Source organism: Streptomyces sp. T12, assembly GCF_028736035.1.
Lineage (GTDB): Bacteria > Actinomycetota > Actinomycetes > Streptomycetales > Streptomycetaceae > Streptomyces.
The window spans coordinates 9,348,999-9,405,567 of sequence record NZ_CP117866.1 but is presented as its reverse complement, the minus strand read 5'-3'; the positions used below and the strand labels follow the sequence as shown (position 1 = coordinate 9,405,567).

Annotated in this window: 52 protein-coding genes (1 of these 52 running past the window's edge); 27 read left to right on the top strand and 25 right to left on the bottom strand. The window is 71.3% G+C overall.

From position 1 onward, the window contains the following. Positions 1–20: 20 nt before the first annotated feature. The 5 genes from PBV52_RS42165 to PBV52_RS42145 form a co-directional block, all read right to left on the bottom strand. Positions 21–2,195, bottom strand: a complete 2,175-nt coding sequence (locus PBV52_RS42165; protein WP_274246313.1) for a 3-hydroxyacyl-CoA dehydrogenase NAD-binding domain-containing protein — start codon at positions 2,193–2,195, stop codon at positions 21–23. 61 nt (positions 2,196–2,256) lie between these two features. After that, a complete protein-coding gene (locus PBV52_RS42160) occupies positions 2,257–3,471 on the bottom strand; it encodes an acetyl-CoA C-acetyltransferase (RefSeq protein ID WP_274246312.1) in 1,215 nt (404 codons plus the stop codon). A 23-nt stretch (positions 3,472–3,494) separates the two neighbouring features. Beyond that, a complete protein-coding gene (locus PBV52_RS42155; RefSeq protein WP_274246310.1) occupies positions 3,495–4,637 on the bottom strand; it encodes an acyl-CoA dehydrogenase family protein in 1,143 nt (380 codons plus the stop codon). Then, positions 4,634–5,770: a CaiB/BaiF CoA-transferase family protein gene (locus tag PBV52_RS42150; RefSeq protein ID WP_274246308.1), complete on the bottom strand. Its 1,137-nt coding sequence runs from the start codon at positions 5,768–5,770 to the stop codon at positions 4,634–4,636. The genes PBV52_RS42155 and PBV52_RS42150 overlap by 4 nt, the downstream gene beginning before the upstream one ends. Positions 5,771–5,879: 109 nt before the next feature. Further along, on the bottom strand, positions 5,880–6,260 hold the full coding sequence (locus PBV52_RS42145) for an MmcQ/YjbR family DNA-binding protein (protein WP_274246307.1): 381 nt from the start codon (positions 6,258–6,260) through the stop codon (positions 5,880–5,882). A gap of 92 nt (positions 6,261–6,352) precedes the next feature. On the opposite strand from PBV52_RS42145, the gene PBV52_RS42140 reads away from it, so the two are divergent. Continuing rightward, the gene (locus PBV52_RS42140) at positions 6,353–7,531 is read left to right on the top strand and encodes a trans-acting enoyl reductase family protein (protein ID WP_274246305.1); all 1,179 of its coding nucleotides are present in this window, start codon (positions 6,353–6,355) and stop codon (positions 7,529–7,531) included. 286 nt (positions 7,532–7,817) lie between these two features. Here the strand turns inward: PBV52_RS42140 and PBV52_RS42135 are convergent, their stop codons facing one another. Both PBV52_RS42135 and PBV52_RS42130 read right to left on the bottom strand, forming a co-directional pair. Continuing rightward, the gene (locus tag PBV52_RS42135) at positions 7,818–8,117 is read right to left on the bottom strand and encodes a hypothetical protein (RefSeq protein ID WP_274246303.1); all 300 of its coding nucleotides are present in this window, start codon (positions 8,115–8,117) and stop codon (positions 7,818–7,820) included. 5 nt (positions 8,118–8,122) lie between these two features. Then, positions 8,123–9,031 (bottom strand): YhjD/YihY/BrkB family envelope integrity protein, encoded by a 909-nt coding sequence (locus PBV52_RS42130; RefSeq protein WP_274246302.1) that lies wholly within the window; start codon positions 9,029–9,031, stop codon positions 8,123–8,125. Between the two features lie 211 nt (positions 9,032–9,242). On the opposite strand from PBV52_RS42130, the gene PBV52_RS42125 reads away from it, so the two are divergent. Both PBV52_RS42125 and PBV52_RS42120 read left to right on the top strand, forming a co-directional pair. After that, entirely contained in the window at positions 9,243–9,968 is a 726-nt protein-coding gene (locus PBV52_RS42125; protein ID WP_274246300.1) for a GAP family protein, read from the top strand. A 281-nt stretch (positions 9,969–10,249) separates the two neighbouring features. Beyond that, positions 10,250–12,088 carry a glycoside hydrolase family 15 protein gene (locus PBV52_RS42120; RefSeq protein WP_274246297.1) on the top strand — a complete coding sequence of 613 codons (1,839 nt, stop codon included), beginning with the start codon at positions 10,250–10,252 and terminating at the stop codon, positions 12,086–12,088. Here PBV52_RS42120 and PBV52_RS42115 read toward each other — a convergent pair. From PBV52_RS42115 to PBV52_RS42090, 6 genes are all read right to left on the bottom strand, one after another. After that, the gene (locus PBV52_RS42115; RefSeq protein ID WP_274250029.1) at positions 12,085–12,429 is read right to left on the bottom strand and encodes a hypothetical protein; all 345 of its coding nucleotides are present in this window, start codon (positions 12,427–12,429) and stop codon (positions 12,085–12,087) included. The genes PBV52_RS42120 and PBV52_RS42115 overlap by 4 nt on opposite strands. Positions 12,430–12,577: 148 nt before the next feature. Further along, entirely contained in the window at positions 12,578–13,615 is a 1,038-nt protein-coding gene (locus PBV52_RS42110; RefSeq protein WP_274246295.1) for a cytochrome d ubiquinol oxidase subunit II, read from the bottom strand. Next, entirely contained in the window at positions 13,612–15,060 is a 1,449-nt protein-coding gene (locus PBV52_RS42105) for a cytochrome ubiquinol oxidase subunit I (RefSeq protein ID WP_274246293.1), read from the bottom strand. The genes PBV52_RS42110 and PBV52_RS42105 overlap by 4 nt, the downstream gene beginning before the upstream one ends. 34 nt (positions 15,061–15,094) lie before the next feature. Beyond that, positions 15,095–15,904, bottom strand: a complete 810-nt coding sequence (locus PBV52_RS42100; RefSeq protein ID WP_274249911.1) for an SDR family oxidoreductase — start codon at positions 15,902–15,904, stop codon at positions 15,095–15,097. Between the two features lie 269 nt (positions 15,905–16,173). Continuing rightward, on the bottom strand, positions 16,174–16,320 hold the full coding sequence (gene mmpA / locus PBV52_RS42095; RefSeq protein WP_199921395.1) for a morphogenic membrane protein MmpA: 147 nt from the start codon (positions 16,318–16,320) through the stop codon (positions 16,174–16,176). Positions 16,321–16,416: 96 nt separating this feature from the next. Then, a complete protein-coding gene (locus PBV52_RS42090) occupies positions 16,417–17,118 on the bottom strand; it encodes an endonuclease V (protein ID WP_274246291.1) in 702 nt (233 codons plus the stop codon). 62 nt (positions 17,119–17,180) lie between these two features. Between PBV52_RS42090 and PBV52_RS42085 the strand changes: the two genes are divergently transcribed. Then, entirely contained in the window at positions 17,181–17,477 is a 297-nt protein-coding gene (locus tag PBV52_RS42085) for a YciI family protein (protein ID WP_274246289.1), read from the top strand. Between the two features lie 3 nt (positions 17,478–17,480). On the opposite strand, the gene PBV52_RS42080 is transcribed toward PBV52_RS42085, so the two are convergent. Then, positions 17,481–17,807 carry a plasmid stabilization protein gene (locus PBV52_RS42080; RefSeq protein WP_274246287.1) on the bottom strand — a complete coding sequence of 109 codons (327 nt, stop codon included), beginning with the start codon at positions 17,805–17,807 and terminating at the stop codon, positions 17,481–17,483. Between the two features lie 49 nt (positions 17,808–17,856). Continuing rightward, positions 17,857–18,960 (bottom strand): oxidoreductase, encoded by a 1,104-nt coding sequence (locus PBV52_RS42075; protein WP_274246285.1) that lies wholly within the window; start codon positions 18,958–18,960, stop codon positions 17,857–17,859. Positions 18,961–19,183: 223 nt separating this feature from the next. On the opposite strand from PBV52_RS42075, the gene PBV52_RS42070 reads away from it, so the two are divergent. The 5 genes from PBV52_RS42070 to PBV52_RS42050 all read left to right on the top strand — a co-directional run bounded on the left by PBV52_RS42070 (position 19,184) and on the right by PBV52_RS42050 (position 24,325). Next, positions 19,184–19,600: an SsgA family sporulation/cell division regulator gene (locus tag PBV52_RS42070; RefSeq protein WP_274246284.1), complete on the top strand. Its 417-nt coding sequence runs from the start codon at positions 19,184–19,186 to the stop codon at positions 19,598–19,600. Between the two features lie 366 nt (positions 19,601–19,966). Further along, on the top strand, positions 19,967–21,592 hold the full coding sequence (locus PBV52_RS42065) for an ABC-F family ATP-binding cassette domain-containing protein (protein ID WP_274246282.1): 1,626 nt from the start codon (positions 19,967–19,969) through the stop codon (positions 21,590–21,592). 344 nt (positions 21,593–21,936) lie between these two features. Then, entirely contained in the window at positions 21,937–22,713 is a 777-nt protein-coding gene (ddaH, locus tag PBV52_RS42060) for a dimethylargininase (protein WP_274246280.1), read from the top strand. Between the two features lie 216 nt (positions 22,714–22,929). Then, positions 22,930–23,907 carry an acyl-ACP desaturase gene (locus PBV52_RS42055; RefSeq protein WP_274246278.1) on the top strand — a complete coding sequence of 326 codons (978 nt, stop codon included), beginning with the start codon at positions 22,930–22,932 and terminating at the stop codon, positions 23,905–23,907. A 217-nt stretch (positions 23,908–24,124) separates the two neighbouring features. Next, entirely contained in the window at positions 24,125–24,325 is a 201-nt protein-coding gene (locus PBV52_RS42050) for a hypothetical protein (protein ID WP_274246276.1), read from the top strand. Here the strand turns inward: PBV52_RS42050 and PBV52_RS42045 are convergent. Continuing rightward, positions 24,317–24,571: a WhiB family transcriptional regulator gene (locus tag PBV52_RS42045; RefSeq protein ID WP_274246273.1), complete on the bottom strand. Its 255-nt coding sequence runs from the start codon at positions 24,569–24,571 to the stop codon at positions 24,317–24,319. The genes PBV52_RS42050 and PBV52_RS42045 overlap by 9 nt on opposite strands. Before the next feature lie 243 nt (positions 24,572–24,814). Here PBV52_RS42045 and PBV52_RS42040 point away from each other — a divergent pair, with 243 nt between their 5' ends. After that, positions 24,815–25,606: a VOC family protein gene (locus PBV52_RS42040; protein ID WP_274249909.1), complete on the top strand. Its 792-nt coding sequence runs from the start codon at positions 24,815–24,817 to the stop codon at positions 25,604–25,606. Positions 25,607–25,638: 32 nt separating this feature from the next. Here the strand turns inward: PBV52_RS42040 and PBV52_RS42035 are convergent, their stop codons facing one another. The 3 genes from PBV52_RS42035 to PBV52_RS42025 form a co-directional block, all read right to left on the bottom strand. Next, entirely contained in the window at positions 25,639–26,676 is a 1,038-nt protein-coding gene (locus PBV52_RS42035) for a LacI family DNA-binding transcriptional regulator (RefSeq protein ID WP_274246272.1), read from the bottom strand. 92 nt (positions 26,677–26,768) lie between these two features. After that, positions 26,769–27,692: an ornithine cyclodeaminase family protein gene (locus PBV52_RS42030; RefSeq protein WP_274246270.1), complete on the bottom strand. Its 924-nt coding sequence runs from the start codon at positions 27,690–27,692 to the stop codon at positions 26,769–26,771. A gap of 14 nt (positions 27,693–27,706) precedes the next feature. Continuing rightward, positions 27,707–28,714 (bottom strand): multicopper oxidase domain-containing protein, encoded by a 1,008-nt coding sequence (locus PBV52_RS42025; RefSeq protein WP_274246269.1) that lies wholly within the window; start codon positions 28,712–28,714, stop codon positions 27,707–27,709. A gap of 178 nt (positions 28,715–28,892) precedes the next feature. Here PBV52_RS42025 and PBV52_RS42020 point away from each other — a divergent pair, with 178 nt between their 5' ends. Beyond that, positions 28,893–31,370 (top strand): ThuA domain-containing protein, encoded by a 2,478-nt coding sequence (locus PBV52_RS42020; RefSeq protein ID WP_274246268.1) that lies wholly within the window; start codon positions 28,893–28,895, stop codon positions 31,368–31,370. A 14-nt stretch (positions 31,371–31,384) separates the two neighbouring features. Further along, a complete protein-coding gene (locus tag PBV52_RS42015; RefSeq protein WP_274249907.1) occupies positions 31,385–33,571 on the top strand; it encodes an OmpL47-type beta-barrel domain-containing protein in 2,187 nt (728 codons plus the stop codon). Here the strand turns inward: PBV52_RS42015 and ligD are convergent, their stop codons facing one another. Continuing rightward, positions 33,572–34,597 carry a non-homologous end-joining DNA ligase gene (gene ligD / locus PBV52_RS42010; protein ID WP_274246267.1) on the bottom strand — a complete coding sequence of 342 codons (1,026 nt, stop codon included), beginning with the start codon at positions 34,595–34,597 and terminating at the stop codon, positions 33,572–33,574. It abuts the gene before it with no gap. Positions 34,598–34,671: 74 nt separating this feature from the next. On the opposite strand from ligD, the gene PBV52_RS42005 reads away from it, so the two are divergent. Further along, positions 34,672–35,742 (top strand): ATP-dependent DNA ligase, encoded by a 1,071-nt coding sequence (locus tag PBV52_RS42005; protein WP_274246266.1) that lies wholly within the window; start codon positions 34,672–34,674, stop codon positions 35,740–35,742. Positions 35,743–35,786: 44 nt separating this feature from the next. On the opposite strand, the gene PBV52_RS42000 is transcribed toward PBV52_RS42005, so the two are convergent. Continuing rightward, on the bottom strand, positions 35,787–36,977 hold the full coding sequence (locus tag PBV52_RS42000; protein WP_274246265.1) for a zinc-dependent alcohol dehydrogenase: 1,191 nt from the start codon (positions 36,975–36,977) through the stop codon (positions 35,787–35,789). A gap of 260 nt (positions 36,978–37,237) precedes the next feature. On the opposite strand from PBV52_RS42000, the gene PBV52_RS41995 reads away from it, so the two are divergent. After that, positions 37,238–38,185 carry a DUF3048 domain-containing protein gene (locus tag PBV52_RS41995; protein WP_274249905.1) on the top strand — a complete coding sequence of 316 codons (948 nt, stop codon included), beginning with the start codon at positions 37,238–37,240 and terminating at the stop codon, positions 38,183–38,185. Positions 38,186–38,193: 8 nt separating this feature from the next. Here PBV52_RS41995 and PBV52_RS41990 read toward each other — a convergent pair whose 3' ends face one another. Continuing rightward, complete coding sequence (locus PBV52_RS41990) at positions 38,194–38,658, bottom strand: MarR family winged helix-turn-helix transcriptional regulator (RefSeq protein ID WP_274246264.1); 465 nt, start codon at positions 38,656–38,658, stop codon at positions 38,194–38,196. A 193-nt stretch (positions 38,659–38,851) separates the two neighbouring features. Here PBV52_RS41990 and PBV52_RS41985 point away from each other — a divergent pair, with 193 nt between their 5' ends. From PBV52_RS41985 to PBV52_RS41950, 8 genes are all read left to right on the top strand, one after another. After that, positions 38,852–39,631, top strand: a complete 780-nt coding sequence (locus PBV52_RS41985; RefSeq protein ID WP_274246263.1) for a CoA transferase subunit A — start codon at positions 38,852–38,854, stop codon at positions 39,629–39,631. A gap of 2 nt (positions 39,632–39,633) precedes the next feature. After that, positions 39,634–40,278, top strand: coding sequence for a CoA transferase subunit B (locus tag PBV52_RS41980; RefSeq protein ID WP_274246262.1), 645 nt, complete (start codon positions 39,634–39,636; stop codon positions 40,276–40,278). Continuing rightward, positions 40,275–41,477, top strand: a complete 1,203-nt coding sequence (locus PBV52_RS41975) for a thiolase family protein (protein WP_274246261.1) — start codon at positions 40,275–40,277, stop codon at positions 41,475–41,477. The genes PBV52_RS41980 and PBV52_RS41975 overlap by 4 nt, the downstream gene beginning before the upstream one ends. 20 nt (positions 41,478–41,497) lie before the next feature. Then, a complete protein-coding gene (gene pcaH, locus PBV52_RS41970; protein WP_274246260.1) occupies positions 41,498–42,271 on the top strand; it encodes a protocatechuate 3,4-dioxygenase subunit beta in 774 nt (257 codons plus the stop codon). A gap of 6 nt (positions 42,272–42,277) precedes the next feature. Further along, positions 42,278–42,883: a protocatechuate 3,4-dioxygenase subunit alpha gene (gene pcaG / locus PBV52_RS41965; RefSeq protein ID WP_274246259.1), complete on the top strand. Its 606-nt coding sequence runs from the start codon at positions 42,278–42,280 to the stop codon at positions 42,881–42,883. Beyond that, complete coding sequence (gene pcaB / locus PBV52_RS41960; protein WP_274246257.1) at positions 42,880–44,178, top strand: 3-carboxy-cis,cis-muconate cycloisomerase; 1,299 nt, start codon at positions 42,880–42,882, stop codon at positions 44,176–44,178. The genes pcaG and pcaB overlap by 4 nt, the downstream gene beginning before the upstream one ends. Further along, positions 44,175–45,293 (top strand): 3-oxoadipate enol-lactonase, encoded by a 1,119-nt coding sequence (gene pcaD, locus PBV52_RS41955; protein WP_274246255.1) that lies wholly within the window; start codon positions 44,175–44,177, stop codon positions 45,291–45,293. Before pcaB ends, pcaD begins: the two co-directional genes overlap by 4 nt. A gap of 64 nt (positions 45,294–45,357) precedes the next feature. Beyond that, the gene (locus PBV52_RS41950) at positions 45,358–46,149 is read left to right on the top strand and encodes an SDR family NAD(P)-dependent oxidoreductase (RefSeq protein ID WP_274246253.1); all 792 of its coding nucleotides are present in this window, start codon (positions 45,358–45,360) and stop codon (positions 46,147–46,149) included. A gap of 6 nt (positions 46,150–46,155) precedes the next feature. Here PBV52_RS41950 and PBV52_RS41945 read toward each other — a convergent pair whose 3' ends face one another. Next, positions 46,156–48,831, bottom strand: a complete 2,676-nt coding sequence (locus PBV52_RS41945; protein ID WP_274246233.1) for an AAA family ATPase — start codon at positions 48,829–48,831, stop codon at positions 46,156–46,158. Between the two features lie 207 nt (positions 48,832–49,038). Between PBV52_RS41945 and PBV52_RS41940 the strand changes: the two genes are divergently transcribed. The 3 genes from PBV52_RS41940 to PBV52_RS41930 all read left to right on the top strand — a co-directional run bounded on the left by PBV52_RS41940 (position 49,039) and on the right by PBV52_RS41930 (position 52,564). Beyond that, positions 49,039–50,310, top strand: coding sequence for an MFS transporter (locus PBV52_RS41940; protein ID WP_274246231.1), 1,272 nt, complete (start codon positions 49,039–49,041; stop codon positions 50,308–50,310). Between the two features lie 4 nt (positions 50,311–50,314). Then, entirely contained in the window at positions 50,315–51,469 is a 1,155-nt protein-coding gene (locus tag PBV52_RS41935; RefSeq protein ID WP_274246229.1) for an anhydro-N-acetylmuramic acid kinase, read from the top strand. Positions 51,470–51,544: 75 nt separating this feature from the next. Further along, on the top strand, positions 51,545–52,564 hold the full coding sequence (locus tag PBV52_RS41930) for a DUF2510 domain-containing protein (RefSeq protein WP_274246228.1): 1,020 nt from the start codon (positions 51,545–51,547) through the stop codon (positions 52,562–52,564). Between the two features lie 154 nt (positions 52,565–52,718). On the opposite strand, the gene PBV52_RS41925 is transcribed toward PBV52_RS41930, so the two are convergent. After that, positions 52,719–53,333, bottom strand: a complete 615-nt coding sequence (locus tag PBV52_RS41925; RefSeq protein WP_274246225.1) for a TetR/AcrR family transcriptional regulator — start codon at positions 53,331–53,333, stop codon at positions 52,719–52,721. A gap of 257 nt (positions 53,334–53,590) precedes the next feature. Here PBV52_RS41925 and PBV52_RS41920 point away from each other — a divergent pair, with 257 nt between their 5' ends. Both PBV52_RS41920 and PBV52_RS41915 read left to right on the top strand, forming a co-directional pair. Beyond that, entirely contained in the window at positions 53,591–54,397 is an 807-nt protein-coding gene (locus PBV52_RS41920) for a phosphatase PAP2 family protein (RefSeq protein WP_274246223.1), read from the top strand. Beyond that, a complete protein-coding gene (locus tag PBV52_RS41915) occupies positions 54,394–55,359 on the top strand; it encodes a DMT family transporter (RefSeq protein ID WP_274246221.1) in 966 nt (321 codons plus the stop codon). The genes PBV52_RS41920 and PBV52_RS41915 overlap by 4 nt, the downstream gene beginning before the upstream one ends. 6 nt (positions 55,360–55,365) lie before the next feature. Here PBV52_RS41915 and PBV52_RS41910 read toward each other — a convergent pair whose 3' ends face one another. After that, on the bottom strand, positions 55,366–56,569 hold the 3' portion of the coding sequence (locus PBV52_RS41910; RefSeq protein ID WP_274246219.1) for a phosphocholine-specific phospholipase C. 848 nt of this gene lie beyond the right edge of the window; the window shows 1,204 of its 2,052 coding nt (coding positions 849–2,052); its start codon lies off the right edge, out of view; the stop codon is at positions 55,366–55,368.

Genomic DNA, 56,569 nt, shown 5'->3' with positions numbered 1-56,569 from the left:
CCGTTCAGGGCCACCCGGCCTCACGCGTCCTCGAACCGCTCCCCCTTCTCCGCCTTCTCCACCAGCAGCGCCGGCGGCGTGAAGCGGTCCCCGTACCGCTCGGCGAGTTCACGCGCGCGTGCCACGAAGCCGGGGCCGCCGCCCTCGTAGCCGTTGATGTACTGCAGGACGCCGCCCGTCCAGCCGGGGAAGCCGATGCCGAAGATGGAGCCGATGTTGGCGTCGGCGACGGACGTCAGGACGCCCTCCTCCAGGAGCCGGACCGTGTCCAGCGCCTCGGAGAACAGCATGCGTTCCTGCATGTCCCGGAAGGGGATCTCGGCACCCTCGCGTGTGAAGTGCTCGCGCAGGCCCGGCCACAAAGCCGTCCGCTTGCCGTCGGCGTCATAGTCGTAGAAGCCGGCGCCTGCGCTGCGTCCCGTGCGGTCGAACTCGTCGACCATGCGGTCGATGACGGCCTCGGCGGGGTGGGACGTCCAGGTGCCGCCCGCCTCCTCCACGGCCCGCTTGGACTCGCCCCGGATCTTGCGCGGCAGCGTGAGCGTCAGTTCGTCCATCAGGGAGAGGACCTTGGCGGGGTAGCCCGCCTGGGCCGCCGCCTGTTCGACCGACGCGGGCTCGATGCCCTCGCCGACCATCGCCACGCCCTCGTTGATGAAGTGGCCGATGACGCGGGAGGTGAAGAAGCCGCGGGAGTCGTTGACGACGATCGGTGTCTTGTTGATCTGGCGGACCAGGTCGAAGGCGCGGGCCAGCGCCTCCTCCCCCGTACGCTCGCCCTTGATGATCTCGACCAGCGGCATCTTGTCGACGGGCGAGAAGAAGTGCAGTCCGATGAAGTCGGCCTGACGCTCGACGCCCTCGGCCAGCGCGGTGATCGGCAGCGTGGAGGTGTTGGAGCACAGCAGCGCGTCCGGCGCGACGATGTCCTGGATCTCCTGGAAGACCTTGTGCTTGAGCTCCGGGTTCTCGAACACGGCCTCGATGACCGCGTCACAGCCGGCCACGCCCTGGGGGTCGGCCGTCGGCGTGATGCGCGCCAGCAGCGCGTCGGCCTTCTCCTGCGCCGTACGGCCCCTGGAGACCGCCTTCGCGCACAGCTTCTCCGAGTAGGCCTTGCCCTTGACCGCGGCTTCGAGCGACACGTCCTTCAGGACCACCTCGATGCCGGCGCGGGCGCACGAGTAGGCGATGCCCGCACCCATCATCCCGGCCCCCAGGACGGCGACCTTGCGGACCTGGCGCGGCTCGACGCCCTTGGGGCGGTTGGCGCCGGAGTTGACGGCCTGGAGGTCGAAGAAGAACGCCTGGATCATGTTCTTGGACGTCTGGCCCGCCGCCAGCTCCACGAAGTAGCGGGCCTCGATGACCTGTGCCGTCTCGAAGTCGACCTGCGAGCCCTCGACGGCGGCCGCGAGGATGTTGCGTGGGGCCGGGTAGGGGGCGCCGTTCGTCTGCTTGCGCAGGTTGGCCGGGAAGGCGGGCAGGTTCGCCGCGAACTTGGGGTTGGCGGGCGTACCGCCGGGGATCCTGTAGCCCGGCTTGTCCCAGGGCTGCTGTGATTCGGGGTTGGCCTCGATGAAGGCGCGGGCCTTGGCGAGCAGTTCCTCCTGGGTGGCGGCCACGTCGTCGATCAGGCCGTTCTGCAGGGCGCGCTGCGGGTTGTACTGGGTGCCCTGGAGCAGGACCTTCAGCAGCGCGTCGGCGATGCCGAGGAGGCGGACGGTGCGTGCGACGCCGCCACCGCCCGGCAGCAGGCCGAGGGTGACCTCGGGGCAGCCGATCTTGGAGCCGGGCGCGTCGAGGGCGATGCGGTGGTGGCAGGCGAGCGCGATCTCGTAACCGCCGCCCAGGGCCGCACCGTTCATCGCGGCGACGACCGGCTTGCCCAGGGTCTCGATGCGCCGCAGGTGGCGCTTGATCTCCATGCCGCCGTCGAAGAGGTCCTGCGCGGTCTCGGGGGTGACCCGGATCAGGTCGCGCAGGTCGCCGCCGGCGAAGAAGGTCTTCTTGGCGGAGGTGATGATGACACCGCGGATGGTGTCCTTCTCGGCCTCCAGGCGGTCGGTGATCACCGCGAGCGAGTCGCGGAACGCCTGGTTCATGGTGTTCGCGGACTGGTTGGGGTCGTCGAGGACGAGGGTGACGACGCCGGTACGGTCCTGTTCCCAGCGGATGGTGGTGCTCTGTGTCATGACGGGGGTCTCCGTAGAAGCCGTTGAAGTCTCTTGGTGTGCCGCCGATTCCGCTGGGAAATCAGATGCGCTCGACGATCGTGGCGATGCCCATGCCGCCGCCGACGCACAGCGTGGCGAGGCCGTACCGCTTGTCCTGGCGCTCCAGTTCGTCGACGAGCGAGCCGAGGATCATCGCGCCGGTCGCGCCGAGCGGGTGGCCGAGGGCGATCGCGCCGCCGTTGACGTTGACCTTGTCCAGGGTGAGGCCCATGTCCCGCACGAAGCGCAGCACGACGGCGGCGAAGGCCTCGTTGATCTCGACGAGGTCGATGTCGTCGACGGTCAGCCCGGCCTTGGCGAGCGCCTTGCGGGTGGCGGGCGCGGGGCCGGTGAGCATGATGGTGGGCTCGGAGCCGGAGACGGCGGCGGAGACGATCCGCGCGCGGGGCGTGAGTCCGTAGCGCTCGCCGACCTCCTTGGTGCCGATGGCGACCAGCGAGGCGCCGTCGACGATGCCGGAGGAGTTGCCCGCGTGGTGGACGTGGTCGATCTTCTCGACCCAGTGGTACTTCTGCAGCGCCACGGCGTCGAAGCCGCCCAGGTCGCCGATGTCCGCGAAGGACGGCTTCAGCTTGGCGAGGGAGTCGGCGGTCGTGCCCGGGCGCAGGTGTTCGTCGTGGTCGAGGACGACGAGGCCGCTGCGGTCCTTGACCGGGACGACCGAGCGGTCGAAGCGGCCCTCCTTCCAGGCCGTCGCCGCCCGCTCCTGGGACAGGGCCGCGTACTCGTCGACGTCGCGGCGCGAGAAGCCCTCGATGGTGGCGATCAGGTCGGCGCCGATGCCCTGTGGCACGAAGTTGACGGCGAGGTTGGTCATCGGGTCGTTGAACCAGGCGCCGCCGTCCGAGGCCATCGGCACCCGGGACATGGACTCCACACCGCCTGCGAGGACGAGGTCCTCGAAGCCCGAACGGACCTTGGCGGCGGCCATGTTCACGGCCTCCAGACCCGACGCACAGAAGCGGTTCTCCTGCACGCCCGCGACGGTGTCCGGCAGCCCGGCGGCGATCGCGGCGATACGGGCGATGTCCGAGCCCTGGTCGCCGACCGGGCCGACGACACCCAGCACGATGTCGTCGATCGCGGCCGGGTCCAGGCCGGGGAAGCGGTCGCGGAGCTCGTGGATCAGGCCTACGACCAGGTCGATGGGCTTGGTGCCGTGCAGGGCGCCGTTCGCCTTGCCGCGGCCGCGCGGGGTGCGGATCGCGTCGTACACGTACGCTTCGGTGCTCACTGGTAAGCCTTTCGGGGTGAGGGTCAGCCCAGCAGGGAACGGCCGATGATCTCCTTCATGATCTCGGTGGTCCCGCCGTAGATGGTCTGGATGCGGCCGTCCGTGAAGGCCCGGGCGATGGGGTACTCGGTCATGTAGCCGTAGCCGCCGTGCAGTTGGAGACAGCGGTCGGTGACCCGCTTCTGCAGCTCGGTCGCCCACCACTTGGCCATGGAGGCGTGCACGGCGTCGAGCTCGCCGCTGTCGTGGTCCTCTATGCAGCGGTCGAGGAAGGTGCGGGTGACGGCGCACTCGGTGGCCATCTCGGCTATCTCGAAGCGGATGTGCTGCTTGGTGGCGAGCGGCCGGCCGAAGGCCTCGCGCTCCTTGACGTACTCGGTGGTGATCTCCAGCAGGTGCTCGGCGGCGGCGATCGCGGAGACCGCGATGCTCAGGCGCTCCTGGGCGAGGTTCGTCATCAGGTGGACGAAGGCGCCGTTGAGCTCGCCGAGGAGGTTCTCCTTGGGCACGCGCACGTCGTGGAAGAACAGCTCGGCCGTGTCCTGCGCCTTCTGGCCGATCTTGTCGAGGTTGCGGCCGCGCTCGAAGCCGTCCATGCCGCGCTCGACGACGAGCAGCGACAGTCCGCGCGCGCCGCCCTCGGGGGTCGTCTTCGCGACGACGACGACCAGGTCGGCGAGGATGCCGTTGGAGATGAACGTCTTGGACCCGTTCAGCACCCAGTGGTCGCCGCGGTCCTCGGCGTGGGTGCGGATGCCCTGGAGGTCGGAGCCGGCGCCGGGCTCGGTCATGGCGATGGCCGTGATCAGCGAGCCGTCGCAGAAGCCGGGCAGCCAGCGCCGCTTCTGCTCCTCGGTGGCGAGCGAGGTGAGGTAGGGGCCGATGATGTCGTTGTGCAGGCCGAGGGCGATTCCGGGCGCGCCCGCGCGGGTGAACTCCTCGGCGAGTACGGCGCTGTAGCGGAAGTCGGGGGTGCCGCCGCCTCCGTACTCCTCGGGGACGGCGAATCCGAGCAGGCCCTGCTTTCCGGCCGCGCGCCAGGCGTCGCGGGAGACGATGCCGTCCTTCTCCCACTGCTCGTAGTGCGGCAGCACCTCCCTGGCCAGGAAGGCACGCACGGTCGCGCGGAACGCGTCGTGCTCGGGAGCGAAGATCCGCCGCTTCATTCGAGGCCCTTCGTCAGTTCGGGTACGTCCCAGTCGCGGGCCACCTCCGCGGTGTCGGCGCCCGGTTGCGCGGGGCCCGTGCGGACGGTGGTGGGGGTCGCGGAGAAGCGGGGTGCCGGGGCCGGCTGGGTGATGCCGCCGTGGTCGGTGAAGGTGCCGCGGGCGGCGAGGTGGGGGTGGTGCGGGGCCTCGCGCAGGGACAGGACGGGCTCCACACAGGCGTCGGAGCCCTCGAAGACGGCCGTCCACTCGTCCCTCGTACGGGACTTGAAGCGGGCCGCGACCGCCTCGCGCAGTTCGCCCCAGCGGGACCAGTCCTTGCGGGCGGAGGCGAAGTCCGTGAGGCCGAGCAGCTCCAGGAACTCTGCGTAGAACTGGGGTTCCAGGGCGCCGACCGCCATGTGCTTCCCGTCGGCCGTCTCGTAGGTGCCGTAGTAGGGGCAGCCGCCGTCCAGGAGGTTGGCGCCGCGCCGGTCCTGCCAGCCGCCTGCGGCGAGCATGCCGTGGATCATCGCGGCGAGGTGGGAGGTGCCGTCCACGATGGCGGCGTCGACGACCTGGCCGGTGCCGGTCGCGCGCGCGTGGTGGAGGGCGGCCAGGACGCCGACGACGAGGTAGAGGGAGCCGCCCGCGTAGTCGCCGACCAGGTTGGCGGGGACGGCCGGTGGTTCGTCGGGGCTGCCGATCATGCCGAGGGTGCCGGTGAGCGCGATGTACGCGATGTCGTGCCCGGCACGGTGGGCGAGCGGCCCCTCCTGGCCCCAGCCGGTCATGCGGCCGTAGACGAGCGCCGGGTTGCGGGCGTGGCAGGCCTCGGGGCCGACACCGAGGCGCTCGGCGACGCCGGGGCGGTTGCCCTCGATGAGGATGTCGGCGCGGGCGGCGAGGTCGAGGACGCGGGCGGGGCCGTCGGGGGACTTCAGGTCGACGATCACCGAGCGCTTGTTGCGGTTGGTGATGTCGTACTCGGTGTCGATGGCGAGGCCCGTGCCGCCGGGCCGGTCCACGCGGACCACGTCGGCGCCCAGGTCGGCGAGGAGCATGGCGGCGAACGGGCCGGGCCCGATCCCGGCCAGCTCGACCACGCGCACGCCGGTGAGCGGGCCGTGCCCCGGCGTCGTTGCCTTTGTCATCCAGCCCCCATCGACGTGACACAACTGATGTAACACCAGTGATGTTAGGAATGTGTCCCAGCGGACACAAGACCTGAGAGAGCAAGCGCTTAGCCAATTTACCGGCCAGTCACCGTCCGTCGAGCTCCGCTGTCAGCCGCTTCGGCGCGATCACCCGGTAGCTCTCCTCCACCCAGTCGCACAGCAGCTCCGCCGCCGGGGCGCCCTTCTGCTCGAGCGGGATGCTCACCCAGCCCGACTTGCCCAGGCCGTACCCGGCGGGCTCGGCGCCCGGGCAGGTCAGGGCGTGGGCGTGGGCCGATTCGTCCTTGAGCTTGACCGTTATGCCGAGCGGATGGCTGCCGTCGTCGACGCCCAGGAAGACGAACACCTTCTTGTTGACCTTCGCGACCGCCTCACCCCAGGGGAACTCCTCGACGGCGCCCGGCATCCCGAGGGCGAACGCGCGCACTTTCTCCCACTTCTTCAGGGCATTCCCGGGCACGGCCACCGCCTACCTCCCAGCCTCGTCGTCGGGCTCCGCACTCCTCACGCTAGCCTCGGCCACCGACAACGGCGCGTGCTGCGAGACCGAGGGGTGTCATGACCAGGCTGAACAGGACGGATCGTCCGTACGACATCGTGCTCTTCGGGGCCACGGGCTTCGTCGGGACACTCACCGCGGAGTACCTCGCCGCGCACGCGCCCGACGGGCTGCGCTGGGCGATCGCCGGCCGCAGCAAGGAGAAGCTGGAGCGGCTGCGCGAGTCGCTGCCCGGCGGCGCGGGGATCGGGGCGCTGGAGGCGGACGTCGCCGATCCGGCCTCGATGCGCCGTCTCGCCGAGCACGCGCGCGTGGTGGCCACGACGGTGGGTCCCTATGTGACGTACGGCGAGGACATCGTCGCTGCCTGCGCGGACACCGGCGCCGACTATCTCGACCTGTCGGGTGAGCCGGAGTTCGTGGATCGGACCTACGTCCGGCACGACGCACGCGCGCGTGAGACGGGCGCGAGGCTGGTGCACGCCTGTGGCTTCGACTCGATCCCGCACGACCTGGGCGCGTACTTCACCGTCCAGCAGCTGCCGGAGGGCGTGCCCCTGGCGGTGGACGGGTTCGTGACCGCCGACGCCGCCTTCTCGGGCGGTACGTTCGCGTCGGCGCTCAACCAGTTCTCGCGCGGACGCCAGATGCTGACCGCCGCACGCGACCGCGCCCGCCACGAGCCGCGGCTGATGGGGCGCCGGGCGCTGGCGCCGACGGGTGCGCCCCGGTTCGCCAAGGAGGTCGGCGCCTGGGCTGTGCCGCTGCCGACGATCGACCCGCAGATCGTCAAGCGGTCCGCGCGGGCCCTCGAGCGCTACGGCCCCGACTTCCGCTACCGCCACTACGCCGCCGTACGGCACCTGCCCATCGCCGTCGGCGGGGTCGCCGCGATGGGCGCGCTCGTCACGGCCGCCCAACTACCGCCCGCCCGGCGCTGGTTGTCCGACCGGCTGAAGCCCGGCGAGGGGCCGGGCCCCGAGAAGCGCGCGAAGAGCTGGTTCTCGGTCCGCTTCGTCGGCGAGGGGGGTGGCCGGCGCGTCTTCACCGAGGTGGCGGGCGGCGACCCCGGATACGGCGAGACGGCGAAGATGTTCGCCGAGTCGGCCCTGTCCCTCGCCTTCGACGACCTGCCGCCCACGGCCGGCCAGGTCACGACCGCGGTCGCGATGGGGGACGCGCTGATCGAGCGGCTGCGCACGGCGGGGATCACGTTCCGGGTGGCCGCGACCAGGTGAAGCCGCCCGGGGCTGGCCGGATCGGGCAGCGGCTGACGCCCGCTCGGCGTGTGCGCGACGGACTTCGGGGCGCCGCTCGGCCTCGACGGGAAGATCTGCTCGCTGTCCCTGTCCGCAGCCCCGGCCCACTGCAGGAATCCCTGCACCCCACCGTCGGCACAGCCAGGGCCGGCATCGGCCTGCGGTGCGGGGTGGTGGCGGTGGCCGGCCGGAACGCCATCGAGGTCCGGCGGGGCATCGCGAGGCATGGCTACCGGCTGCGGCTCGCCGGGGCGGCGTACGCCCGCTACCGAAGCGGACACGCCTGGTACCGCAGCGAACCCGGCAGCCACCACGACCAGGCGCCCGACCCGGCGCGCGACCTCGGCGGCCAGGTGCCCAGGGCCGCGGCGAGCCGGGCACGTGAGGCGGGCGACGCGGCCGGCCGGGCCGCCGACTTCCCGCCCGGGGCATCCGGGTGCCGCCGGTGCGTATCCCGTACTCGATCGCGTCCTCGCCGGTCGGCCCCGTACTGCCGGTCCTCGCGGACGTCGAGAACCGGCTCGTCGCCCTGCGGGCGGGATGTGCAGGCGACAGGCGACGGCACCTCCGTCAGGGTGACGGCGTCGGGGTTCCGAGGCGGCGCCGAAGGAAGGGCTCCTGGGACAGGACGGCGCCCGCGCTGAGGCCGATCGCGACGGCCACACACACGACGATCAGCCAGGACAGCAGGACGAAGACCGAACCCGCCGAACCGTAGTCGGCCAGCGCCCGGTTGAGCGCCCGCGGCATGTAGAAGTGCGCGGTCACGGACAGGCCGCTGACCGCGACCGCCGTGATGACGGCCCCTGGCAGGAGGGGTTTCCAGCGCACGCCCCCGCCCAGCAGCAGGTGCTGGGTCCACCACCACATGACCGCCTGCATGACCAGGATGACCGGGAATCCCCACCCCGCCCCCAGACCGAACCCGTTGTGCAGCAGCCCTTGCACGACCAGTGCGCCGAGCCACAGGACGATCCACGCCACCCACCTCCACGGAGCCACCTTCACCCCTGTCCGGGGCAGCTGCCAGGCCCGTCTGCACAGCCGCTGCACCGCGCGGCTCACCGCGGTGGCCGACAGCAGCACCATCAGCCCGCCCACCAAGCCCGTCGCCTGGCGCAGATCGTCAGTCGGGGGCTCGAACGCCTGCTCCACCTGGGCCTTCGTCTGCCCGGTCAGCCCGAAGACGGCACTGATCGACGCGGTGACCTGGTCCTGTACCGCCGTCGGCGCGTAGGCACTCACCACGAACAGCAACGGCACGGCGGTCAGGAAGCACTGCGCCGCGATACGGGTGGCGGAGTCGAAGATGTTCACCGAGACCATGCGGTCCACGAGTCCTGTGACCACCGGAAAACGGGTCTCCACGCGCGCGTGGAACGCCTTCTGCCAGGCAGTCAGATCCCTGACACGGCCACGCCACCACGACGGGCGCAGCACGGAGCGGATCCGCCGCCGGTCGCCGCTTCCGCGTCTCACCCCGTCGGGCCGACTCGGTGGCTTGCCCACGTTGCCGACGGCATCGCTGCGGAAGTCTCCATCGAGCCGCTCCTTCCCACCTCCAGAGTGCGCGACGAATCGGGCCGCGGCACGCCGCCGCAGCAGGGGCGCGGGGGCCTGCCGTCAAGAGATGCGGCGGATCACGGCCGTGCCTACGCTCGACCCGTACGTTGCCTGAGGGGATCGCCCCATGGTCTTCGACCTGCTGCTCATCGCCCTCGCCATCGCGCTCGACCCCCTGCCCCTCATGGCGTTCGTCCTGGTGGTGGCATCGGCCAAAGGCATACGAACCGGGCTCACCTTCATCTCGGGGTGGACGGCGTGTCTCGTCGCGGTGATCGCTCTGGTCCTGACGCTGACCGGCGGGCAGCCTCCGGCACCGAGGTCACCTCCGTCGACGGTGCACCTCGTGGCCAAGCTCGTGGTCGGACTGTCGCTGGTCGCGTACGGCCTCCACCGGCACTGGCGGCCCGTCCACGACCGCACGCCGAGCTCCGCGAAGGGACGCCACCACGGCTCGGGCGGAGCCGATGCGTCCGCCGACGTCGCCTCGCCGCCGCACGGCACGTCGTCCTCCCTCACCTCGCGGATGGAGCGCGGCTCGATCTGGCCGGCGGCGGGACTCGCCGTCCTGCTCCAGCCGTGGGGACTGGTCGCCGCGGGCGCGGTGACCGTGGTCGAAGCCGACACCTCCCAGGTCACGACCTGGCTGGTGCTGGTCGCGTTCTGCGTCCTCGCGACCGCCGGTCTGCTCACCGCCGAGCTGTACGTGGTGCTCCGGCCGGCGTCGGCCCAACACCGGCTGCTGGGACTGCGCACCTGGATGGCGGACCACGCGCAACAGGCGATTGTGCTAGGCAGCATCGCGATCGGCCTGTGGCTGACGGGAAGGAGCGTGTACGAGCTGGCCGGTTGACGCCCCGGCGCACCGCGTGGCGAGGCGCGCGCCTGGATGCGCGGGGGGATGTCGGCCGCGGGGACCTCCACACGCCACTGTGAGCCGAGGTCGAGGTGCACATCCGGGCGGGGGCACCTACCCGCCGTCCCTCTACCTGTTCCTGGTCTACCTGTTCCTGGTCTACCTACGGCCGCCGGCCCGAGGCGCGCGGCCCGCCGCCCCGCGCGCCGATCCCGGACCCTCGGCTTAGTCTGATCCAGGGGCATTCGGGTGAATCGCACACCGAAAGGGCGGCCCCGATGGACGACTACCCCCTGATCGAGAACCACGGCCTCCTCGGCGATCTGCAGACGGCGGCGCTGGTGACGACGGACGGCAGCGTCGACTGGTTCTGCGCTCCGAGATTCGACTCGCCCAGTGTGTTCGGCGCGCTGCTGGACAAGGACAAGGGCGGGCACTGCACGGTCCGGCCGATGCACCACGCGTACGCGACCAAGCAGTTGTACCTGCCCGACACGGCGATCCTGGTCACCCGGTTCATGACCGAGGCGGGCGCCGGCGAGGTGATCGACTTCATGCCGGTGACCGGGACGACGGTCACGGAGAGTCACCGCCTGGTGAGGATGGTCCGCTGCGTGCGCGGCAGGATGACGTTCGAGGCGGAGATAGCCCCGAGGTTCGACTACGGGCGGCAGGCGCACCGTTTGCACATCAGCACGCACGGGGCGGTGTTCGCCGCGCAGGACGGCTCGGAGCTCACCGTGCACCCCATCCGGGAACCGGACGACGAGCGGTTGCTGGACGTGCTCGCCGACCGGCGCGACGCCCTGCACTTCACGCTGACCCTGGAGGCCGGCCAGGAGCGGGGGCTGGCCCTGGAGTGGGCCGCCGAGGGGTCGCCCAGGGAGATGCGACTGGCCGAGTACCAGGAACTGTTCGACGAGACGGTGCGGTTCTGGCGCAGCTGGCTGCACCAGTCGCGCTACACGGGACGCTGGCGCGAAACCGTGGAGCGCTCCGCGATCACGCTGAAGCTGATGACCTTCGCGCCCACCGGCGCCGTGGTGGCCGCCCCGACGGCGGCGCTTCCCGAACAACTGGGCGGAGAGCGCAACTGGGACTACCGCTTCACCTGGATCCGCGACGCCTCCTTCTCGGTCTACGCCCTGCTGGGGCTGGGCTTCACCGACGAGGCGAGAGCGTTCATCCAGTGGCTTTCCGACCGGGTCAGGGAGCGCGCCGGAAGGGACGGTGACACCGGCCCGCTGAACATCATGTACAAAGTGGACGGCTCCTCCGACCTGGGCGAACAGATCTTCGACCACTGGGAGGGCTACGCGGGTTCCGCGCCGGTGCGGATCGGCAACGGCGCCGCCACGCAACTCCAGCTGGACATCTACGGCGAGGCGCTGGACAGCATCTACTTCGCGCACCGGCACGGCCTCCAGGTGGGGCACCGCGGTTGGAACGCGCTGCTGACGAACCTCGACTGGCTGGTCGACCACTGGGACCAGGCGGAGGAGGGCCTGTGGGAGACCCGCGGCGGCCGGGAGGACTTCACCTACGGCCGTGTCATGTCCTGGGTGGCCTTCGACCGCGCCCTGCGGCTCGCCGAGTCGAACGGCCGCCCGGCCGGCGCCGAACGGTGGCGCCGCGCACGGGACGCCTGCTACGAGCAAGTCATGGCCAAGGGGTGGAGCGAGGGACGTCAGGCCTTCGTCCAGCACTACGGCAGCGATGTCCTGGACTCCTCGCTGCTGCGCATGTCGACGGTCGGGTTCATCACCCCGCAGGACCCGATGTGGACGTCGACCCTCGGCACCATGGAACAGGAACTGGTCAGCGACAGCCTGGTCTACCGGTACAACCCCGAGGCCTCGCCCGACGGCCTGCGCGGCTCGGAAGGCACGTTCTCGCTGTGCACCTTCATGTACGTCGACGCCCTGGCGCGCGCGGGACGGACCGACAAGGCGCGGCTGGTGCTGGAGAAGATGATGGGCTACGCGAACCATCTCGGCCTGTACTCGGAGGAGATCGACCCGACGGGCCGTCAACTGGGCAACTTCCCCCAGGCGTTCACGCATCTCGCCCTGATCGACGCGGCGATCACTCTCAACGCCGCTCTCGACCGCACCTAGTCCGGTTCGGGCGCAGGGCCCAGGAGCACGCGCGCGCCCGTCCCGCCGTACGACGAACAGCGTCTCGCAGCCCGGCGGATACGGGGCGGAGGCGGGCTGTACATGGAACCGCGCGCCGCGCTCATGGCGGGCCGCGAGGTGTCGGGCGGTGGGCCGACCCGGTAAGTTCCCCGGCGGCCGGCTCGCACCGGAACGAGCGAAATTGGCGTCACTGTCGCCGAGACGGAGGTGAGCAGCGGGCCGATGATCAGCTGGACCAGCGTCTCGAAGAACGGCCGTCGCACGGGCATGTCGAATCCGGGCAGGTTCGCGGCGATCAGCCCGGTGTCGTCGTACAGCACGCCACGGCCGCCGGCACGCCGAACACCGCCGGCCCCAGGGCCATGACCCCCACACCCCAGGTGAGCACCGTCCGGAACACCAGGAGCCAGTCCGCTCCGACGAGTTGGTCGGGGTGGACTACGTCCGATCAGGGCCATGCCCAGGGGCTCAGCCCTCGTCACTGGCACTGCTCCGCAGATCGGCGTCGGTGAGTCCCTCCAGTTCCCCGTGGGTGTCCAGCCAGTAGAGCAGGACGACCGCGGGCGTGATCAGCGCTACGGCGACCAGGGTGACCAGGCCCAGCCAGCGCAGCGTGGTGTGCGCGCCCGCCGCCTCGGCGACGGTCAGGGAGGCCGGGACGAGGTAGGGGCGCTGTGCCATGCCCCAGGCGATGACGGCGGACGCCACCACGCCGACCGCGGTGACGCGGGACCAGGCGCCGGAGGGGCGGATCAGCAGCCAGGCGGTGGCGAGGGTGCTCAGGGCCGCAACGACCACGAAGGCCAGTCCCGCACCGTGCGTCAGCCCGTGCCACACGTGCTGGGCGTCCTCGTGTGTGACGGCCAGCGTGGTCAGGGCAAGGGCGGAGACGAAGCCCAGGGCAGCCAGGGCCCGCCGCCGGAAGTAGCCGTCCAGATCCGGCGCGTCGAAGCGCCGCGCGTCCGCGGCGAGGAACACCGCACCGAGCAGGGCGGTAACCGCCACGGCGAGCAGACCGAACAGCACGGGGGTGGGATGGGCCCAGGCATGCGTCGCGGGCTGCGCGTCCGCGGTCACCCGGCCGGACGCCACTCCGCCGGCCGCGGCGCCGAGGAAGAACGGCGTCAGCAGGGAGGAGACGGCGAACACCGCGCCGTACAGGCGCCGGCCGGCCGGCCGCCGGGCGGGCTTGCGCAGCGCGAACCCCGCGCCGCGCAGCACGATGCCCACGGCGGCCAGCGCGAGCGGCAGCCACATCGACTGGAACAGCTGCTGGAAGAGGACGGGAAAGCCCGTCCACATGATGACGAGGACGAAGATCAGCCAGACGTTGTTGACCTCCCACACGGGAGCCATCGCGTGGTCGATCAGCCACCGGGGCCGCTTGCCGCGCTCCGCTCCGCCGGCGGTCAGGTCCCAGAAGCCGGCTCCGTAGTCGGTGCCGCCGGCGCAGGCGTAGGCGGCGATCGCGAGCAGCAGGACGACGGCGATGACGTCGGCGATCATGGCCGGTCCTCCACGGCCGGGCGGCGCGGCCCGTAAGGCGTGTCCGTCTCGGGTGTCTCCGCCGGTGTCCCGGCCCCGTCCGGAGTCCTGTCCTCCTCGTCGGCGAGCCGCCAGCGGGTGCGCATCCGCAGCAGGATCACGAGGAACGAACCGAAGATGAACACGTAGACCACGACGACCAGGCCGAACATGAGCCACAGCGTCGTGGACCGGGTCGCGGTGACGGCCTCGGCAACCCTCATGTTCTCGTAGACGATCCACGGCTGGCGGCCCACTTCGGTGGTGATCCAGCCGCACTCGACCGCGACGACGGAGGCGACGCCGGCCACGGCGGCGCACCGGTAGAACCACGGTGAGGCGGGCAGTCGGCGGCGGCGGAGCCACACCAGGGCGTACCACAGGGCAAGCAGCACGAGCAGGCTGCCGATGCCGACCATGATGTCGAAGGCCCAGTGGGCGATGGTCGCCTGGGTGGCGTTCGGCCGGGCGTCCGCGGGGACGGAGGTCAGCCCGGTCACCCGGGTGTCCGGCTTGAAGCCGGCGAGGATGGAGTCGAGCTGTGGGATCTTGAGGCCGCCGGAGATGCTCCCGTCCGGATGCAGCCGGCCGAACAGGTACTCCGGCACATGGGTGTCGGTCTTCCAGACGATCTCCATGGCGGCGAACTTCACCGGCTGCTTGTGGAAGACCTCCCGGGCGATGGAGTCGCCCAGCACGAACTGCACCGGCGTGAACACCGCGGCGACCGTGAAGGGGATGGTGAAACCGAGCCGGTGATAGCGGTCCCGGCGGCCGCGCAGCCGGCCGACGGCGTAGACCCCGGCCACGACGTAGCCGGCCGTGACGAGCATCGCCACGACGAAGTGCCAGTACTGCGGGCCGAACATGGGCGTGAAGATCGCCTTCCAGATCTTCACGTCGACGGGGTCGCCGGCGGAGTCGAGGGAGAAGCCGCGCGGGGTGTTCATCCAGGAGTTGGCGGCCAGGATCCCGAAGGCGCCGAGCAGGGCCGCGGCGGGCAGCGGCAGGGCGAGCAGGAAGTGGGTGCGGGCGGGCAGCCGTCGCCAGCCGTACAGGTAGATGGCGATGAGCACGGCCTCCAGGAAGAAGGCCCATGCCTCGACGCCGAACCCGATGCCGAAGACGTCGCCCCATCGGCCCATCAGGCCCGGCCAGAGCAGTCCGAACTCGAAGGACAGCACGGTGCCGGTGACCACCCCGATCGCGAACTGGACGGCCATGACCGCCGACCAGCGGCGCGCCAGCAGCAGGGCCGTCCGGTCACCGCGGCGCAGTCCGTACCCGTGCAGGATGAGGGTGATCAGCGGCAGTGCCACGCCCAGGGGCACCAGGATGATGTGGGACGCCAGGGTGAAGGCCATCAGGGATCTGGCCGGCAGCAACTGCGCCGGCGCGTCGGCCAGCACCTGCAGGGTGGTGTGCATCCGGGTTCCGTCCGGGGCCGTTGTGCGTGTGGTGTCAGCCGCCGGTGGCGAATCCGGGGAAGAGGGTCATCCCGCCGTCCACGAAGAGCGTGGTGCCCACCACGTAGTCCATGAGGTCGGAGGCGAGGGCCACGGCCGCGCGCGCGATGTCCTCCGGGTCGCCGACGCGGTCGTAGGGAATCAGCTTGAGGAGGTCCTCGCGGGCCTCGGGCGTGTCCCAGGCGCTGCGGTTGATGGGGGTCTGGACGGCGCCCGGGGCGATGGCGTTCACGCGGACCTTCTTCGGCGCGAGTTCCTGGGCGAGCGTCTCCATCATCATCTGTACGCCGCCCTTGGACGAGGCGTAGTTGACGTGCCCGGCCCACGGAATGACCTGGTGCACGGAGCTCATGCAGATGATTTTTCCGGCCGCCCGCGACACCTCGGGGACGACACCGCGCCGCAGGAACTCCTTGGCTGCCTCCCGGGCACACAGGAACTGCCCGGTGAGGTTCACGTCGAGGACCTTCTGCCACTGGGCCAGCGTCATCTCGGTGAACGCGGCGTCGCGCTGGAGACCCGCGTTGGCCACCAGGATGTCGAGGGTGCCGAACTCCTCGACCGTCCGGTTGACCATGGCGACGACCTGGCCCTCGTCGGAGACGTCCGCCTCGTGGGCCACCGCCCGCACCCCGAGGGACTTGATCTCCTCGACCACCTTCTCGGCTTCCTCACGGCCGGCCACGTAGTTCACGACGACATCCGCCCCGGCCCGTCCCATGGCCACGGCCGTCGCTTTGCCGATACCGGAGTTCGCGCCGGTGACCAGGGCCTTCTGTCCCTTGAGCAGCTGGTCGGGGATCATGTCGCGGGACGCGCCCTCGGGGGAACTCACGATGACTGTCTCCTGCACTGCGAGGCCGAATCGCCCGGGCCGTGGCCCGGAGGTCGGCGCCACCCAATCACCGGGGGCGAACGGCGGAGCGCGGCACGAGCCGGAGTTGCGCCGACCGGCGGAGGATCTTCCCCCGCTCGAAGGCGGGCCCCCGACCGCGGTCGAGCCAACCGCTCCGCGAGGTGCTCGCCCACCCACGGGGCGTTGGCCACGTGCGTCGGCCGCTGCCGCACAGGGCTCTAGAGCGGCCAGCCCGCGATGGTGTAGATCATCCCGACGATCCAACCGAGCCCGGCCAGCGTGGCGAGGACGAGCGCGGCCGTCACGGCACGCTCGACGGGGCGGTTCGGGTCGGCAAGGGGCTTCGGGGCACGGTGCGTCGTCATGCGCCCCAGCCTGCCGATCCCGGTGGGCGGGTCACATCCGTACGGGTACTCAGTCGGCGTACTCAGTCCACCAGGGCGCGGGCAGCGAGCAGCAAGTCAAAGCGTCGGGAGGCCGGTCGCCTCCTTCAGTGCCTGTCGGCACAAGGAGTCCGCGCGGCGTGTCGTCTCCGGGAGTCGGAACTCGGGGGTCAGGGCGAGGGTGTGGGCGCAGGCGTTGGTGAGGCTCACGCGGTGGCCGACCGAGACGAAGACCGGTTTGACGGCGTCCCGGGTGCGCAGGGCGCGGCCGATCTCCTCCTCGCCCGCCATGAGCGGCGCGGACGATCCGCGTTGGGGGGCGGGATCGTCGTAGCTGAAGGTGAAGGGGTTCTTGGCCACGCCGATCGTCGGCAGGCCGGTGAGGACGCCGAGGTGGCTGGCGAGGCCGAAGCGGCGGGGGTGGGCGAGCCCGTAGCCGTCGCAGACGACCGTGCCGGGCTCGCAGGGCAGGGCGTCGAGGGCGGCCAGCACCGTGGGGATCTCGCGGAAGGCAAGCAGGCCGGGGACGTACGGGAAGGAGATCCGGCCGACGGCCGTGGCCTCGGCGACGACGTCGAGGCTCGCCGCGTCCAGGACGACCGCGGCTGCGGCGACCACGTCCCGCTCGTCGTCGTAGGCCACGTCGACCCCGGTCACCCGCCCGGCTCCGGGCGGTGGCCCCGGCTCGTCGAGGACCACCCGCTCCCGCAGCTCGTCCTGGACGGCGCGGGCCTCTTCCTCGGTCGCGGGCCAGCCCGCGGGAATGCGTACGGTCGTCATGGTGGGGACGAGCGTACGGGGCCCGGGGCGGCCGCGACGGGCTCGGGGGTACGCTCGTGATCATGTTCGTACTCGAGCTGACCTACACCGCCCCGCTCGATGCCGTCGACGCCGTGCTGGAGGCCCATGTGGCGTGGCTCGACGAGCAGTACGAGAAGGGGACGTTCCTCGCGTCCGGGCGCAAGAACCCCCGCGACGGCGGGGTGATCCTCGCCGTCGCGGGGGACCGGGCGCTGATCGAGGAGATCGCCGCGACCGACCCGTTCGTCGGCGCCGGCGTCTGCGCGTACCGCATCACCGAGTTCGCCGCCACGAAGACGGCGCCGGAACTCGAGCGCTACCGCGAGACGCCCGGCTGAGCCTCACTTGTTGCCCAGCGCCTGCTTGAGCTGGGTCTTGTTCATGTCCGAACGCCCGTGGATGTTGCGCCTCTTGGCCTCCTCGTACAGCTGGTCGTACGTGGGGCCCTGGGAACCCTTGCCCGACCGCTGGCCGCCCCGCTTGCCCGAGGACATGTCCTGAGTGGACGTACGGCTGGCGGACTTGGACTCGCCGGACCGTGCGCGCTCCTTGTTCACCGTTCGCGCCGCGATCTCCTTGGCGCGCGAGGCGCTCTCGCCCCGGTCCTGGGCGCTCTCCTTGATGTGCTCGTACTGGCGTTCCCGCTTGGGGCTCGAACCGCGTGGCATGTCGGGTCACTCCTCTCGCAGTCGGCGCCCGAGTACCCACTTTCCGGCGTCAGCTCTCCAGCCGCGCGACCCGGCCCTTCTCCCCCGCGGCCCAGCAGCCCAGGTCTGGCGTGCAGTCCACGGTGTCGTACGAGCCGGTGTCGACGGTCCGCCAGGTGCGCCCGCCGTCCGTCGTCAGGTCGGTGCCGGTGGGGCCGACCGCGAGGGCGGCGGTGCGGCTGTGCGGGAGCCAGGCGACGCCGGAGCGGTAGGCGGGCGGGGGCGTGGCGGCGGGCTGCCAGCTGTGGCCGCCGTCGGGGGTGCGTGCGGCGGCCTGCGGGGACGCCTGGTCGGGGCGGTAGTCGCCGCCGACCGCGAGGCCGTGCGTACGGTCGCGGAAGGCGAGCGCGAAGACGCCGCGGGCCGGATCGCCCGCCGGGATCGGTGTGTCGGCGGCCGTCCAGGTCAGCCCCCGGTCGGCGGAGTGCAGCACACGCGCGCGTGCGGCCCCGCCGGTGGCCAGCCAGACGTCCTTCGGCCCGGAGCTCACCAAGCACTGCCCGCTCGCCGCGAAGCCGGCCTCGCCCGCCGACGCGGCGGGCATCCCGTCGCTGGGCAGCACCTTCCAGGAGCGGCCGCCGTCGCTGGTCGACAGGATGCGGAACCTTCCGTCCACCGGGTCACTCATCGCCAGCCCGTGGCGGCGGTCGAAGAAGGTCATGCAGTCGTAGAAGGCCCGCGCGTCGGTGTTGCGGAAGGACTCGGTCCAGCTCGCGCCGCCGTCCTGCGTGCGGTACACACGGGACGCCTCGCCCTCTCCGATGGCCAGCACCACGGCGCGCCTGGCGTCGAACGCCTCGATGTCCCGGAACTGCAGCTCGGCGGCGCCGGGCGGCGAGACGTTCCGCCAGGTGGCGCCGCCGTCGGTGGTACGCAGGACGGTGCCCGCGGTTCCGGCCAGCCACGCGGTGTTCCGACTGACCGCGGACAGCCCGCGGAAGCGCACCTCGGGCGTGCCGCTGTCCTTGAGCTCCCAGTGCGGCGCCCGGCGCTCCGGCTCGCGCGCCTGCGCGGGTACGGCCGTCAGCGCGGCCAGCGCCGCCCCGCACGCCACCCCCGCGGCCACTGTCCGAAACGTACGCCCCGACCGTCGCGTGCTCCCCGAACGCCTCATGGCGGGCGAAGCTAGCCCACCGCCCCGATGCCGTCCAGATGGCCTCGCCGACCACATGTGACTTTCCCGGCACGGGAGGACGAACGGGCCACTCCCATGCATGACGGCGGTGACAGAGGTCACTCGAATCCGGGGTGCACGGATTGGCTGATTCCGTCGTCTCTACCAGTGCCCGGTCTCGTCCGCCCGGAAGTTCGTCCAGCTGTCACAAGGGAGCATGGCGTTGTCCACCGTAATCGAGCAGCCCGTTGAGGCCCGTCTCGTCGCCGCCGCGCCGCGGATGCCGAGCATTCCCGCGACCCTTCACTACGACCGGCGCGACCCGTTCGCCGTCCGCATGACCTTCCCCGCCCCGGCCACCCTGGAGGGCGTGGAGGTCTGCTGGACCTTCAGCCGCGAGCTGCTCGTGGCCGGCCTGGAGGGGCCCGAGGGCCACGGCGACGTCCGGGTGCGGCCGTACGGCTTCGACCGTACGGTCCTGGAGTTCCACGCGCCCGAGGGCACGGCCGTCGTGCACATCCGCACGGGCGAGGTTCGGCGGTTCCTGCAGTCCACGAGTGAGCTGGTGCCTCTCGGCCTGGAGCACCTCCAGCTCGACCTGGACCGTGACCTGGCGGAGCTGATGCGGGACGCCTGCTGACGCGGTTTCTCGCCCCCGCCGCCCCTGCTCCTCCCACCCGTCCAGGGGGCTCCGTCCCCTGGACGGGCGTAGAGAGGCCGAGCCGAACCTGAGCTCGCTTTAATTCCGTTGACAGGCTCGTCACCCCCTCCTACCGTCTACAACGGTCCTGTTGCCGTCGATTGGAGAAGGACGTTGCTCGTCTGAGGTCCTGAGACACCGCGTCACACCTGAGGTGTGTGTGCGCTGCGTGCGACCTCGGCGTTCGAGCCGTCCTCCGGAGCAGGGCTTTTCTCATGCCCCCGACCCCCTGAGGCCTCCCCGTTGGTCGCCGGTGTCTCGAAACGCGTTTGCCCTTGATCGCTTCGAGCATCCGCGGAGGCCGGTATGTCTACTTCCATCACCTGTACGTCCCTCTCCTTCACCTGGCCCGACGGCACCCCCGTCTTCGAGGGCCTCGACGTCGCGTTCGGCCCGGGCAGGACCGGGCTCGTCGGCGTCAACGGATCGGGGAAATCAACCCTGTTGAAGCTCATCGCCGGTGAACTCCCCCCGGTCGACGGCGCCGTGCGCGTCGCGGGCGAGGTCGGCTGGCTTCCGCAGAACGTCACCCTCGACACCGCTCTCAAGGTCGACGAGGCCCTCGGCATCGCGGCCCAGCGAGCCGCGCTGCACGCCATCGAGGCGGGCGACGCGGCCGAGGAGCACTTCGAGACCGTCGGCGACGACTGGGACGTGGAGGAGCGGGCCCTCGCCACGCTCGGCGAACTCGGGCTCGGCCACGTCGAGTTGGATCGCACCATCGGCGAGGTCTCGGGCGGCGAGTCGGTGCTCCTGCGCCTGGCCGCGCTGTTGCTGCGCCGCCCGGACGTCCTGCTGCTCGACGAGCCCACCAACAACCTCGACCTGTACGCACGCAGGCGGCTCTACGCGGCCGTCGCCGCCTGGCCGGGGGTGATGGTGGTGGTCAGCCACGACCGCGAACTCCTGGACCTGGTCGACCAGATCGCCGATCTGCGCTCCGGGGAGGTCACCTGGTACGGCGGCAACTACTCCGCCTACGAGGAGGCACTCGCCACCGAGCAGGAGGCGGCCGAGCGCATGGTGCGGGTCGCCGAGGCGGACCTGAAGAAGCAGAAGCGTGAACTGGTCGACGCCCAGGTCAAGTTGGCCCGGCGCAAGCGGTACGGGCAGAAGATGTGGGACCAGAAGCGCGAGCCGAAGATCGTCATGGGAGCGCGCAAGCGGGCGGCGCAGGAGTCCGCCGGCAAGCACCGCATCATGCACGAGGAGAAGCTCGCCGAGGCAAAGGAGCGGCTCGACGAGGCGGTGGACGCCGTACGGGACGACGACGAGATCCGCGTCGACCTGCCGTACACGGCCGTACCGCCGGGGCGGACCGTCCTCACGCTCCTGGACCTGGAGTTGGCGTACGGCGCGCGCGTGCCCGGCGGCTTCGATCTGCGCGGACCGGAGCGGATCGCGCTGATCGGGCGCAACGGCGCGGGCAAGACGACGCTGCTGCGGACGATCGCCGGGGAGCTGCCGCCGGTGTCGGGTGAGGCGACGGCACACGTCCCGCTCCGCTTCCTGCCGCAGCGGCTCGACGTGCTCGACGGCGAGCTGTCGGTCGCCGAGAACGTGGCCCGGTTCGCACCGGCCGCCACCAACAACCGGGTCCGGGCGCGGCTGGCCCGCTTCCTGTTCCGGGGCGCCCGCGCCGACCAGAAGGCGGCGACGCTGTCCGGCGGCGAACGCTTCCGGGCGGCACTGGCCGCGCTGATGCTGGCCGAGCCCGCACCGCAGCTGCTGATGCTGGACGAGCCGACGAACAACCTGGACATGGCGAGCGTACGGCAGCTCACCACGGCCCTGGAGTCGTACGAGGGGGCGCTGATCGTGGCCAGCCACGACCTGCCGTTCCTGGAGTCGATCGGCATCACGCGCTGGCTGATGGTGGAGGACGGAGAACTCAAGGAAATCACGCCAGAAGCTGTCGGATATCCCGCCTAGCTTCACTGCATGGCCGCATCCCGAAAGGCCGGCTGACCGGGTTCACCGGCCTTTCGGGATCGGGGAAGTCGTCGATCGCCTTCGACACGATCGCGGTGGCGCGCGGCGCCGGCTGCAACCTCGGCCGCCTCGGCGATCTGCCGGCCCCGAGGCTGCGGGACAAGGGCAACGGTGAACGGCAGCGGATCAAGCCGGCGACGCGGCTGCTTCACCGCGGAGCATCTCAGGAGGGCCACAGCCTGACCACGAGGGTTTTGTACGGGCGGGTAGGCCCTGCATGATGGCTGGTCGGTACCCCGTTCATCATGGGCGCCGCAACCTGCCACCGATCCGGAGATCCCGTCGTGCCCAGCAAGAAGGCCCTCGTCCGCCGCCCGAGCCCGCGCCTCGCCGAAGGGCTGGTGACGCACATCGAGCGGGAGAAGGTCGACGTCGATCTCGCGGTCGAGCAGTGGGAGGCGTATACGGAGGCCCTGCGTACGCACGGCTGGGAGACGATCGAGGTCGATCCGGCCGACGACTGCCCCGACTCGGTGTTCGTCGAGGACACGGTCGTCATGTACAAGAACGTCGCGCTGATCACCCGGCCCGGTGCCGAGTCCCGGCGCGACGAGACCATCGGCGTCGAGGAGGCCGTGGCCTCGCTCGGCTGTTCCGTGAACTGGGTCTGGGAGCCGGGCACGCTGGACGGCGGCGACGTGCTCAAGGTCGGCGACACGATCTACGTCGGCCGCGGCGGCCGCACCAACGCGGCCGGCGTCCAGCAGCTGCGGGCGGCCTTCGAACCGCTGGGGGCGCGGGTCGCCGCCGTACCGGTGAGCAAGGTGCTGCACCTGAAGTCGGCGATCACGGCGCTGCCCGACGGAACGATTCTCGGACGTATCCCGCAGCTGGACGTGCCGTCGCTGTTCCCACGCTTCCTGCCGGTGCCCGAGGAGTCCGGGGCGCATGTGGTGCTGCTCGGCGGCGGCAAGCTGCTCATGGCCGCGAGCGCGCCGAAGACGGCAGAGCTGCTCGCCGACCTCGGCCACGAGCCCGTTCAGATCGACATCAGCGAGTTCGAGAAGCTCGAGGGATGTGTGACATGCCTCTCGGTGCGGATGCGGGATCTGTACGCCTGACCGACTGAACGCATCTCGCTTTCAGCCCCGGGACCTGCGGGTCCTGGGGCTTTGCAACACCCGTGAAATCCCGGCGGCACGGCGGCTGATCAGCAATCTTTACACCGCCCTTAACCTACGGCTTCGTAACCTACGGGTTCGTAGCCTACGATCCCGTAGGTTCCGGCAACCGCTCGCCGGTCACCTGCCCCGTGTTGTGCGTCCCCTGGAGTTCCCGTGACGATTACTTCCCCTCACCTCGGCAGCCCGTCTTCCGCCTGGACCGACGCCCGACTGCTGTACGCGTTGGAGGAAGTGGTCGAGAACGAACTCAACCGCCATCTGCAGGTCGCCAAGGACTGGATGCCGCACGAGTACGTGCCGTGGACGGACGGCCGCAACTTCCCCGGCCTGTTCGAGGACGGGGAGGCCTGGGACAAGGAGCAGTCCAAGGTCACCGAGATCGGCCGTATCGCGCTCGTCGTGAACCTCCTGACCGAGGACAACCTGCCCAGCTACCACCACGAGATCGCCTCGCTCTTCGGCCGTGACGGCGCCTGGGGTACGTGGGTGCACCGCTGGACCGCCGAGGAGGGGCGGCACGGCATCGTGATGCGCGACTACCTGCTCACCTCGCGCGCGGTGGACCCGGACAAGCTGGAGCAGTTCCGCATGTCCCACATGAGCGAGGGCTTCGAGTCGGACAACCGGCACTCGATGCTGCACTCGGTCGCCTACGTCGCCTTCCAGGAGCTCGCGACCCGCATCTCGCACCGCAACACCGGCCACCAGTCCGGTGACCCGATCTGCGACCGCATGCTGGCGCGCATCGCGACCGACGAGAACCTCCACATGGTCTTCTACCGGAACCTGCTGAAGGCCGCGTTCGAACTCGCCCCCGACCTGACGATGCAGGCGGTGCGGGACGTGGTCGTCAACTTCCGCATGCCCGGCCACGGCATCCCCGGCTTCGAGCGTGCCGCCGCGCAGATGGCCATCGGCGAGGTCTACAACCTGCGCATCCACCACGACGACGTCCTCCAGCCCGTCCTCCGCTTCCTGAAGATCATGGAAATCGACGGCCTCGGCCCCGAGGGCCAGAAGGCCCAGGAGGAACTGGGCCTGTACATGGGCGGCCTGGACGCGGAGGCCCTGAAGTTCGACGAGAAGCTGGCAGCCCGCAAGGCCCGGATGGCGGCTCGGGCTGGGGCTTGAGGGGCGGGAGCTGAGCAGCGGGGCCGAGGGCCGTCGCCACGGCTGACGGCTGACGGCTGACGGCTGACGGCGACGGCTGACGGCTGACGGCTGACGGCTGACGGCTGACGGCATCCGGGGCACGGACCGGGGACTTACGGCGCAAAGTGCGCCTGCACATGGGCGGCAAACCGGGCGACGACATCGACCGCGCGCGGCACGCTTCACGCTCGACACGATGTACGCCCACTTCGTCACCGGCGGCTTCCGGCACGAGGCGGCCTGGAACGCGTACGGGCCCTGTCTGACCGTGCAGTTGGCCCACATGTATCTACTCGCCGGTGACCCGGCGCCCATGGACGCGCTACTCGGCTGGACGATCGCCGGGCGCAGTGCGGTCGGCGGCGTCGGCGGACGGGCACGTGGCGGTTCAGCGTGACGTACGCCTGAGCTCCAGGCGTTCCTTCTCCGACAGGCCGCCCCAGACGCCGAAGCGTTCGTCGTTGTCGAGCGCGTACTCCAGGCAGGCGGAGCGGATCGGGCACAGGCCGCAGATCCGCTTCGCCTCCCGTACGGAGCTGCCCGGCTCGGGGAAGAAGAAGTCCGCCCCGGTCTGCGCGCACAACGCCTCCTGCTGCCATTCCAGGTCGGGCGGGGTGATCGTTGTGATCGTTTCGGTGTGCATACGCAGGATCGTGCCGGTCGGCGAAAAACGTTCGATCAACGCGGGATCAACGCCGCGCCGCAGGGCCCCCGGCCGACTCGATGGTCCCCCTCCGAGTACTGCGGCGCACGGCGGCGCGCGGAAACGGGTGAAAAACAGGAACGGTCGGCGGCAGCGCTCCGGCAGCGATTGTCAGTGGGCGGTGCAAGACTCGGCAGAGCAGAGAGCACAACGGACAACGGGACCCTTCCGAGGAGGGCGATGATGCTCACCACCCGTTACGTCACCGGCGCGCCGAACTGGATCGACCTCGGCACACCCGACATCGAGGGCGCCGGTTCCTTCTACGGCGGCCTGTTCGGCTGGCGGTTCCGGCCGGGCGGGCCCGAGACCGGCGGTTACGGCCTCTTCCAGCTGGACGGGAGGACGACGGCCGGCGGTATGCAGACGACCGAGGAGCAGGGTCCGCCCTCCTGGACGGTGTACTTCCAGACACCGGACGTGGACGCCACCGCGAAGGCGGCCGAGCAGGCGCACGGCTCGGTGCTGATGCAGCCCATGGACGTGATGGAGCTGGGCCGCATGGCCATCCTCGCCGACAAGGCGGGCGTGCCCTTCGGCCTCTGGCAGCCCGGCACCAACAAGGGCCTCGACGTCGTCCAGGAGCCCGGCTCGCTGTGCTGGCTGGAGCTGTACACCACCGACGTACCGGCAGCGGCGGGTTTCTACCACGCGACGCTCGGCCTGGAGACCTTCGCCCTCGACTTCTACGGCGGCACCTACACGACGTTCAGCCCTGCCGGGGAGGGCGAGGACGCCATGTTCGGCGGGGTCGTCGACAAGGCCGACGATCCGGCGGAGGCGCAGGGCCCGGCGTACTGGCTGCCGTACTTCGAGGTCGCGGACACGGATGCCACGGTCGCCAGGGCGCAGGAGCTGGGCGGCTCGGTCCGGATGCCGGCCACGGACCTGCCGGACGTCGGCCGTATCGCCAAGCTCAGCGACCCGTACGGAGCACGCTTCGCGGTGATCAAGAGCGCACAGCCGCAGAGCTGAGGGCACGGGACCCGGAGCTCCCGTCGGACGGCCTAGGCGGACGCGCGCCGCACCAATGTGGTCGGCAGCACCACGCTGGACGGTGCGGCGCCGACGCCCCGCTCGGCGGTGCGCCGGTCGAGCCCCCGGAGCAACAGCCGGGCCATCAACCGGCCCATCTCCTCTATGTCCTGACGGACCGTCGTGAGCGAGGGCTCGGTCTGTTCCGCGATCGGCAGCATGTCGTCGAACCCGACCACCGCGACGTCCTCCGGCACCCGCCGCCCCGACTCGCGCAACACCCGCAGAGCCCCGGCCGCGGTGAGATCGTTGGCGGCGAACACGGCATCCAGGTCCGGGCAGCGCTGGAGGAGCTCACGCATCGCCCGCTCGCCGCCGGCCGGCGTGAAGTCGCCCTCGACGATGAGCCGCGGATCGGCGTCGACCATGACATCCCGGTAGCCGTCGAGCCGGTCCACCGCCGACGTCTGGTCGAGGGCGCCGGTGATGTGCGCGATGCGGGTGCGGCCGAGGCCGGCGAGGTGGCGTACGGCGTCGCGTGCGCCGCCACGGTTGTCGCTGTCGACGTACACCACGCCACGCCGGTCGCCGCTCCAGTCGGGGCGTCCGCCGAACACGGTGGGGACTCCGGCGTGCTGGATCAGGCCGGGCAGCGGGTCGTCGAGGTGCAGTGAGAAGACGAGCGCTCCGTCGACGTGCCCGCCGGCGAGGTAGCGGCCGACGCGGGCGTGGTCGTCCCGGCCCTCCGTCAGGAGCAGTACCAGCTGGTTGTCATGTGCCGTCAACTCCTTGCTGATCCCCCGGAGTTGCAGCGCGAAGAAGGGGTCGGCGAAGACGCGGGTCTCCGGTTCGGCGACGACGACGGCGACGGCGTCGTGCCGCCGGGTCACCAGGCTGCGGGCGGCCTGGTTGGGCACGTACCCGAGCTCCTCCACCGCCTTGCGGACCCGCTCCACGAGCGGCTCCCGCACCCCGTCGCCGCCGTTGACCACCCGGGACACGGTGGCCCGCGAGACCCCGGCCCGTGCGGCCACGGCCTCCAGGGTGGGGCGCTGGGCGGTGTCGGTCACTTCGGGGCTCCTCGTGGGCGGGTGCGGATCAGGATAGCCGCGACGGGAGCCGGGTGAGAGCGCTCTCGGATCACCGAAACCGCTCCCGGAACTCACGCCAGCAGATCCACTCGCCGCCCGACACCCTCCTCCTCCGCCGCCCGGTACGCCACCCAGCTCAGCGCCAGGTCCTGCCAGGGCAGCCCGACCGGCGCGTAGACGGTACGGCCCTCGGCGCTCACGCGCCCCGGATGCTCACCCCGCACCACCTCGCCCAAGGTCGCCTCGGCGGCCCCGCCGTGCGCCAACGCGCCCATGCGCACCGCTAGTTCACGGTCGTCGACCACGACCGTCGCGGCCTCCAGCAGATCGACCGCCAGCTCCGCCTTGCCCGGCTCGTCCGCCCCCAGGCTCGTGAAGTGCTGCCCCTTCCTGGTGTCCGCCAGGCGCAGCAGCGGCTTTCTCGACCATGTCGCCGACAGGACGACGTCGGCGGTCGCGGCGACCTCCGCCGCGCAGGACAGCATCCGCCCACCGTGTCGCCCGGCGAACTCCGCGGCGCGGTCGGCGGACGTGTCATGGACGACCAGGCCTGCGCGAGGTCGTAGCGCCGCGAGTCCCCGGACCACCAGTTCGGCCTGGGCCCCCGCCTCGATCACCCCCAGCACTTCACCCGGACCGGCGAGCAGATGCGTGCCCAGCGCCGCCGCCAGCCCCGTCCGCCATGCCGTGACCGTCGCCGAGTCGAGCAGGGCGAGCAGCTCGCCGTCCACGCCGCTGTGCAGGCAGATCACCCCGCGCAGGGCGGGCCGGGCGCCGGGGAACTTGGCGTTGACCTTCACGGTGTAGGCCGGGACGCCGGGCAGCAGGCCCGGGATCAGGGCGGTGGCTGTGCCGGGGAAGGGCAGGTCCGTACGTACACGCTGTCCCGCGATCGACACGGTGTCCGCGGACCGGAAGCCCTCCCGCAGGGCCTCGATACAGGCCTCCGGCTCCAGTAGGGCTTCCAGATCACTGCGGGTGAGGAGGAGAGTCACCCGTCCATGATCCGTCAGTGCTCATGCCCGCCCACCTGATTTCCGTGCTCGTGCGGCTCGTACCCGGGAATCGTCCCGTCGGCCTTCTTGACCAGGAACAACCCCACCATCCCCATGTCGGAATGGCTCTGCACATGGCAGTGGTACATCCACGCCCCCGCCCCGACCCCCTCCCCCGCGATCACCTGGAACCCGAACGAGTCCGCCGGGCCGACGATCTTGTTGTCGATGACCTGGCTGGGGTCGTCGGGCCCGGCGAGCATGCCCGTGCGGTTGTCCGCCCAGCGGTGACCGTGCAGGTGGAAGGTGTGGTAGTACTCGCCGTGCGTGATCATCACGAACTCGACGCGATCGCCCACCGTCGCCTCGTAGTTCGGGCCGCTGTGCGCGGGCTTGTTGTTGATGAGCATGTCGTTGAAGACGATGGTGTGGGTCGCGTCCGGGAGGATGTCGCCCTTGCGCCGGACGATCACCGGGCCGTAGAGGCCCTTGCGGATGCCGCCCGTGCCGTGCTCGGTGCCGACGACGTGGTCGTGGTAGTGCCAGTAGCCCGCGCTGCCCGCCCGCCAGGTGCCGTCCTTGCGGCGGCCGGGGGCGTGGGTGCGCCAGGTGTAGGTGCGGGTGCCGCCGGGTTCGACGTCGCTCTTGTTCAACTTCGTGCCGTCGCTGGTGATCTCGTAGTCGAGGCCGTGGACGTGCAGGCTCACCGGCACGTCCATCGTGTTCTCGAACTCGACGTGCAGGGTGTCGCCCTCGTTGAGCTCGATGAGCGGGCCGGGGATCGTGGCCTTGCCCTTCTCCAGGCCGTAGCCCATCTGCCCGTCGGCGAGTTTCTCGGCGTACAGCTTGATGTGTCTGACCTCGCCGCCGGCCGGGGCGGTCCGCGGCGGCGTGTCGGCACCCATGGCCTCGGGCACCGACGCCAGGGACAACGATGTCGCGACGGTCGCGCCGCCCAGCAACACGCGCCTGTTGAAGGCACGCCGGTCGAAGCCGCGTCTGTCGAAGCTGCCCTCGTTCATGCCGAACTCCCCACGGCGGTACGGAAATTACGGGGATGAACCGGTGAGACGGTACCGGCCACTCCCCCGTTTATCCACACTCAGGACAAAGTTGGTCCCAGTACGGCCATAGGTATTGGCGAGTCGTTCAAAGGGGTCTAGCTTCCTTGTCGCTGTTGCTGTGACCGTGGAGGTGCCCATGCACTTACGAGGGTTGAGCACGAGAAGACAGACCTGGGTGGCCACTGTGACCACCGGGATCGTCGCCGCCGGACTGATGTCGGCTCCGGCGGCCGACGCACGCCCGGTTCCGGAGCCACCCCTGACAACGATGTCCGTCAAGTCGCCGCCAGGCGGCGCGAATGTTCGGGTGCTCATCTTCTACGGGTCCGCGGCCGCCGGCGACGAGTCGCCTCTGGTGAACGCCGGCATCGAGGCGATCGAGAAGATCGGCCTGTCGGGTCCGACCGATCAGCGTTTCAAGGTCGAGGCCACGAACGACGCCTCGGTCTTCACCGATGAGACCGAGCTGGGCCGTTTCAACGCCATCGTGTTCCTCACCGGCGGCGGCGACGTCCTCGACCCCGAGCAGGAGGCGGGCCTGGAGGCCTATATGGAGGCGGGCGGCGGTTTCGTCGGCATCCATGACGCGGCCCGTGCCGAGCCGTACTCGGACTGGTTCACCGGTCTCGTCGGCGCCCGACCGGCGTCCGGGGGCCCGACGAACGTCCAGCGGGCCGTCGTCGAGGTCGGTGACCGGCAGCATCCGGCCACCAAGGAGCTTCCGGTGCAGTGGAAACGGCCGGACAAGTGGCTGAACTGGGCGAAGAACCCGTCGGGTGCGGTGCACACCGTCGCCCGGGTACGGGAGTCGAGCTACCAGCCGGGCACGAGCGCCAACGGCTGGGACCATCCGGTGAGTTGGTGCCGTGACTACGACGGCGGCCGCTCCTTCTACACGGGCATGGGCGGCACGGTGTCGTCGTACGACGAGAGCGACTTCCGTACGCATCTGCGCGGCGCCCTGCTGTGGACCACCCGGCTCGTGCGGGCCGACTGCAAGGCCACCATCACCGGCAACTACAAGGCCGAGCGCCTCACCCAGGCCAACCAGCCCGGCCAAAACGACCAGATCGGCGAGCCGCACGGCCTGGTCACGGCGCCCGACGGCCGCGTGCTCTACATCGGCCGGGGCGGCGCCGACTCCTCCCAGCCGGTGATCACCGACTGGAACAACCCGGACATCGGCAAGGGCAAGGGCGAGATCCACGTCTACGACCCCAAGACCAAGAAGGTCACGCTTGCCGGGGCGTTGACGGTCTTCGGCAACAAGGGCGGTGGCGACGAGCTGATCAAGGTCGAGGAGGGGCTCCTCGGCATCGAGCTGGACCCGCGCTTCGAGGAGAACGGCTGGGTGTATCTGCACTACACCCCGCACGCGCAGATCAACCGCGACACGCGGATGGCCGAGCGGCGTGTCTCCCGCTTCACGCTCGACCTGGCCACCAACCAGCTGGACCTGGGCAGTGAGAAGGTGCTGCTCAAGTGGCCCGTGCAGATCCACAGTTGCTGCCACGCGGGCGGCGGGATGACCTGGGACTCCCAGGGCAACCTGTACATCGCGACCGGCGACAACAACTCCAGCCGCTTCAGCGACGGTTACTCGGGCAACAACCCGGAGCCGAACTACAAGGGCGTGTCCTTCGCCGACGCGCGCCGTACCGCCGGCAACACCAACAACCTCAACGGCAAGATCCTGCGCATCCACCCGGAGCCGGACGGCACGTACACGCTGCCGGAGGGCAACCTCTTCACGGGCCGGGAGACCGACGAGGGCGGCGGCAAGACGCGCGGCGAGATCTATGTGATGGGCGTCAGGAACCCCGCTCGCATCTTCGTCGACCAGCAGACGGACATCCTGTACGCGGGCTGGGTCGGCCCGGACGCCTCGACGCCCTCCCCCACATGGGGCCCGGCGAAGTACGACACCTTCGCCGTCATCACCAAGGCGAGCAACCGGGGCTGGCCGTACTGCATGGGCAACAAGCAGCCCTACCGGGACCGCAATCTGCCCGACCCGACCAAGCCGCTGGGCTGGTACGACTGCGACCACCCGAAGAACGAGTCGCCCAACAACGACGGCCTCGTCAACCTCCCGCCGGTCACCGGGAACAACATCTGGTACTCGCCCCAGGGCGGCGCCCCGGACTTCCCGCGCGACGCGAACGGCGTCCCGTCGTACAAGCAGGAGGAGTCCACCTATCTGCTGCCGTGGCTCAAGGGCGGCGGCCAGGCCGCGATGAACGGACCGGTCTACCGGTACGACGCGGCGAGCGCCGACGAGACCAAGTGGCCGGCCTACTGGGACGGCAAATGGTTCGTCGGCGACTTCTACGACGCCGACCAGCCGCGCAACGCGGTGATCACCGACCCGAAGACGCACGGTGACGGCGGTCTGCCGGTCCACTCGGAGTCGTTGAAGAAGATCGTGCCGATCGGCAACGACGGCATCAAGAACCTCATGGACTGGAAGTTCGGTCCGGACGGCGCGCTGTACGTGCTCGACTACGGCCGCGGCTTCTTCACCTCGGACGCCAAGTCGGCGCTGTGGCGGATCACTTACACAGGCGGCGCGCCCACTCCGGCCGCCGACCGGTTGGCGAGGGGGACGCAGTGACACGGCAACGAAGAATGTGGGCGGCCCTGTTGGCCGCACTGCTCGTGGTGCTCGGGCTGCAGGCGCTGCCCGCGACCGGCCGGCCACAGAGCCGGGAAGCCGCCGCCGAACAGGTCCTCACCTGGACCGCCGGTGACGACATCACGAAGTACACCTCGGCGCCCACGACGGCGGTGGCCGGCGTGACGACGATCGTCTTCGAGAACAGCACGGCGACCGGCAACACCACCGGAATGCCGCACACGTTGACGTTCGACACCTCCGACCCCGAGTTCAACAACGACGTCCAGCTCAACATCCTCGCCAACCCGAACGACGACCAGGGCGGCCGCCACACCGCCGAGGTCACGCTCACCCCCGGCCGCTACCGCTACTACTGCACGATCCCCGGCCACGGCCAGATGCAGGGCATCCTCGTGGTGACCGAGGGCAGCGGCGAGGACACCACGGCACCCGAGGCGACGGCCCACGTCAGCGGTACGCAGAACTCGCAGGGGCAGTACGTCGGTTCGGCGAGCGTGGCGATCCACGCCACCGACGAGGCGGGCGGCTCCGGGGTCGACCGCGTCGAGTACGCGGTCGGTGACGCGGGTGCCTGGCAGCCGTACGCCACCCCGGTCGTCGTCGACCAGGTCGGCGACCACAAGATCCGCTACCGCGCCCTGGACAAGGCGGGGAACGTCTCCGCGGAGAAGAGCGTCGAGTTCACGGTGGTGCCGCCGCCCACCGGCGACACGACCGCGCCGGAGACCTCGGCGACGGTGAGCGGCGAGCAGAACCCCGACGGCACGTACGTCGGCATGGCGACCGTCACCGTCTCCGCCTCCGACACCGGTTCCGGCGTCAACACCATCGAGTACGCGATCGGCGCCGGCGCCTGGCAGCCGTACACCGCTCCGGTGATGGTGCACGAGGTCGGAGCGCATACGGTGCGCTACCGGGCCACCGACAAGGCGGGCAACGTCGCCGCCGAGAAGAACGTGCAGTTCACGGTGGTCGCGGCGCCCCAGCCGGACACGACCCCGCCGGTGACCGGTGTGACGGTCGAGGGCACGAAGAACTCGTCCGGGGCGTACATCGGCAACGCCAGGGTGACCGTCACGGCGACCGATGAGCACCACGGCTCGGGCGTCGACCGGATCGAGTACTCGATCGACGGCGGACCGTATCTCGCGTACGGCGCTGCGGTGGTCGTCGACCGCGCGGGCACGCACACCCTCGCGTACCGGGCGACGGACAAGGCGGGCAACACCTCCGCGGCCCGCACGGTGACCTTCACCGTGGTGGCCGGCCAGGTCCCCGCCCCCAACTGCCCGGAGTTCGACGAGCGGTTGACGGTGATCGTCGGCACGGTCGACTCGGGTGTCCCGAACCGGCTCACCAACAGCCGGTGCCGGATCAACGAGTTGATCGAGGACGAAAAGGAGTGGACGTCCCACGCGCTGTTCCTCAAGCACGTGACGACGGTCCTGGACAAGCTCCTGAAGGAAGGGGTCGTCGACCAGCGCGAGTACGACGCCATCCGCAAGGCCGCCCGTCAGTCCGGGATCGGCAAGCCCGGGCAGACCGAGGGCTACCGCACGATCCTCGACGGCAGCGCGGAGTCGTTCGCCAAGTGGCAGCAGGTGGGCGGCGGTTCGTTCGCGCCCAACGGTGACGGGACGATCACCAGTGGGACCACCAAGCCCGGGCTGGGCATGCTGTGGTTCCCAGAGCGCAAGTACGGCGACTTCTCGCTGCGGCTCCAGTGGCGGGACGACGCTCCGGGCACCGGCAACGCCAACTCCGGCGTGTTCGTCCGCTTCCCGTGGGTCCATGACCACCCCGAGGAGTCGCGGCCGGAGTGGGTCGCCATCAAGTACGGGCACGAGGTGCAGGTGCTCGACCGGCCCGACGGCGACATGTACAAGACGGGGTCGGTCTACGGCTTCGACCGCGTGGGCCTCGCCGGTGCCGGCGTCACCCAGAAGGGAACCTGGAACGACTACGAGATCCGCGTCGTCGACCAGCACTACTCGGTCTACCGCAACGGCGTGCTGATCAACGAGTTCGACAACATCGGCGGCCAGGACTTCGTCCCGCCCCGCTCGGACGACCCGGGCACGGACGGCCGACGGTTCGCCTCCGGCTATATCGGGCTCCAGGTGCACGGCACGACCGACGTGGTGTCCTACCGGGACATCCGGATCAAGGAGCTCTGACTAGTCCGTCCCGCCCGGCTGCTTCTTCGCCCGGCTCGGCTGTACCCGCTTGGGCTCCCCCGGCATCTTCGGATACTCGGGCGGGTACGGCAGATCGCCGAGGCCGTGGTCGCGCTCGTCCTTGTTGGCCAGCTCCAGCAGCGCGTCCAGTGAGAAGCGGTGGTCGTCCATGTCCGCGTGCACATCGCCGAGTTCGGCGAAGCGCGCGGGCATGGTCGCGATGTCGAAGTCCCGGGGGTGGGCCTCGCCGACCTCCTCCCAGCGCAGGGGGGCCGAGACCGGGGCGTGCGGGCGTGGTCGTACGGAATAGGCGGAGGCGATCGTGCGGTCGCGCGCCGTCTGGTTGTAGTCGATGAAGATGCGTTCGCCCCGCTCCTCCTTCCACCACTTGATCGTCACCTGCTCGGGCATCCGGCGTTCCATCTCGCGCCCCACCGCGATGGCGGCGCGCCGGACCTGGGTGAACGTCCAGCGCGGCTCGATCGGCACGAAGACGTGCAGGCCACGGCCGCCGGAGGTCTTGGGCCAGCCGCGCAGGCCGCCGAACTCGTCCAGGACGGCGCGCAGTTCGTGGGCGGCGCGGACGGCGTCGTCGAAGTCGGTGCCGGGCTGGGGGTCCAGGTCGATGCGGAGTTCGTCGGGGCGGTCCACGTCGTCGCGGCGGACCGGCCAGGGGTGGAAGGTGAGCGTGCCGTACTGGGCCGCCCACAGGACGGCGGCCTCCTCGGTGGGGCACATCTCGTCGGCGCTGCGGCCGCTGGGGAAAGTGATGTGGGCGGTGGGTATCCAGTCGGGCATGTTCTTCGGTGCCCGCTTCTGGAAGAACCACTCGCCGGTCACGCCGTCCGGGTAGCGCTCCAGGGTGGTGGGGCGGTTGCGCAGGGCGCGCAGGATGCCGGGGCCGACGGCGACGTAGTAGCGGGCGAGGTCCAGCTTGGTGAAGCCGCGCTCGGGGAAGAAGACCTTGCCCGGGTTGGACAGGCGAACGGTCCGGCCGCCCGCTTCCAGTTCCACCGCTTCGCCCATGCGAGCCACGGTAGGCCGACCGGGCACACCTCGCACACCGGGCGGCACCCCTCGTATGCGCGCAGAATCGGAGCATGGACCTGCCGGTGATGCCGCCCGTGAAGCCGATGCTCGCCAAGTCGGTGGCGAAGATCCCGCCGGGCATGCAGTACGAGGCGAAGTGGGACGGGTTCCGGGCGATCGTGTTCCGCGACCGGGACGAGGTCGAGCTGGGGAGTCGTACGGGTAAGCCGTTGACCAGGTACTTTCCCGAGTTGGTGGCAGGGCTGAAGGAGCGGTTGCCCGAGCGGTGCGTGCTGGACGGGGAGATCGTCATCGCGCGGGAGGGGCGGCTGGACTTCGACGCGCTCACCGAGCGCATCCACCCGGCCGACTCCCGGGTGCGAACGCTGGCCGAGCGGACCCCGGCGTCCTTCGTGGCGTTCGACGTGCTGGCGCTGGCGGACGAGTCGCTGCTGGAGGTTCCGCTGGCGGATCGGCGGGCGAGGCTCACCATGGCGCTGTCCGGGGTGACGGCTCCGGTGCATGTGGCGCCGGCGACGACCGACATCGACACGGCCCAGGGGTGGTTCGAGCAGTACGAGGGGGCCGGTCTGGACGGTGTCATCGCCAAGCCGCTCACCCTGCGCTACCTCCAGGACGAGCGGGCCATGTACAAGATCAAGCACGAGCGGACGGCGGACGTCGTCGTCGCGGGCTACCGCCTCCACAAGAGCGGACCTGTCGTCGGCTCCCTGCTCCTCGGTCTCCACGACGACCGGGGCGCCCTCCAGCACGTGGGCGTGTCGGCGGCGTTCCCCATGAAGCGGCGCGCCGAACTGATCGAGGAGCTGGAGCCACTGCGCATGGAGGACGCCACGGGGCATCCCTGGGCGGCCTGGGCCGACGAGGCGGCGCACGAGTCGGCCCGGCTGCCGGGCGCGCCGAGCCGCTGGTCGGGCAAGAAGGACCTGTCCTGGGTGCCGCTCAGGCCGGAGCGGGTGGCCGAGGTGGCGTACGACCACATGGAGAACGGGGTGCGTTTCAGGCACACGGCCCGCTTCCGCCGCTGGCGCCCGGACCGCACGCCCGAGAGCTGCACCTACGCGCAGTTGGAGGAGCCGGTGCGCTACGACCTCGCGGAGATCTTCGCGCCCCAGGCCTGACGGGGCCTGACCGGGAGCACGTCCGACCGGGAGCACAGCGCGAGTCAGGGCTTCATCAGCACCTTCACCGCGCCCTCCTGCTTGCGCTGGAACATCTCGTACGCGTGCGGGGCGTCGCTCAGCGGCACGCGGTGCGTGGCGAAGTCGTCGACGCCGAGGGGATCCTCGTCCGTCAGGTACGGCATGATGTCGTCGCTCCAGCGGCGCACATTGGCCTGCCCCATCCGGAGCTGGATCTGCTTGTCGAACAGGGTGACCAGCGGTATGGGGTCAGCCGTGCCGCCGTACACGCCGGACAGGGAGATCGTGCCGCCGCGCCGCACCAGCTCGATGGCGGTGTGGAGGGCGGCGAGCCGGTCGACGCTGAAGCGTTCGGCGAGCGGACCGCTCAGCTTGCGCGGCAGCATCGCCGAGGCCTGCTGGGCCAGCCGCGCGGCGGCGCTGCCGTGGGCCTCGGTGCCGACCGCGTCGATGACGGCGTCGGGACCGCGGCCGTCGGTCTGGTCGCGGATGGCGGTGACGAGTTCCTTCTCGTCGTGGAAGCTCCTGAGGTCGTACGTCTCGACACCCCGCTCGCGCGCCCGCTGCAGCCGCTCGGGCACCAGGTCCACGCCGAACACCCGCCCGGCGCCCCGCACCTGGGCGACCCGGCAGGCCATGTCGCCGATGGGGCCGAGGCCGAGCACGGCGATGCTGCCGCCCTCCGGGATCTCGGCGTAGCGGACCGCCTGCCAGGCGGTGGGCAGGACGTCGGAGAGGTAGACGAACCGGTCGTCGGGCGGCCCTTCCGGGATCTTGATCGGGCCGAACTGCGCCTGCGGGACCCGCAGGTACTCGGCCTGGGCGCCCGGCACCGAGCCGTACAGACGGGTGTAGCCGAACAGGGCGGCGCCCATGCCCTCGCCGGTGACCTGGGTGGTCTCGCACTGGGTCGGCAGCCCGGTCAGGCACATCCAGCAGTTGCCGCAGGCGATCTGGAACGGCACCACGATCCGGTCCCCCGCCTGCAGGTCCGGCACCGCGGCGCCGACCTCCTCGACGATGCCGATCGGCTCGTGCCCGAGGATGTCCCCCGGTGTCATGAACGGCGTCAACACCTCGTACAGGTGCAGGTCGGAGCCGCACAGCCCGGTGGACGTGACGCGGATGACCGCGTCCGTCGGCTCCTGGATCGTCGGATCGGGCACGTTCTCCACGCGCACGTCCCGCTTGCCCTGCCAGGTCACTGCCCTCATCGCCCCGCGCTCCCTCCGTCACGTGTGCGCGTCCGCTCGTGCGGTGGCCGCCCGGGTACCCCGGCGCTCCCCCGCCGAACCGCTCGGACGGGCCGACGACACGCCCCCTGGATCGCCCGCTCGGACGGGCGAACGGAACCGGTCATGTATGGCGTCCTATGAACTGATAAGTGCACAATTAACTACACGGACAGGGCGGGTGGCTGCGGGTGACGACGGTGGGCAGGCAATCAAAGGCGCGCACGAGACGTGCCACGACCATGGCGGGGCTGCTGGCCGCCATCCTGACGGCTTCCCTGGCGGCCGGCTGCACGATGTCCGACGACCCGCGCGACGACGGCCGCGGACGGGAGCGTCCGACGTCGCCGAGTGCGAGCGAGACCCACGTGAACGGTGCCTCGGTACTCGCCGTGAAGATCGACAATGTCCGCGCCGCCCGGCCTCCCACGGGCCTGAACGCCGCGGACATCGTGTACGTCGAGCAGGTCGAGGCCGGGCTGAGCCGCCTGATGGCGGTCTACGCACAGCAGTTGCCGGAGGTCATCGGGCCGGTGCGCAGCGCCCGCGAGAGCGATCTGGAGCTACTGGGGCAGTTCGACCGGCCGACGCTCGCCTTCTCCGGCGCGCAGGGCAAGCTCCTGCCCCTGATCGACAAGGCACCACTGCAGGCGGAGCCGCCCGAGAAGGCGTCCAACGCGTACTTCCGCGGCACGGACAGGCCCTCGCCGCACAACCTCTATCTGCGACCCGGCCGGCTGATGTCCTCCGCCCCGGGCACCTCCGTGCTGACTACCGGCTTCCGCTTCGGCGCGGCCCCCGCGGGCGGTATTCCGGAGACCTCGCGGACGGTGCGCTTCCCGGCGGCCCGGTTCACCTTCACCTGGTCCGGCAGCCAGGACCGCTGGCTGGTCGCCATGGACGGCAAGGCCGCCAGGACGACGGACGGGCAGCGGGTCATGGCCGGCACGGTCGTCGTGCAGTACGTGAAGGTACGCAGGTCCGACTTCCACGACTCGGCCGGCAACTACACGCCGTACACCGAGACCGTGGGCGCCGGGAGGGCGGCGGTGCTGCGCGACGGGCACGTCTACCACGTCAACTGGAAGCGCCCGCAGGCCACGGACGGCACCACGTTCACGACCGACGACGGCAAGCCGATGAACTTCCAGCACGGCCAGGTGTGGGTGGTGTTCGCGAAGGCGTCCTGAGTATTCCGTCAGCGTTGCGTGACGAGGGGTTCCGCCGGGTTGCGGAGCCCCTCGGCCGCGTCCGCGACCCGTCGGATCAGGTCGAAGAACAGCGTCTGCTCCTCGGCGGAGAGCGGGGCCAGGAAGACCTGGTTCATCCGGGCGGTGCGGACGGTCAGCTTCTTGTGCGTGCGCATCCCGTCGTCCGTCAGGCGCAGCAGGAAGCGACGGCCGTCCTGGGGGTCGCGGACCTTGTCGAGCAGCCCGCGGCGGCCGAGCCGGCTGATCACCTCGGCGATGGTGGACCGGTCGAGCCCCACCCGCTCCCCCACCGTCCGCTGGTCCAGGCCCGGCTCGGCGACGAGCGCGTTGAGGACCGCGAACTGGGGCGAAGTGATCTCCTCGGAGACCATCGTGTTCCACAGCAGGTAGTGCGCCTGCTGGAGCCGCCGGGCGAGGTGCCCGGGGTGGGTGGTGAGGTCCACCGCGGCCATGTGCGCTCCCGAGGTCGAATTCGTTGGTGTACTGAACGATAACCGCACCCACCCATCCCTGTCTTCATCACCCACCTTCGCCTGGCCTGCATTGATTCAGAGGCCTTGACGCCCGGCCGCTCCAGTGGCAGCGTGAGGGAAACCTCGCTGAAATACTCAGTGCCCTGAGTAATTGGAGAGATGGGGCTTACGGATGGACAAGGTGGTCGCCACAGCCGCTGAGGCAGTGGCCGATGTGCCCGAGGGCGCTTCGCTCGCGGTGGGCGGTTTCGGGCTGAGTGGTGTGCCGAACGTGCTCATCCAGGCCCTGTACGAGCAGGGCACCGGCGGACTGTCGGTCGTCTCCAACAACTGCGGGGCGATGGACTCCGGCCTCGCGATCCTGCTGGCGGCCGGGCGGATCGCCCGCGTGACCGGCTCCTACATCGGCGCCAACAAGGAGTTCGCCCGCCAGTACCTGGCCGGTGAGCTGGAGGTCGAGATGATCCCGCAGGGCACGCTCGCCGAGCGGCTCCGGGCGGGCGGCGCCGGGATCCCCGCGTTCTTCACGCCGGCCGGGGTGGGTACACAGGTCGCCGACGGCGGGCTGCCCTGGCGTTACGACGGCCAGGGCGGCGTCGCGCTCGCCTCGCCGCCGAAGGAGGTGCGGGAGTTCGACGGCGTCGAGTATGTGATGGAACGAGGTATCCGTACCGACTTCGCCCTCGTCCGGGCGGCGAAGGGCGACCGGCACGGCAACCTGGTCTTCAACAAGTCCACCCGGAACTTCAACCCCCTCGCCGCCATGGCGGGACGGGTGACGATCGCCGAGGTGGAGGAACTCGTCGAGCCCGGCGAGCTCGATCCGGACGCGGTGCATCTGCCCGGGATCTTCGTGCAGCGGGTCATCGCGCTCACCCCGGAGCAGGCGGCGGACAAGCAGATCGAGCGGCGCACGGTTTCCGCGCCTTCGGCACGAGGGACGGTGAGCTAGTCATGGCATGGACGCGGGAAGAGATGGCCGCGCGGGCCGCACGCGAGCTTCAGGACGGGCAGTACGTCAACCTCGGCATCGGGCTGCCGACACTGATCCCGAACTATCTGCCCGAGGGCGTGGAGGTGATCCTGGAGTCCGAGAACGGCATCCTGGGCACCGGCCCCTACCCGGCCGAGGATCAGGTCGACCCCGATCTGATCAACGCGGGCAAGGAGACCGTCACCGTGCTGCCGGGGGCGTCCTTCTTCGACTCGGCGCTGTCGTTCTCGATGATCCGGGGCGGGCACATCGATGTGGCCGTGCTGGGCGCGATGCAGGTCTCGCGGGCCGGTGACCTGGCGAACTGGGCCATCCCCGGCAAGATGATCACCGGGATCGGCGGGGCGATGGACCTGGTCCACGGGGCCCGCACGGTCATCGTGGTGATGACCCACACCGCCAAGGACGGCTCGGCGAAGATCCTCACCGAGTGCGCGCTGCCGCTCACGGGCAAGGCCTGCGTGAACCGGATCATCACCGACCTGGGCGTCATCGACGTGACACCCGACGGGCTGGTGCTGACCGAGGTCGCGCCCGGCGTGGCCGTCGACGAGATCATCGCCAGGACCGACGCCAAGCTGACGATCGCGGAGGCCCTGCTGTGAACCCGGTGTACATCGTCGACGCGGTCCGCACCCCGGTCGGCCGCTACAACGGCGCCCTCGCCTCCGTCCGCCCGGACGACCTCGGCGCCCACGCCATCCGCGAACTCCTCGCCCGGACCCCCGACCTGGACCCGTCCCGGATCGAGGACGTCTACTTCGGCAACGCCAACGGCGCCGGCGAGGAGAACCGCAACGTCGCCCGCATGGCCGCCCTCCTCGCCGGGCTCCCCACGTCCGTGCCCGGCGTGACCGTCAACCGCCTGTGCGCCTCCGGCCTCGAAGCGGTCATCCAGGCGGCCCGCGCCATCGCGGTCGGCGACGCCTCCATCGCCGTGGCCGGCGGGGTGGAGTCGATGACCCGGGCGCCGTACGTGCTGCCCAAGTCCGACAGGCCCTTCCCGGCCGGGCACACCGAGCTGTACTCCACCACCCTGGGCTGGCGCATGGTCAACCCGAGGATGTCACCGCAGTGGACCATCCCACTCGGCGAATCGGCCGAGCTCATCGCGGAGAAGCACAAGATCAGCCGCGAGCAGCAGGACGAGTTCGCCCTCGCCTCCCACCACAAGGCCGCGCGCGCCCAGCAGGCGGGCCTGTTCGCCGCCGAACTCGCCCCCGTACCGATCCCGCAGCGCAAGGGTGAGCCGGTCGTCTTCGGCGCGGACGAATGCGTACGGCCGGACGCCTCGCTGGAGGCGATGGCGAAGCTGAAGCCGTCGTTCCGGACCTCCGGAGGCACGGTCACCGCGGGCAACGCGTCTCCGCTCAACGACGGCGCCGCGGCACTGCTGTTGGTCGACGAGGAGGGTCTCGCCGCGACCGGCCGCGAGCCGCTCGCGCGGATCTCCGCGTCCGGTGTCAACGCGCTCGACCCCGACTACTTCGGGCTCGCCCCCGTCGAAGCCGTCAACCGCGCCCTCGCCAAGGCCGGCAAGGGATTCGCCGACCTGGACGTCCTCGAACTCAACGAGGCCTTCGCCGCCCAGGTCCTGGGCTGCGTCGCCGAATGGCCCGAGTTCGACCCGGCCGTCCTCAACCCCCAGGGCGGCGCCATCGCCCTCGGTCACCCACTCGGCGCCTCCGGTGCCCGCCTCGCCGGCACCGTCGCCCACCAACTCGCCCGCAAGGGCAGCGGAACCGGCGTCGCCACCCTCTGCATCGGCGTCGGCCAGGGCCTCGCCCTCGTCCTGGAGCGCTAAGAACCCCCCGAGGAACCCTCATGACTCTCACGCAACATGACATCGACCAGGAGATCGCGGCCGAGCACGCCGCGTACGAGAAGCGGGTCGCCGACGGAGCCCCCGTCGAGCACCACCCGCGGCGCGACTACACGCCGTACCGCTCCTCGGTCCTGCGCCACCCCAAGCAGCCGCCGATCGCGATCGACGTCTCCAAGGACCCGGAGCTGGTGGAGCTGTCCTCCCCCGCCTTCGGCGAGCGGGACATCACCGAGATCGACAACGACCTCACCAAGCAGCACAACGGCGAGCCGATCGGTGAGCGCATCACCGTCTCCGGCCGGCTGCTGGACCGCGACGGACGCCCGATCCGCGGCCAGCTCATCGAGATCTGGCAGGCGAACTCGGCGGGCCGCTACGCCCACCAGCGCGAGCAGCACGACGCCCCGCTGGACCCCAACTTCACCGGCGTCGGCCGCACCCTGACGGATGACAGGGGCTTCTACGAGTTCACCACCGTCCAGCCGGGCCCGTACCCGTGGCGCCAGCACGTCAACGCCTGGCGGCCGGCACACATCCACTTCTCGCTCTTCGGCACGGCGTTCACCCAGCGGCTCGTGACGCAGATGTACTTCCCGAGCGACCCGCTGTTCCCGTACGACCCGATCATCCAGTCGGTGACGGACGACGCGGCCCGCCAGCGGCTGGTCGCGACCTACGACCACAGCCTGTCGGTGCCGGAGTTCTCGATGGGCTACCACTGGGACATCGTGCTCGACGGGCCGAACGCCACCTGGATCGAAGAAGGGCGCTGACCTGCCATGACGAAGATCGACACGAGCCGTCCCGAGACCGTGCTCCCGACCCCGTCGCACACGGTGGGCCCCTTCTACGGCCACGCCCTGCCCTTCCCGGGCGGCGGCGACATCGCCCCGCTCGGCCACCCCGACACGATCACGCTTCAGGGGTACGTCCACGACGGCGAGGGCAACCCGCTGCCGGACGCGTTCGTGGAGCTGTGGGGTGCCGACCCGGACGGCAACGTCCCGCAGGTCGACGGCTCGATGCGGCGCGACCCGGCAAGCGGCGGCTTCCTGGGCCGCAACGGCGTGGAGTTCACCGGCTGGGGGCGGATCCAGACGGATGCCAACGGCCACTGGAGCGCACGGACGCTGCGGCCGGGGGCGCGCGGGCAGAGCGCGCCGTACATCAGTGTGTGCGTGTTCGCGCGCGGGCTGCTGGTGCACCTGTACACCCGGATCTATCTGCCGGGCGACGACGCGGCGCTGGCCGCCGACCCGCTGCTCGCCCGGCTGGACGGGGCGCGCCGCGACACGCTGATCGCCGAGGACCGGGGCGATGGCACCTACCGTTTCGACATCCGCCTTCAGGGCGAAGGCGAGACGGTCTTCCTGGAGTTCCAGTGACTTCTGTCGATTCCGACGACACCGGCCTGCTCGCCCCCGGGTGGGCAGGCTCCCCCGCCGCCCACGCGACCGGCGACACGGCCTATCTCCAGGCCCTGCTCGACGCGGAGGCCGCCCTCACCCGGGCCCAGGCAGCCCTCGGCCTCGCCCCGGCCGAGGCGGCGGCCGCGGTGACGGAGGCGGCGGACGCCGGCCGATTCGACGTACGGTCCCTAGCCGAGCGGGCCCGTGCCGGCGGCAACCCGGTCATCCCCCTGGTCGCTGATCTGACGAAGGCGGTCGGTGACGCGTACGGCCCCTGCGTCCACCGGGGCGCGACCAGCCAGGACATCATGGACACGGCGACGATGCTGGTCGCCGTGCGCACGCTCGACCTGGTCCTCGGCGACCTCGGCCGTACGGAGCGGGCGCTGGCCCGGCTGGCCGCCGAGCACCGCGACACCGCGATGCCGGGACGGACGCTCACCCAGCACGCCGTACCGACGACGTTCGGGCTGAAGGCGGCCGGGTGGCGGTCGCTGGTGCTGGACGCGCGGGACCGGGTGGAGGCCGTACGGGACTCGCTGCCCGCCCAACTCGGGGGTGCGGCGGGGACGTTGGCGGCCTTCGGGGCGTACGGCGCGAGCGATCCGACCGCGCCTCCGGCGGCGTACGCCCGCGAGCTCGGCCTGCGGGCGCCCGATCTGCCGTGGCACACCCTGCGGACGCCCATCGCCGATCTCGCCGGCTGCCTCGCCTTCGCGGCGGGCGCGCTCGGCAAGATCGCCGTGGACGTCCTGACCCTCTCCCGCACCGAGATCGCCGAGGTCGCGGAGGGCAGTGGCGGCGGGTCGTCGGCCATGCCGCACAAGTCCAATCCCGTACGGTCCACCCTCATCGCATCCGCCGCACGGCGGGCGCCGCAGCTCGCGGCCACCCTGTACGGGTCGCTGACCGCGGAGGACGAACGGCCGGCCGGGGCCTGGCACGCCGAGTGGGAGCCGCTGCGCGAGCTGCTGCGACTGGTCGGCGGGGCCGCGCGGGACGCGGTCGAGCTGGCCGAGGGGCTGCGGGTGCGGGCCGACGTGATGCGGGAACACCTGGATCTCACCCACGGGTTGATCGTCTCCGAGCGGCTCTCCGCCGAGCTGGCCCCGGTGCTGGGCCGGGCCCGCGCCAAGGAACTGCTCACCCGGCTGGCGTCCGAGGGACGCCCGCTCGCCGAGGCACCCGAGCTGGCGGACGTCGACCTCGATCCCACCCACTACACCGGCTCCGCCGGAACCCTCACCGACCGTGCTCTGGAGCGACGTTGACCCACAAACTCCTCAACCACCGGACCGAAGGGCCCACTTCCGCTCCCCCGCTGCTGCTCGGACCCTCGCTCGGGACGTCGTACGCCCTCTGGGACAAGGTCGCGCCCGAGCTGTCGATCACCCATCGGGTGGTGCGCTGGGACCTGCCGGGGCACGGCGGATCCGCCGCCGACCTCATCGGGGCGGGCGCCACCGTCGGTGACCTCGCCCGCCTGGTGCTCACGCTCGCCGACTTGCTCGGCATCGAGCGGTTCGCGTACGCGGGTGTCTCGCTCGGCGGTGCGGTGGGGCTGCATCTCGCCGTGCACCACCCGGAGCGGGTCGACTCCCTGGCGGTGATCTGTTCGTCGGCGCACTTCAACGGTGCGAAGCCGTGGGAGGAACGGGCCGCGCTGGTGCGACGCGAAGGGCTGTCGGGGCTCGCCGAGAACGCGAACGCCCGCTGGTTCACGCCCGGGTTCACCGTGCCGGAGCTGGTCCAGGACCACCGGGACGCCGATCCGGCCGGGTACGCCGCCTGCTGTGACGCGCTCGCCGCCTTCGACCTGCGGGACCGCCTGCCGGAGATCTCCTCGCCGACCCTGCTGATCGCCGGACGCGAGGACCCCGCGACCCCGCCCGCGCATCTGCGGGAGATCGCGGACGCCGTGCCCGGTGCCGCGCTCGTCGAGATTCCGGGGGCCTCGCATCTGGCACCGGCGCAGTGTCCGGAGGCCGTGCTGACGGCCCTGCGCGCACACTTCGACCAGGGCGCCATGCGGGGAATGGAAGTGCGGCGCGAGGTGCTCGGCGACGCCCACGTCGACCGGGCGCAGGCCCGGCAGACCACCTTCACCGCGCGCTTCCAGGACTTCATCTCGCGCTACGCCTGGGGTGAGATCTGGACCGACCCCACGCTCACCCGCCGTGAGCGCAGCATGATCACCCTGACGGCGCTGGTCGCGCACGGCCACTACGACGAGCTGGCCATGCATGTGCGGGCGGCCCGGCGCAACGGGCTGACGCCGGAGGAGATCGGCGCCGTACTGCTGCAGACGGCCGTGTACTGCGGGGTTCCGGCGGCGAACTCGGCGTTCGCGGCGGCCCAGCGGGTGCTCGCGGAAGAGGAAGGGTGACCCTGCTGGTCGTAGCTTCAGCAGCATCTCGCGCATGCCTCCATCACGTGTCTACGGTGGAGGCATGTCCACGATTCTGATCACCGGCGCCACCTCCGGTCTCGGCCGGTACGTAGCCTTCGAGCTGGTCCGCTCGGGGCACGTCGTCCTCGCGCACGGGCGCGATCCGGGCCGTACGGAGCAGCTGGTCGAGGAGCTGCGCACCGAGGGCGACGCCGAGGGGTTCGTCGCCGATCTGGCCTCGCTGACGCAGGTGCGCGAGTTGGGCGCCCATGTCGCCGACGCGCATCCCGACCTGGACGTGCTGATCAACAACGCGGGCGTGGGAGCGGGCGCCCCCGGCACGGGACGCGAGCTGAGCGTCGACGGACACGAACTACGGCTCGCCGTCAACTACTTGGCACCGGTGGCGCTGACGCGCGCCCTGCTCCCGGTACTGCGTGCGAACACGCCCGCCCGGATCGTCAACGTCGGCTCGGTCGGCCAGGAACCCCTCGACTTCGACGACGTCGAGTTCCGACGCGGATACGACGGCTTCGCGGCGTACCGGCGAGCCAAATTCGCCCTGGCGGCCCATACCTTCGCCCTCGCCGAGGAGTTGGCGGACACCGGTGTCACCGTGAACGTGCTCCACCCGGCGACCTTCATGGACACGGCGATGGTGCGCGAAGGCGGGGTCACCCCCTGGAACACGGTGGCCGACGGCGCCCCGGGCGTCCTGGCCCTGGCGACCCAGGACCTGGGCACGGGCGCCTACTTCGACGGCACGAGCCCGTCCCGGGCGCACGAGGGGACGTACGACCCCGAAGTGCGCAAGCGGCTGGCCGCGGTCACCGATCAGCTGCTGGCCCTCTGACCCGTCTCACCCCACGCCCGACAGCAACGCCGTCTCCGCCTGCGCCACCAGCCCGTCCGCACCGCACGACCGCGCCAGCGTCAGCCCCCGCCGGAGCTCCGCGGACGAGCGGGCGACGATGCCGTACTCGACGCGGGCGGCCGCGTGTTCGTACTGGCAGGGCGAGGCCTCCAGATAGGTGACGGCCTGTTCGGCGAGGCGTACCGCGCGCTGGCCGGTCTCCAGGGCGGCGGCGCAGCGCAGGGCCTCGCCGATGGCGGTGTCGGTGCCGAAGCGCTCGGCGTGCCGCCGGACGTCGGTGGCGAGCCGGACGGCGCGCGCCGGGTCCACGCTCGCGAGGGCGCGGGCCAGGTCGACGGCCCAGGGGACCAGCACCGGGTTGTGGTGGCCGCGGACGGCCGCCGCCTTCTCCGCCTCCTCCAGTTCGTTGATGCCCTCCTGGGTGCGGCCGACCGCGAGGAGCAGGCGGCCGCGGACCGAGCGCGGGTCCGGCAGGACGATGGTGGACGGGTACGGCGGTGCGAAGCCGTACTGCTCGGCGATCTCCCAGGCCTCGTCGACATGGCCGCGGGCGAGCAGCGTGTCGACGAGGTTGCAGGTGGCGGACCAGTGCAGGGGCAGTCGGCGGCCGACGCGCTCGGCGAGCGCCAGCGACTTGCGCAGGGAGGTCTCGGCCTCGTGGAGCCGACCGCGCCTGCGGTGTCCGAGGCCGACGTAGGCGTGGGCCAGGGAGAGGTGGCCGCCGCTCCAGCCGGCGGACTCGTACGCGCGCAGGGCCTCGTTGTAGAGGGTCTCGGCGCGGTCGAGCCGGTCGGTGAAGGCGTAGGCGCTGGCGAGCATCATCGGCAGCTCGATGCCCCACTCGGTGTCGGTCCAGCCGAGGCCCGGCGCGAGGCGGCCGTTGACGAGCGCGCGGTCGCACACCTCGACGACCTCCTCGGCGTTCTCGCCGCGGGCCATGGCGTCGAAGCCGCGCAGCATGAGCAGGGCGCGCTCGGAGTTGTCCCGGCCGGTGCAGGTGCGGGCGAGTTCGGCGAGGCGCTCCCGACGGCGCGGCGAGGTGGCCTCGCCCGCGTGGATGCCCTCCCACATGAACTGCACCGCCTGCAGCCGCAGTTTGGCGGGGCCGGCCTCGTGCCGGGCGGCCTCCGCCTCGACGGTGCGGACCGCCTCCTCCAGCTGGTCGTTGTGCAGCAGTGCTTGGGAGAGGCGGCAGACGGCGTCGACGCGTTCACCGCCGTCCAGGCCGGGCATGGCGAGCGCGGTCTGGAGGTGGTCGACGGTGGTGGCGGGCGCGGTGAGCAGGGTGGCGCAGCCGAGTTCGTACAGCACGCGCGCGTGGACCTCGGGTACGGGCGGTTCCAGCAGGGCGCGCTCCAGGCAGCGGCGGGCCGCGTCGGGGGCGCCGACGCCGAGGTGTTCGCGGGCCGCCTCGCGCAGCTGCTCGACGAGTTCCTCGTCGCTGTCCGGGTGGACCTCCAGGAGGTGGCGGGCGGCGACCGCGGCTCCGCGTCCGTTGTCGGTGACGACGCGGGCGGCGATGCCGTGCATGGCGGTGCGCAGGGCGTCGGGGATGGAGTTGTAGACGGCGGAGGCGATCAGCGGGTGGACGAACTGCAGGTCGCCGTCGTCCGCCTGCGGGTTGGCGGGGTCGGGCACGGTGAGGATGCGGGCGGTGCGCAGCAGTTGGGCGCACCGCCCGGCGTCCTCGGTGCCCATCTGGGCCAGCTCCGCCACCAGGTCCACGGTGATCTCGGTGCCGAGGATCGCGGCCGCCCAGGCGAACCGGGTGGCCTCGACGCCGAGGTCCTTGAGCCTGGCGACCAGGCCGCCGCCGCGCGCCGCGCGGTTCAGGGCGCGCAGTTCGCCGGCGGCGGACTCGGTCGGCTCGAACTCGCTGTCCTGCACCTTGGCGAGGAGTTCGACGGTCTCGTACGGGTTGCCGCCGGTGACGGCCCAGACCTCGCGGCAGAACGGGGCGTCGGCGTGCGTGCCCAGGGTGGCGCGGGTGAGGCCGGCGGTCGCGTCCGGGGTGAGGGCGCTCAGGTTGGCGACGGAGCAGCCCGCGGCGGCGATCGCGTCGAGGTGGCGGGCGCTGTCGCCGCTGACCTCGCCGGGGCGGCGGGCGACCACGACCAGGACGTTCTGTTCGCCGAGGCGCTCGGCGAACGCGGCGAGCCAGCGCAGGGTCTCCTGGTCGGCCCAGTGGGCGTCGTCGATCAAGAGCACGAGCGGCCAGTCGCGCCGGGCCAGTCTGCGCACGGCGGCCACCAGGCCGTCGCACACGCCCTGGGGGTCGGCCTGGCGCTCGCCCGGGTCCGCTATGCCGAGGGCGGGTCCGGCGATGTCGTACCAGTCGCCGAGGTACTCGCGCGCCTCTTCCGGCATCAGCGACAGCAGCGCGGGCTGCAGCAACTGGCGTACGACGTTGAAGGGAACGGAACTCAGGGTCTCGCTGCCGCGGGCGGACCACACCGTGCAGCCGCGTGCCTCGGCGGTGCGGCGTGTTTCGGCCAGCAGCGCGGTCTTGCCGATTCCCGCCTCGCCCCGGAGCACCAGGAGGCTGCCCGAGGAGGACTTGTCGGCACACAGGGTGTCGAGGGCCCGCTCGACGGCGGCGAGTTCCTCGTCACGCTCCCACAGGGGAGCCGAGGCGGCCTGTGTGGGCCGTACCTCCGTCATCCCGCATCCTCCCCAAGTCGCCCGAACGACGTACAGACCTCGAGCGTAGCCGTCCGGCTGCCTAAGTGGAGGCCGGTCGGGGCACCTGTTGCCGTGATGGGTGACAGCGGGTGCGGGCGGGCGACGCGAAGGGCCCGCCACCTGCCCCGCTGGTACTTACCGATAGTCAAAAACCGTCGGCCGCACGACAGTCGAGAGGCGCCGGACATGACGCTGACTTCCCCTGATCGAGGCACGGTCCGGTCCCGCAAGGCCCTGGTCGCGGGGTCGGTGGGCAACTTCATCGAGTGGTACGAGTTCGGGGTCTACGGATACTTCGCGACGATCATCGCGGCGCGCTTCTTCACGCCGGAGGGCGGCAGCGAGGCCGAGGCGCTGGTGAAGACCTACGCGTCGTTCGCCCTGGCGTTCTTCTTCCGGCCGGTCGGCGCGGCCCTGTTCGGCCGGCTCGGCGACCGGATCGGACGGCGGCCGGTGCTGATCCTGGTGATCACGCTGATGACGGCGGCGACGACCCTGATCGGCGTGCTGCCGACGTACGCCACGGTCGGTGCCCTCGCCCCGTGGCTGCTGACGTTTCTGAGGGTGCTTCAGGGACTTTCGGCGGGCGGGGAGTTCGGTGGCGCGGTGTCGGTGATGACCGAGTTCGCGCCGCCCGGGCGGCGCGGGCTGTACGGGTCGTGGCAGTCGTTCACGGTGGCGCTGGGGCTGCTCGGCGGTGCGGGAGCGGCGGCGCTGCTCGCCACCGTGCTGTCCGAGGAGCAACTGGGCGACTGGGGCTGGCGGTTGCCGTTCCTGCTGACGCTGCCGCTGGGGCTGGGCGCCCTTTGGCTGCGGCTCAGGCTGGACGAGACGCCGGCGTTCCGGGCGGAGCGGGAGGCGGAGCGGCCGCCCCTGCGCGAGGTCGCGGGGGCGATCGCGCTGGGCGCCGGGCGGATCATGGGGTGGGCGGCGGCCGGGTACACCTTCCTGGTCGTGCTGCCCTCGTATCTGCAGTCCACGCTGGACGCGACCTTCCAGCAGGCCCTGATCGCCACCGTGCTGGCCAACCTGGGGTTTGCGCTGACGATCGTGCCGGCGGGATGGCTCAGCGACCGCTTCGGGCGGCGGACGGTGATGCTGACGGGGGCGGTGCTGGTGGTGGTCCTCGCGGTGCCGCTGCTCAACCTTCTTCAGGACCCGGGCGTTTCCCTCCCCGTGAAGGGTGCGGCGGTGGGTGGCGCGGGTGCCGTCGTGGGGCTGATGGCGGGACCCGGCCCGGCGATGCTCGCCGAGTTGTTCCCGACGACCGTGCGCTACACGGGGCTGGGACTCGCCTACGCCCTGTCCAATGCGGTGTTCTCGGGCTGCGCAGGGCTCATCATCACGGAGACGATCGAACGAACGGGGAGCGTGGACATCCCCGCGTACTACGCGGCGGCGACGTGCGCGGTGAGTGTTCTCGCTCTCATCAAGTCACCGCAGAGAAAGGCGAGTTGAACGCATGCGGGTGATCGGCCTGATGTCGGGCACGTCCTACGACGCCATCGACGCGGCGGCGGCCGAGCTGGCCCTCGTGGGCGACAGCCTCGTCCTGAAGCCGCTGGGGCTGGTGAGCGAGGCCTACGACGACACGCTGCGGCAGGCGCTCGCGGCAGCGCTGCCGCCGGGGACGACGTCGATGGCCGAGGTGTGCCGGCTCGACACGCGGATCGGGCAGGCCTTCGCGGCGGCAGCCGTCCGGGCGGACCGTGAACTGTGCGACGGGCGGGCCGAGTTGGTGGCTTCGCACGGGCAGACGGTGTACCACTGGGCCGAGGACGGCCAGGTGTACGGCACGCTGCAGCTCGGCCGGCCCGCCTGGATCGCCGAGGCGACCGGACTGCCCGTGGTCGCCGACTTCCGGCCGCGCGACATCGCCGCCGGCGGCCAGGGCGCGCCGCTGGTCAGCCTGGTCGACCTGCTGTGGCTGCGCGGCCGGCCGGGCACGCCCGTCGCCCTCAACCTCGGCGGCATCGCCAACCTCACGGCGCCCGACGGGACCGCCTTCGACACCGGGCCGGGCTGCGCACTCATCGACGCGGCCGCGACGGGGTTCAGCGGTGGGCGGCTCGCGTACGACGTGGACGGGGCGCTCGCCGGTCGCGGCAGCGTCCACGAACCGCTGCTGCGACGGCTGCTGGAGGAGCCGTACTACGCGCTGCCCGCGCCCAAGACGACCGGCAAGGAGCTGTTCCACCTCGGCCATCTGCGGGACGCGCTGGCCGGGTTCGGGACGCTGCCCGCCGAGGACGTCGTCGCCACCCTGACCATGCTCACAGCCCGTACGGTCGCCGACGCCGTGCGCGCGGTGGGCGCGACGGAGGTGATCGCCTCGGGCGGCGGGACGCGCAACCCGGTCCTCATGCGCATGCTCGGGCAGCGGCTGCCGGGGGTGGCGCTGCGCAGCTCCGACGAGTTGGGGCTGCCGTCGGCCGCGAAGGAGGCGTACGCCTTCGCCGTGCTGGGGTTTCTGACCGTGCACGGACTGCCCGGCACCGATCCGGCGGCCACGGGTGCCCGGCACGCGCGCGTGCTCGGTTCGATCACGCCGGGCCGGGACGGGCTGCGGCTGCCGCCGGCCGCTCGGGAGCGGCCCGTTCGGCTCGTCCTGGAGTGACTCGGGCCGGAATTTCGAAGCGCCGGAGCCGGATCCTCTCATCCGACTTTCACCGAGGCCTCATACGGTGGACCCATGACGCAGGTGACTCCTCCCGGCTGGTATCCCGACCCGGGCCAGAAAAGTGACGGTCCGCCCACCGAGCGCTGGTGGGACGGCAAGGCATGGACGGACCAGGTCCGGCCCGCGGGGTCGGCCGACGTATGGGGTCCGCCGGAGCAGCTGTCGGCCGACGGCGCGTATCCGTATCCGGTGCATCCGGGGTATCCCGGCCAACCGCCGTCGGGCGGGCGGCGCGGCCTGCGCACGGGCATAGCCGTGGGAGTGGCCGCGGCGGTCCTCGCGAGCATCGGCGTCGGCGTGTACGCGCTGACCGCCGACGACGGCTCGGGCGGCGGCAGCGCCAACTCCCAGCAGCAGGGCCCGGGCGGGCAGGGTGGCCAGGGCGGACAGGGCGGGCCCGGTGGCGGGCAGGGCGGGCCCTTCGGGGACTCCGGCGGTGGCAGTGGCGGCAGCGGCGGTGGTTCCGGTGGGCAGTCCCCCTCCCCCGGCGAGTCCGAGGCGCCGAGGGTGGAGAGCGGTTCGGTGACCGACCCGGTCAGCGGGATCAGCATCGCCATCCCGGACGGCTGGTACGGCCAGCAGATCAACTGGGGCGCGCAGGTGGCGTCGAACGAGACGTACAAGTGCCCCTCCGACACCTCCCAGACCTGCATGAAGGGCGGGGCCTACTCGGCGCCCGCGCTCGCGCTCCGCACCAAGGGCGACACGCCCGAGGAGGTCGCCAAGGCGGACATCGCGGCGAACGCCGAGGAGTCCTACGGCAAGGGGTACGGAGAGATCACCTCGCACGAGGTGCTGGCCTCCAAGGCGGTGACCGTGGCCGGGCAGAAGGGCTATCTGGTCCGCTGGAAGGCGGTCACCAGCAAGGGCGCCGACGGCTATGTCCAGTCGCTCGCCTTCCCCTCGCCCGTCAGTGAGCAGCAGATCGTCGTGGTCCGCATCGGCGTCGACGCCGGGGAGCAGTCGGTCATCGACGAGATCACCAAGGGCATCAAGGTGTCCACCGGCGGCGGCAGCGGCCAGGACATCTGAGCCGCGTTCCTCGTCGGACAGGAAACGGCCGGGTGGGGCGCCCCTCCGCTCAAGAGGAACCCCACCCGGCCGGGGGGTGCGCGCCGCCCCCGTCCCCACGGTGCGGCGCGGAACAGGTCACCGTCCAGTCATCCCGTGGACGGCGGCCTGAGTCTCAGGTCAGGCCGAGCGCCGGCAGCACGGCGGCCCGCACGAACCGGACGATGTATTCGGGGTCGGCGTCCTCGCCCTCCAGGACGGGACGTGCCCGCAGCACACCGAAGATCTGCGCCGGGATGTACTCCAGCGCCGGATGATCGGCGGCGACCTCCCCGCGCTCGACCCCGCGCCGCAGGATCTCCCGCAGCGCGTCGAGCTCGGGGTCGATGAGCGCCTCACGCAGGGCTTGCTGGAGTTCCGGGTCCTGCATGACGGCATGGCCGAGCGCCTGGAAGAGCCGGGTGTCCCTGCCGGACCACGCCCCCGCGGCCCGGGCGGCCTCGCACAGGTCGCCGGCGAGCGTGCCGGTGTCGATGCCCTCGAACCGGGTCCGCCGACTGGCGCGCAGCGCGGCCGCCACGAACTGCGGCTTCGTCTTCCACTGCCGGTAGAGCGTGGACTTGCTGCAGCGTGTGCTGGCGGCGACGCCCTCCATGGTGACGGAGTCGTAGCCGCACGCGCGGATCTGTTCGAGCACGGCGTCGAAGAACTCCCGCTCACGCTCAGGCGTGATCTTGGAGCGGCGCGAGGCGGCGACCGTCTCCGGTCCGTCCGCGGCCTGCGACGTCATCGGCTCTTCTCCTCACTCTGTGCGGCGGCCCCGCCGTGTGCGGGAGGCCGCGCTTCCAGTGTGTCGTACGTCTATCGAAACGCCACTGTACCGGAACGGGTCCGTATCGGTACAGTGGCGTATCGGTACAGAGGCGTTTCGGTACGTCGACGTATCGATGAGTTTGTCGAGCGCGCGCAGTCAGCAGCTCGACAAGCCCATCCAGCACCGCCCAGCACCACCCAGCACCACCCACCGTCAGCGAAAGGGCCGGGGGAATGAATGGCCGCACCGAGCCTGCTCAGGCGGAGACCGACGCGATAGCGCGGCCTCCCCTCGTCCGAGAGCTCCTGCTCGTCGTAGGACTCTTCCTCGTCTACAAGTTCGGCCGGCAACTCGCCACGGGCCACACCGCCGACGCCTTCCGCAACGCGGACCGGGTGTGGGACCTGGAACGAGCCGTCCGTCTGCCCGGCGAGGGCTCGGTGCAGAACCTGCTGCTGCACGGCGACACGCTCATGCACCTCGCGAACACCTACTACGCGACCGTCCACTTCCCGGCCACCGCGGCCTTCCTGATCTGGCTCTACCTGCGGCGCCCCGCGCACTACGTCTGGGCCCGCCGCGTCCTCGCCGCGGTCACCGCCGCCGCCCTGGTGGTGCATCTGACGTTCCCGCTCGCCCCGCCGCGCATGCTGGCCGCGACCGGCCTGATCGACACCGGGCAGGTCTACGGCCCCTCCGTGTACGGCTCGCCCGAGACCGACCACCTGTCGAACCAGTTCGCGGCGATGCCCTCGCTGCACTTCGGCTGGGCGCTGATGGTGGCGATCGGCCTGATCGTGGCGACCCGGTCGCGGTGGCGGTGGCTGTGGCTGCTGCACCCGCTGGTGACGCTGCTGGTCATCGTGGGCACGGCCAACCACTACTGGCTCGACGCGATCGTGGCGACGGCCATGCTCGGTCTCGCGCTCGCGGCGATCGACCTGCCGCGGCGCACGGCGACCACGGCCGGACGCGGCACCGACAAGCTCGTGCCGGCAGCCCGGGACGAGGAAGCCGCACTCGTGGGAGCGGGCCGATGAACGCCACCCTTCTCGCCGTCGTCCTGTCCCTGTTCTCCGCCGTCGCCTACGCCGCCGCGGCCGTCGCCCAGGAGCGGCTGGCCTCCCGCGCTCAGGGTTCGGGAACGCTGCGGCTGCTGGGCTCCGGCGCCTGGTGGGGGTCGGTCCTGCTCAACGGCTCCGGCGCGCTGCTGCACGTAGTAGCCCTGAAGTACGGTCCGCTGACCGTGGTGCAGCCGCTCGGCGCGCTCACCCTGGTGGCCGCGGTGCCGCTGGGCGCGCGTATCGCGGGGCGCCGGGTCAGCGCGGTCGAGTGGCGCGGTACGGCGCTGACGCTCGTCGGCCTGGCCGCGATCCTCGTCACGGCGTCCGGGCACGCGCCCGACGAGGTGCTGAGCACGTCCGAGGCGCTGGCGGTCGCGGCGGTGACGGTGGCGCTGATCGGCATGCTGTCGCGGCCGGGGGCCCGGCCGGGGCTGCGGCACGCGGGCGCGGCCGGTTTCGCCTCCGGGGTGGCCTCGGCGCTCACGCAGACCGTGACGGTGGCCCTGACCGACCACTCCGCCCCGCTGCTCAGCCTCCAGGTGGCCGGGGTGGCGCTGCTGGTCGCGGCCCTCGCGGCGAGCGGACTGCTGCTGTCGCAGACCGCCTACCAGGGTGGCCTGGGCGCCCCGCTCGCGGTGGTGACGCTGGCGAACCCGCTGGCCGCCGCGGTGATCGGGCTCGTCCTGCTCGGCGAGCGGTTGCAGGGCGGCGCGGCAGGCATCCTGCTGGCGCTGGCCGGGGCGGGGCTGGCGTCCTGGGGTGTGGTGCTGCTCACCCGGGCCACGCCGGAGCCCGCCTCGGACGAGGAGCACGTCGGTCCCGCGCCGGTCGACGAGCACCCCGTGGCCGCCGTACTGGCCCTGGAACCCGAATCGGCCAAGCCGGAACCCGCGTTGGTGCCCCGGCAACCGGAACCGGGACACCTCACAGCACTCTGATCCGGGCTACTCGGTGATGATCGCAGGGTCGCTCACGCCCGGCCGCCCGTTCTCGACGTGCCCGGCGAACCGCCGCAGGAACGCCGGGTCGCCGTCGCAGGTGACGGTCAGGTCGTACCAGCGCCGGCTCACCGCCAGGTCGACGGTGCGCCGCACGGTGGCGCCGGGCCGCACCGTCACCGTCGTGGGGCGACCGCCGTATCCGTCGGTGACCTTCAGGCCCACCGTGGCGGTGCCCTTGTTGGTGAAGGTCAGCTCTACGTCGTCGCCGGTGTGCCGGGCGGTGACCTCGGGACCGGCCGCCTTGTTCGAGCCCTTGAAGTAGCGCACGAAGCCGGCCGGGCCGTGCACGGTCAGGTCGTACGAGCCGTTCGAGTACGCCGCGTTCCAGGTGTCCGCGATGCTCTTGCCGGCCTCGGTGGTGTACGTCCAGGGGCCGTCGGTGCGGTTGCCGGAGGTGACGTGGAAGGCGGCACCGGCCTTGGCGCCGGAGGCGAAGGCGAGCGTGAACTTGCCGGCCGCCGCGTCGACCGACCCGTCCACGTGCGGGGCGTACTTGAGCGGACGGGAGGGACGCAGACCGCACTCCTGCCGAGGCATGTCCGGGCCGGCCGGCGGCGTCGGCTTGTAGTCGGGGTGCCGCTCGCGGTCCTGCGGCTCGTACTCGTCCGTCCCGGGCAGCGCGGCCGGGCGGCTGTCCTTGCGGGAGAAGTCGAAGGCCGAGGTCAGGTCGCCGCAGATGGCCCGGCGCCAGGGAGAGATGTTCGTCTCCTTGACGCCGAATCGGCGCTCCATGAACTGGAGGATCGAGGTGTGGTCGAGGGTCTCGGAGTTGACGTAACCGCCCTTGCTCCACGGCGAGACGACCAGCATCGGCACGCGCGGACCGAGACCGTAGGGGCCGGCCGGGCGCTTGCTGTCGCCCGGGTAGAGGTCGAGGGAGACGTCGACCGTGGACTTGCCCCGCGAGGCGTCCTTCGGCGGGAGCGGCGGCACCACGTGGTCGAAGAAGCCGTCGTTCTCGTCGTACGTGATGAACAGGGCGGTCTTGGACCAGACCTCCGGGTTGGAGGTGAGCGCGTCCAGCACCTGGGCGATGTACCAGGCACCGTAGTTGGAGGGCCAGTTGGAGTGCTCGGAGAAGGCCTCGGGGGCGGCGATCCAGGAGATCTGCGGCAGCTTGCCGGCCTTGACGTCGGCCTTGAGGCGG

Bases quoted from the DNA above. Each gene is read 5' to 3' on its own strand.
- PBV52_RS42165 (WP_274246313.1), bottom strand. From the start codon at position 2,195: ATGACACAGAGCACCACCATCCGCTGGGAACAGGACCGTACCGGCGTC.
- PBV52_RS42155 (WP_274246310.1), bottom strand. From the start codon at position 4,637: ATGAAGCGGCGGATCTTCGCTCCCGAGCACGACGCGTTCCGCGCGACC.
- PBV52_RS42150 (WP_274246308.1), bottom strand. From the start codon at position 5,770: ATGACAAAGGCAACGACGCCGGGGCACGGCCCGCTCACCGGCGTGCGC.
- PBV52_RS42140 (WP_274246305.1), top strand. From the start codon at position 6,353: ATGACCAGGCTGAACAGGACGGATCGTCCGTACGACATCGTGCTCTTC.
- PBV52_RS42125 (WP_274246300.1), top strand. From the start codon at position 9,243: ATGGTCTTCGACCTGCTGCTCATCGCCCTCGCCATCGCGCTCGACCCC.
- PBV52_RS42120 (WP_274246297.1), top strand. From the start codon at position 10,250: ATGGACGACTACCCCCTGATCGAGAACCACGGCCTCCTCGGCGATCTG.
- PBV52_RS42110 (WP_274246295.1), bottom strand. From the start codon at position 13,615: ATGATCGCCGACGTCATCGCCGTCGTCCTGCTGCTCGCGATCGCCGCC.
- PBV52_RS42105 (WP_274246293.1), bottom strand. From the start codon at position 15,060: ATGCACACCACCCTGCAGGTGCTGGCCGACGCGCCGGCGCAGTTGCTG.
- PBV52_RS42100 (WP_274249911.1), bottom strand. From the start codon at position 15,904: ATGATCCCCGACCAGCTGCTCAAGGGACAGAAGGCCCTGGTCACCGGC.
- mmpA (WP_199921395.1), bottom strand. From the start codon at position 16,320: ATGACGACGCACCGTGCCCCGAAGCCCCTTGCCGACCCGAACCGCCCC.
- PBV52_RS42090 (WP_274246291.1), bottom strand. From the start codon at position 17,118: ATGACGACCGTACGCATTCCCGCGGGCTGGCCCGCGACCGAGGAAGAG.
- PBV52_RS42085 (WP_274246289.1), top strand. From the start codon at position 17,181: ATGTTCGTACTCGAGCTGACCTACACCGCCCCGCTCGATGCCGTCGAC.
- PBV52_RS42080 (WP_274246287.1), bottom strand. From the start codon at position 17,807: ATGCCACGCGGTTCGAGCCCCAAGCGGGAACGCCAGTACGAGCACATC.
- PBV52_RS42075 (WP_274246285.1), bottom strand. From the start codon at position 18,960: ATGAGGCGTTCGGGGAGCACGCGACGGTCGGGGCGTACGTTTCGGACA.
- PBV52_RS42065 (WP_274246282.1), top strand. From the start codon at position 19,967: ATGTCTACTTCCATCACCTGTACGTCCCTCTCCTTCACCTGGCCCGAC.
- PBV52_RS42050 (WP_274246276.1), top strand. From the start codon at position 24,125: ATGTACGCCCACTTCGTCACCGGCGGCTTCCGGCACGAGGCGGCCTGG.
- PBV52_RS42045 (WP_274246273.1), bottom strand. From the start codon at position 24,571: ATGCACACCGAAACGATCACAACGATCACCCCGCCCGACCTGGAATGG.
- PBV52_RS42040 (WP_274249909.1), top strand. From the start codon at position 24,815: ATGCTCACCACCCGTTACGTCACCGGCGCGCCGAACTGGATCGACCTC.
- PBV52_RS42025 (WP_274246269.1), bottom strand. From the start codon at position 28,714: ATGAACGAGGGCAGCTTCGACAGACGCGGCTTCGACCGGCGTGCCTTC.
- PBV52_RS42020 (WP_274246268.1), top strand. From the start codon at position 28,893: ATGCACTTACGAGGGTTGAGCACGAGAAGACAGACCTGGGTGGCCACT.
- PBV52_RS42015 (WP_274249907.1), top strand. From the start codon at position 31,385: ATGTGGGCGGCCCTGTTGGCCGCACTGCTCGTGGTGCTCGGGCTGCAG.
- ligD (WP_274246267.1), bottom strand. From the start codon at position 34,597: ATGGGCGAAGCGGTGGAACTGGAAGCGGGCGGCCGGACCGTTCGCCTG.
- PBV52_RS42005 (WP_274246266.1), top strand. From the start codon at position 34,672: ATGGACCTGCCGGTGATGCCGCCCGTGAAGCCGATGCTCGCCAAGTCG.
- PBV52_RS42000 (WP_274246265.1), bottom strand. From the start codon at position 36,977: ATGAGGGCAGTGACCTGGCAGGGCAAGCGGGACGTGCGCGTGGAGAAC.
- PBV52_RS41995 (WP_274249905.1), top strand. From the start codon at position 37,238: ATGGCGGGGCTGCTGGCCGCCATCCTGACGGCTTCCCTGGCGGCCGGC.
- PBV52_RS41990 (WP_274246264.1), bottom strand. From the start codon at position 38,658: ATGGCCGCGGTGGACCTCACCACCCACCCCGGGCACCTCGCCCGGCGG.
- PBV52_RS41985 (WP_274246263.1), top strand. From the start codon at position 38,852: ATGGACAAGGTGGTCGCCACAGCCGCTGAGGCAGTGGCCGATGTGCCC.
- PBV52_RS41980 (WP_274246262.1), top strand. From the start codon at position 39,634: ATGGCATGGACGCGGGAAGAGATGGCCGCGCGGGCCGCACGCGAGCTT.
- pcaH (WP_274246260.1), top strand. From the start codon at position 41,498: ATGACTCTCACGCAACATGACATCGACCAGGAGATCGCGGCCGAGCAC.
- pcaG (WP_274246259.1), top strand. From the start codon at position 42,278: ATGACGAAGATCGACACGAGCCGTCCCGAGACCGTGCTCCCGACCCCG.
- PBV52_RS41950 (WP_274246253.1), top strand. From the start codon at position 45,358: ATGTCCACGATTCTGATCACCGGCGCCACCTCCGGTCTCGGCCGGTAC.
- PBV52_RS41945 (WP_274246233.1), bottom strand. From the start codon at position 48,831: ATGACGGAGGTACGGCCCACACAGGCCGCCTCGGCTCCCCTGTGGGAG.
- PBV52_RS41940 (WP_274246231.1), top strand. From the start codon at position 49,039: ATGACGCTGACTTCCCCTGATCGAGGCACGGTCCGGTCCCGCAAGGCC.
- PBV52_RS41935 (WP_274246229.1), top strand. From the start codon at position 50,315: ATGCGGGTGATCGGCCTGATGTCGGGCACGTCCTACGACGCCATCGAC.
- PBV52_RS41930 (WP_274246228.1), top strand. From the start codon at position 51,545: ATGACGCAGGTGACTCCTCCCGGCTGGTATCCCGACCCGGGCCAGAAA.
- PBV52_RS41925 (WP_274246225.1), bottom strand. From the start codon at position 53,333: ATGACGTCGCAGGCCGCGGACGGACCGGAGACGGTCGCCGCCTCGCGC.
- PBV52_RS41920 (WP_274246223.1), top strand. From the start codon at position 53,591: ATGAATGGCCGCACCGAGCCTGCTCAGGCGGAGACCGACGCGATAGCG.
- PBV52_RS41915 (WP_274246221.1), top strand. From the start codon at position 54,394: ATGAACGCCACCCTTCTCGCCGTCGTCCTGTCCCTGTTCTCCGCCGTC.